This is a genomic window from Herbaspirillum seropedicae (genome assembly GCF_001040945.1).
GTDB lineage: Bacteria > Pseudomonadota > Gammaproteobacteria > Burkholderiales > Burkholderiaceae_D > Herbaspirillum > Herbaspirillum seropedicae.
Window position 1 is genome coordinate 1,132,003 of the sequence record NZ_CP011930.1, and the last position, 55,710, is coordinate 1,187,712.

A 55,710-nucleotide genomic window follows, 5' to 3' on the forward strand; every position below is an offset into this window, starting at 1 on the left:
AGGTGACGGGCGCGGCCATGGCCACCCAGCGCCTGCCAGCCGGGCAGCGCCGCTTGCGCTGCCTGGACGGCGGCGTCCACATCGGCTGCCGAGCCCTGGCTCAGGTGTGCCAACAGCTTGCCGCTGGCCGGATCGATATCGTCCAGATCGGCCTTGGGCTGGGTGAAGCGCCCCGCGATGAAGTGGCCGAACGAAGCCTCGTGGCTGGCCAGCCAGGCGCGGGCATCCTTGTCGCTTTCGGGGGCGGGGCCGTAGTCCATGGTGTCGAAGTAGGTGGAAACGCTCATTGTCTTGTCCGTGCAGGTGGCGTGGCTTAGCCGATGGCATGCCGGTTGAAGGCGGAGTAACGGCCGGTGACGTGGTGTTCCAGCTGGCGCTCGATATCGGCCAGCAGGCTGGAGGCGCCGACGCGGAAGAGGTCCGGCTGCAGCCAGTCATGGCCCAGTTCTTCCTTCATCAGCACCTGGTATTCCAGTACGTCCTTGGCCGTGGCCACGCCGCCGGCGGGTTTGTAGCCGACCTTGATGCCGGTCATCTCCTGGTATTGGCGGATCATGCGCAGCATCACCAGCGACACCAGCGGCGTGGCGTTGACGCTTTCCTTGCCGGTGGAGGTCTTGATGAAATCAGCGCCGGCCATCATGCAGACCATGGAAGCCTTGGCCACGTTGCGCAGGGTCTTGAGTTCGCCGGTGGCGAGGATGGCCTTGACGTGGGCTTCGCCGCAGGCCTGGCGGAAGTCGCGCATCTCGCGGTACAGCGCTTCCCAGTTGCCGGTGAGCACGTGTTCGCGGGTGATGACGATATCGATCTCGGCCGCGCCATCGCGTACCGACGCTTCGATTTCCTTGAGCTTGAGTGCATGGGGATTGAGGCCCGCCGGAAATCCGGTGGACACGGCGGCCACCGGAATACCCTTGCCTTCCAATGCGTCTACCGCCGTCTTGACGAAGCGGTGATAGACGCACACCGCGCCGGTCGTCAGTCCACGGTCCTGCATGCCCAGTGCTTCGAGCAGGTCTGCGCGCAGTGGATTGGCCGCCTTGGCGCACAGGCGGCGTACGCGTTGCGGCGTGTCGTCGCCGGAGAGCGTGGTCAGATCGATGCAGGTGATGGCCTTGAGCAGCCACGCGGCCTGGGCATCCTTCTTGACCGAACGGCGGCCCTTGAGGGTAGCGACGCGCTTCTCGGCGGCGCTCAGGTTGATGCGCAGGTGTTCGAAGGCGGCGGCGTCATAGGCTTGCACGCTGTTGCGCGGATGGCCGGTGGGGGCGCTGTCGGGCTGCGCGACATCGGCCTCGCCCTGCGCACTGCGCAGGGAAGGGGTCTTGCGGGTCATGTTCATGGCTGCGTAACTTTTAGTTAATTACCGTAGACTGACGCCTACGGGGCAGTGTCTCTTCCATGTCTTGCCTGGCTTGCCTTGCGCTGGGTCAGGCTGGGTGCTCGCTTGCATCGACGCCAGCGGAGAGCCTCGCTACAATCTCTTCCCAATGCTGCTAAATGTTTTGCAAATAACATTTAATGGATGTAACGTTACATCCATAACTTTTTACTTGCAACCGTTTTTTGTTAGAAACATTTTCCCGCTCAGGAAAAAATCGCCCATGGCTTCCACGTCCACCCCTTCCACCAAAGCAGCACAACCCACGCTGGGCGCACGTTCCCGCGCGCTGCGGCTGACCCGCATGCAGGAGATGATCCGCGATCACGGCCCTACGCCGCTATCGCGCATCGCCGATGTGCTGGGCGTGACAGTGATGACGGTGCGGCGCGACCTGGCCGGCGAGGATTCGCCGCTGATCTGCCTGGGTGGGCATGTGCTGGAGGCCAGTCCGGGGGGGAGCGAGAACCGCTATTCGATCGACCGCGAAGCCGACCAGCATGCCCAGCGCAAGCGCCTGGCCTGCCAGCATGCAGCGCGCCGCGTAGTGGAGGGGGACAGCCTCTTCATCGACTGCGGCACCACCATGACCCATCTGGCCGAGGCCTTGCCGCCGGAGATCGGGCTGAGCGTGATTTGTTATTCCCTGAACATTGCCAACATCGTCAGCCAGCGACCGAACACGCAGGTGATCCTGCTGGGCGGGCTGTATCACCCTTCATCGGCTTCCTTTGCTTCCGAAGAGGGCGTGGCGTATCTCAAGCGGCTGGGCGTGAACAAGGCCTTCCTGTCGGCCGGCGGGGTCGATGCGCGGCGCGGGGTGAGCTGTTCCAATTTCCATGAAGTGCCGATCAAGCAGGCTGCCATCGAGAGCGCGGCCCAGTGCTATGTGGTGATCGACCAGAGCAAGCTGGGCCGTTTCCGTCCGGCCTTCTACAGCACGCTGGAAGTGTTTTCGGGGATCGTGGTGGGCGGCACGCCGGAACAGGACCAGCTGGACCTGTTCTCGGACTTTCCTCTGGAGGTGGTAGCGGGCTGAGGCGAGACGAACCTGGTTCGGGCTCAGTTGCGCGTGGCGATGGCGGGATAGTCGCCAAAGCCGTCCGGCCAGGGCGTGAGGATTTCATAGCCCTTGGACGTCACCACCACCATGTGCTCCCACTGTGCGGACAATGATCCATCGGCGGTGACCACGGTCCAGCCGTCGTCGAGCTGTTCGGTGTGGCGCTTGCCGGCGTTCAACATCGGTTCGATGGTGAAGATCATGCCTTCCTTCAGCGGCAGACCGGCATTGCGCTGGCCGTAGTGCAGCACCTGCGGTTCATCGTGATAGACCGTGCCGATGCCATGGCCGCAGTATTCGCGCACCACCGAAAAACCATCACGCTGCGCCACCGTCTGGATGGCATGGCCGACATCGCCCAGGGTCGCGCCCGGGCGCACGGCGCGAATGCCCGCGCACATGGCTTCGTAGGTGGTGTTGACCAGCTTGCGGGCGGTGGCGTTGGGGGAGCCGACGAAGTACATGCGGCTGCAATCGCCATACCAGCCATCCTTGATGACGGCCACGTCGATGTTGATGATGTCGCCATCCTTGAGCACCTGGCCGCCGGGGATGCCGTGGCAGATGACCTCGTTGACCGAGCTGCAGATGGTCTTGGGGAAGCCGTGGTAACCGATATTGGCCGGCGTGGCCTTCTGCACCTGGACGATGTGGTCGTGGCAGATGCGATCCAGTTCGTCGGTGGTCACCCCGGCCTTGACGTGCTCGGCCACGATGTGCAGCACTTCAGCAGCCAGTTGTCCGGCTACGCGCGCCTGGGCGATTTCTGCGGCGTTGCGCAGCTTTACTTTTCTCATGCTTGTCTTGTTCCGGTGGACCGCCCGGTAGAGGGTGGGCGGTGGTCGTGTGGTCGGCTATTTTATCCGGCCTCGGCCCAAGACGCAGCCAAGTCGCTCGCCTAATTCGTGCGCGCCGCCGTCCATTGCACTGCAAACACACTGCCCAGCACGACCACCAGTCCCGCCAGGGCGATACCCGAGATCGACTGGGACAGGATCACCCATCCCAGTACGACCGCCGTCAAGGGACTGAGCAGGCCGAGTGACGCCACCGCCACCGTGGGCAAGCGGCCGATGCCGCGAAACCACAGCGCATAGGCCAGCAGCGCGCCGGCCAGGCTCAGGTAGGCGTAGGCCAGCTCTTGCGTCAGGCCCAGCGAGGGCAAGGGCGCGTCGACCAGCCAGGCAGCCGGTGCAAGCATCAGCCCGCCGATGGTCAGTTGCCAGCCGGTCAGCGCCAGCACCGGCAAGCGCAATTGCCAGCGCCGCGTCAGCCATACACCTGCCGCCATGCAGCCCGTGCCGGCCAGCGCGGCGGCCACTCCGATGGGTTCGATCCGGGTCTGCGGCGAGAGCAGCAGTACCGCCATGCCGGCCACCCCCGCCACGGCAGCCCACAAGGTGATCTGCGCCGGGGCGCGGCCGTCCACCGCCCAGGCCAGGACCATCACCAGCAAGGGTTGTATCGCACCCAGCACCGCCGCCAGTCCGCCCGGCAGCCGATAGGCCGCCACGAACAGCAGCGCCTGGAACAGGCCGATATTGAATGCACCCAGGACCAGCAGACGCCACCAGTCCGCCCGTGCCGGCAAGCGGCGGGTCATCAGCAGCAACAGCAGGCCGGCTGGCAGGCAGCGGATCAGCGCCGCGGTAAACGGACGGTCCGGCGGCAGCAGTTGCGAGGTGACGATGTAGGTGGATCCCCAGATGGCCGGCGCGATTGCGGTGAGCATGATGTCGCGCCATGGGGGCGCGCTATGAGTGGATGACATGACTTTATCTTCAATTCAAGATAATATCAGTCTAGAAGTCAACTATCTCGAAGTCAAGATAAATGAAAAAGCCAGCCAGACAACATGATGCAGTCGATGTGATCCTCGACCAGTGGCGACGCGAGCGCCCCGATCTCGACCCCGCGCCCATGGGGCCGATCGGCCGCCTCAAGCGCTGTGCGGCACTGCTGGAAGGCCGTCTGGAAGCGGGCTTTGCGTCCTACGACCTGAGCGTGTGGGAGTTCGACATGCTGGCGGCGCTGCGGCGTTCAGGGAGTCCTTACCGCTTGAGTCCGACCGAGCTGTTCTCGACCTTGATGGTGAGCTCCGGGACCATGACCCACAGGCTCAAGCGCCTGGAGACGCGGGGCTGGATCGAGCGCCTGGCCAATGAAGAGGATGCGCGCAGCATGCTGGTGCAGCTCACGCGCAAGGGGCTGGCGCTGATCAACCGCGCCGTCGAAAGCCATCTGGACAATGAACGGCGCTTGCTGGCGGCCTTGCCGGCCGAGTCGCTGGCCGTGCTGGATGCGCAGTTGTCGGCGCTGCTGCTGACGCTGGAGAACCCGCCGGAGCAGCCGCGTTAAGGTCCGGCCAGCGTCTTCGGGGATCAGATGAAGCGCCGTACTGCCTTGCCGCCGAACAGGGCCACCACGGTCATCACCAGCGCCACCCCCACAAAGCTCAGGCGCAGACCCAGGTGCTCGGCCACGCCGCCGATGAACACCGGCCCCAGCAGCATGCCCACATAGGCAAAGCGGGCCACGGCGGCGATGCTCTCGGCGGCGGCCATGCCCGGCACGCGGGCGGCGGCCAGGAAGAAGATCGGCATCAGGTTGGCAATCCCCAGCCCGGACAGCAACAGGCCGCCCAGCGTGGCCAGCGGGCTTGGCCAGGCGGCCGCCAGTGCGATGCCGGCCGCGCCCGCCGCGCCGCTCCAGGCCAGCGTGCGCAGACCGCCGATGCGAGCGCGGATGCGGTCGCCAGTCAGGCGGCCAGCGGCCATGCCGGTGGAGAAGGCGGCATAGCTATAGCTGACCCAGGCCATGGGCGACTGCGCCACATCGCGCATGTAGACGGCGGCCCAGTCATACATGCCGCCCTCGCACATGAGCGCCAGGAAGGCGATGCCGCCCAGCACCAGCACCATGCGGCGCGCGCGCTTGTCAGCGCCGTGGGGCGTGGCGGCGCTGTCGTGGACTTCGTCTGGCAAGGCGAAGGGGCCGATCGACAAAGACACCGCCAGCGTGACCACGCCGACCAGCGCGGCATGCGCCAATGGCGACAGGCCGGGCACCGCCCCCAGCGCCGCACCGGCGATACCGCCGATGCTGAACATGGCGTGCAGGGTGGACATGATGGGGCGCGTGCGCTGGCCTTCGACCAAGGCGGCCTGTACCGACATGGCCACGTCGAAGGCGGCCATGGCGCTGCCGAAGACCAATAACAGCAGCACCAGCATCCAGAATTGCGGGGCCAGCGGGATCAACAGCAGCGTGGCCGCGTAGAGGATGCCGACCTGGCGCAACGCGCGGGCGCTGCCCACGCGGGCGATCCACTTGCCGGACTGGCCCATGGTCAGCAGCGCGCCCCCGGCCACCGCCAGCATGGCCAGCGAGAGCACCGCATCAGACAGCGCAAAGCGCTCCTTGACCGAGGGGATGAGCACGCCCCAGGTGGCGAAGGTGGCGCCATTGACGAAGAACTGCGCCATGGTGGCGCGGGTGGCGTTGCGGATGCGGTGAGGTGCGGCGGCTGATGATGATGATGAGCCTGACGTCATGGAAGACCTGCGGGAAAAATCAGAAAGCGTGACTTTGCCAGCTTTTGCGGGATTCGTTAAATGGAATCTGCGGATGAGCTTGGTCGATGCCTGAGGGTATGGTGGTTTTCACTGAAACCGGTCCTTTCAGCATGTGCTGAAAACCTGCATTCTGGTGAAACAGGCGCTGGCTTTCTATCGTTGCTGCTGCGCTCTTGTCAGGCTGCCTATGCCGCCGCCACAAAAAAGCCCGGCCAGCTTGCGCCGGACCGGGCTGAGGGACTACCGAGGAGGAGGGTTTGGCTTATCGCTTTACCATTCGGCAAAGCTGCCATCCTTGTGGCGCCAGATCGGGTTACGCCAGCGGTGGCCGACTTCGGCGCGCTGACGGACATATTCTTCATTGATCTCGATGCCCAGGCCAGGGCCTTGCGGGATCTTGACGTAGCCGTCTTCATACGCAAACACGTTCTTGTCGCGGATGTAGTCCAGCAGGTCATTGCTTTCGTTGTAGTGGATGCCCAGGCTCTGCTCCTGGATGAAGGCGTTGTAGCTGCCGGCGTCCACCTGCAGGCAGGAGGCCAGGGCGATCGGGCCCAACGGGCAGTGCAGCGCCAGCGCGACGTCGTAGGCTTCGGCCATCATGGCGATCTTGCGGGTCTCGGTGATGCCGCCGGCGTGCGAGACGTCGGGCTGGATGATGTCCACATAACCCTCGGAGAGGATGCGCTTGAAGTCCCAGCGCGAATACAGGCGCTCGCCCAGGGCGATCGGGGTCGAGGTCAGGTGGGCGATTTCCTTCAGGGCTTCGGCGTTTTCCGACAGCACCGGTTCTTCGATGAACATCAGCTTGTACGGTTCCAGTTCCTTGATCAGGGCCTTGGCCATGGGCTTGTGCACGCGACCATGGAAGTCCACGCCGATGCCTACGTTGGGGCCGACAGCTTCGCGCACGGCTTGTACGTTGGCCAGGGTCAGTTCTATCTTGTCGTGGCTGTCGATGAACTGCAGCTCTTCGGTGCCGTTCATCTTCACGGCGGTAAAGCCGCGCGCCACGGCGCTCTTGGCGGCGGCGGCAGTGTCAGCGGGACGGTCGCCGCCGATCCACGAATACACACGGATGGAGTTGCGCACGGCGCCGCCCAGCAGCTGGTGCACGGGCACACCCAGGTCCTTGCCCTTGATGTCCCACAGGGCCTGGTCGATGCCGGCCAGGGCGCTCATGTGGATGGCGCCGCCCCGATAGAAGCCGCCGCGATAGAGCACGGTCCAGTGGTCTTCGATGTTGCGCGGGTCCTTGCCGATCAGGTAGTCGGAGAGTTCTTCCACGGCGGCAGCCACGCTGTGCGCACGGCCTTCGACGATGGGCTCGCCCCAACCGACCACGCCTTCGTCGGTCTCGATCTTGAGGAAGCACCAGCGCGGCGGCACGATGAAGGTGGTGATCTTGGTGATTTTCATGTTCTATCCGGTAACGGTTATGCGTTTAATCTGTTGCGCTTGAAAAAAGATCGTGAGCCGATCTGGTGAAACGATGCATGCCTTCAGTCAATGGCCTCAGGCCAGCGCTTTCCATGCCGCCACGAAGGCCTCGGCGCGCTGGCGCACCTGCTCGGCCGACAGGCCGGGTGTGTACAGCGCAGAGCCCAGGCCGAAGCCCGATGCACCGGCGGCGTGGAACACGGCCATGCCTTCGGGGGTGATGCCGCCCACCGGCAGCAGTGCGATGTCGCGTGCGATCACCGCGCGCCAGGCCTTGACCACCTGCGGACCCAACTGTTCGGCGGGGAACATCTTGAGCACGTCGGCGCCATTGTCCAGTGCGGCAAAGGCTTCGGTCACGGTGGCTACGCCGGGCGCGCTGTAGAGGCCGGCGTCGCGGGCGGCGCGGATGACGGCGCCGTCGCTGTGCGGCATGACGATCAGTTCGCCGCCGGCATCCTTGACCTGCTCCACCTGGGCCGGCTTGAGCACGGTGCCGGCGCCGACGATGCAGTCGGCCGGCAGGCTCTTGCGCAGGGCCGTGATGCTCAGCAGCGGTTCGGGCGAATTGAGCGGCACTTCGATGATGCGAAAGCCGCTTTCATAGAGGGCCGCGCCGATGGCTTCGGCTTCGGCGTTGCGCACGCCGCGCAGGATGGCGATCATGCCGGTGCTGCGCAGGGCGTCGTGGAATCGTTGCGGTTGGGTGTTCATCTGTTCTCTCGTGGTTCGGTGATGTCGCCGGGTCAGGCGACCAGTCCTGCATGGCGGGCCAGTATCCACAGGCCTGCCTCGGTGGCCGCGTCGGCCTCGCTGACCGGCCCCAGGCCGTACAGCTCCAGGGCCAGGCGGTAACGGCGGCACAGGCCGGCGTCGCCGATGAGGACGATGGGCGCTTGCTGTGCCGGGTAGAGACTCTTGAGCGCGGCGATCTCGTGGCCGATCAGCAGGCCCGAGAGGTAATCGGGCTGGGCCTCGGGGGCCAGCTCGCCGGTCAGGCCCAGGGTGCGGCTGCTGAAGATGTTGGAGAGCACGCCGGCCTGGCCCTGCGGCCCCTGCGCCACGCGTGCACCGCGCACGAAGGCGGCGTCGTCAGGGACGTCGGGCTTATGCATGGTGCGGCCGAGGATGGTATGGCCGCACAGCGCGCCATAGACTTCGCCGGTCATGAAGGTGTCGAAATGCTCGATGCGGCCCTCCACCACGCGCACCCACTTGGAATGCGTGCCCGGCAGGCCGATCAGCAGTTCGGACTGGCGCTGCTGCTGCAATGCTCCGATCACCTGGGTTTCTTCCCCGCGCATGACATTGGGCAGGGCCGAGTTCTGCAACAGGCCCGGAATGATCCACAGGGAGCGGCCCAGGCCGGTATCGACTTCGGTGAGCTTGCGGCCGATGCCGTCCGGCGCCAGCGGCACGGTCAGGTAGGCCGCTTCGCGCCAGCCCTGCTTGCTGCCGACCATGCCGGCGGCAATGAGCGCAGCCTCGGGCGCGGCGGCGATCCAGTCGCCGCAGGCCGCTTCCAGGGCGGCGCGGTAGGGCGCTTGGGCGTCGTCGCCATGTTCCACGGCGGGCAGGTTCATGATGCCCCAGGGATGGGCGCGCCGCTCCACCACCTGGCCGCTGCCGTCATAGCGGTAGCAGCGCAGGGAAGAGGTGCCCCAGTCCAGGGCGATCAGGGCGCAGTCATGGTGATTCTGGTTCATCGTGTCTTTCGGTTCATCGCGCGGCGCTGGCGCTGGCTGGCCGCACCCGGGGTTCTTCCTGGGCGATCTCGCAGACGGAAAAGCGAGTGAGCAAGACCATGTCCTCGCCCGGGGCCAGGTCGATCAGGCCGGGGCGCTTGGGTCGGTGGAAGGCGTCGATGGGATGCGTCACCGGCTCCAGGCAGAAGAAGGCCTGTTTGACCGGGCGGAACATCAGCACATAGCCGCTGCGGTCGGTGGTATGCATCTGCAGGCGCAGTCCGCGCGTGGGATCTTCGATCATGGCCAGGCCATCCCAGCCTTCGAAGCAGTTGTCGATCAGTTTGTCTTCCAGCGTGGCCGGGCGGTTGTAGTCCCAGCCTGCCGGCAACTGGCGGGTGAAGCTGGTGGGGATGCGGTCCGGTCCCGAGAGCCACACGCCGCGTGAGCGGAATTGCAGCCGGGTCTGGGCGTCGCGCAGGAAGTAGGGATGCAGGCCCAGGCCGTAGGGCAGGGTCTCCGTACCGGTATTGGTCACGCGCAGCTCGATCTCCAGCGCATTCTCGCGCAGGGTCAGCAACTGCCGCGCGCGATAGACGTAGGGATTGCCGTCGTAGCGGTCCGATTCCAGTTCCAGGGTCATGCGGTCCTCGGCCTGGGCCGTGATGGTCCAGGCCTGGCGCCAGCTGTCGCCGTGGATGGGATAGGGTTCGCCGAGGCGGTTGGGGACCAGCGGATAATGCTTGCCGTCGAAATCGAATCCGCCGCCAGTGATGCGGTTGGACCAGGGCAGCAGCGGGAAGCAGGCAGTGGCGTAGAGCGCTGCAGGATCGGCGCTCCAGGGGCGCAGCAGCGGCAGCCATTGGCGCTCGCGCTGCCATTCCCAGCCAGCCAGTGCGCCGCCCAGCGAAGGCAGCACATGCAGCCGCTGGCGGCCGGCTTGCAAGGTATGGATTTGCGGCAGTCCCTGGGAGCCTGCGCGGCGGGCATCGGTTGCTCGGGATGGCATGTCGTCTCGTGTCTTGTTATGGTGTGCAGCGCGCATCAGCGATGGTGCGCAGCGTCCCGTCGAGGGGACATCGAAGGCGGTTTCACGAAGAGGGAGAGGGTTCACGAGCTGGGTCTGCGCTCCGTCTGCACGAACTGCGCTTCAAAAAAATCACGCCGATGCTATCACCGCCCTCCGATAGGGAATAATGAAAAAAAGATCGCAAACGATATCAAAATTGCGCGAGGCCTGCCCGAGCCGCGACGAAAGCGGCCTGCGCGACGGTGCAGGCTCATCGATGCGGGAAACGGTATCGAAAAACATTAAAAATTCATTGGAAGCTTATTGGTCGCTTGCCTAATATTGAGCCCGGATCGAGAACGATCAGGGCTGTTTCGTGTTCCCGATTCCAGACGCACCGCGCCGCACTCTTATTCCTACAAGTCGAACGCATCGCCGGCGCAGCGCACTTCACGCATACAACAAGGGGAAGTCCACAATTCCCTGCCAACGGAGACTGACAATGAATTCGAAGAGAAGAGCGCTTCTGGGCGCAGCCATTTGCCTGAGCCTGGGTAGCAGCGCCATGAGCCTTCCGGCCTTTGCCGCCGACAAACCGCTGACCATGGGTTTCTCCCAGGTCGGCGCAGAAAGCGAATGGCGTACCGCCAATACCGTTTCCATCAAGGACGCCGCCAAGCAGGCCGGTGTGAACCTGAAGTTCGCCGACGCCCAGCAGAAGCAGGAAAACCAGGTCAAGGCGATCCGCTCCTTCATCGCGCAAAAGGTCGACGTGATCGCCTTCTCGCCCGTGGTGGAGTCGGGCTGGGAAACCGTGCTGCGTGAAGCCAAGGCCGCCAAGATTCCCGTGATCCTGACCGACCGCGCCGTCAACGTCTCCGACAAGTCGCTGTATGTGACCTTCATCGGTTCGGACTTCGTGGAAGAAGGCCGCCGCGCGGGCCGCTGGCTGCTGGAGAAGGCCAAGAGCATGCCGGCGGGCGATATCAACATCGTCGAACTGCAGGGCACCGTCGGTTCGGCGCCGGCCATCGACCGCAAGGCTGGCTTCGAGGAAGTCATCAAGGGTGAACCGCGCCTGAAGATCATCCGCTCGCAGACCGGCGACTTCACCCGCGCCAAGGGCAAGGAAGTGATGGAAGCCTTCCTCAAGGCCGAGGGCAAGAAGATCAATGTGCTCTACGCCCATAACGACGACATGGCCATCGGCGCCATCCAGGCCATCGAAGAAGCCGGCATGAAGCCGGGCAAGGACATCATCATCATCTCCATCGATGGGGTCAAGGGCGCCTTCGAAGCCATGATGGCCGGCAAGCTCAATGTCACCGTCGAGTGCAGCCCGCTGCTGGGTCCGCAACTGATGCAGATCGCCAAGGATATCAAGGCTGGCAAGGAAGTCCCCAAGCGCATCACGACCGAGGAAGGCATCTTCCCGGCCGAAGTGGCGGCCAAGGAATTCCCCAACCGCAAGTACTGATACCGACCTGATGGACGCCGCATTGGCTGCTGCTTGTCGCGGTGCGCCTGTGCGGCGGTTTTTTTCGCCTGCTGCGGAAGTGCGCGCAGCGGGTGTTCTGATGGAGTTGCGATGACGATGTCTGTCGGGACGCAGGCGCGTCCCATGCTGGAATTGAGCGGTATCCACAAGGCATTCGCGGGCGTGAAGGCGCTCACCGATGTCGGCTTGCGGCTGTTCCCGGGGGAAGTGCATACCCTGATGGGGCAGAATGGCGCAGGCAAGTCCACGCTGATCAAGGTGCTGACCGGCGTGCATGAACCCGATGGCGGCAAGATCGAACTGGATGGTCGCGCCATTGCGCCGGCCTCCACCCTGGAGGCGCAGGCGCTGGGCATCAGCACGGTCTACCAGGAGGTCAACCTCTGTCCCAACCTGTCGGTGGCCGAGAATATCTTCGTGGGCCGCTATCCCACCCGCTTTGGCCGCATCGACTGGAAGAGCGTACACACGCAATCCCGGCAACTGCTGCAGCAGTTGCAGATCGATATCGATGTCGCTGCGCCGCTGTCGTCCTATCCGCTGGCGATCCAGCAGATGGTGGCGATCTCGCGTGCGCTGTCGGTCTCGGCCAAGGTGCTCATTCTCGATGAGCCCACCTCCAGCCTCGATGAGGCCGAGGTGCAGCAGCTCTTCAAGGTGCTGCGCCGCCTGCGCGAGCAGGGCATGGCGATTCTCTTCGTGACGCACTTCCTGGACCAGACCTACGAGATCTCGGACCGCATCACGGTGCTGCGCAATGGTGTGCGCGAGGGTGAATACCTGGTGTCCGAGCTGTCGCGCCTGGATCTGGTCAACAAGATGGTGGGGGTGACGGCAGTCGATCACCGCAAGGTCGAGGCGGGCGCCGAGGCGCTGGCTTCTGAACTCTCGACCGATGCCGCCGCTGCCGGCGCGGTCTTCCTGCAAGCCGAGGGCTTTGGTCGGCGCGGCGTGCTGGCGCCGCAAGACCTGCAATTGCGGCGCGGTGAAGTCTTCGGACTGTGCGGCCTGCTGGGCTCGGGGCGTACCGAGATGGCGCGCCTGCTGTTCGGCGCCGATCGTGCTGACTGCGGTCAGTTGCGTATCGAAGGCAAGGAGGTCCGGCTCAACGTGCCGCGTGATGCGATTGCTGCTGGCATCGGTTTCTGTTCCGAGGACCGCAAGAAGGAAGGCGCGATCCTGGAACTGTCGGTGCGCGAAAACATCATCCTGGCGCTGCAAGCGCGTCAAGGCTTGTTCCGGGTGCTGCCGCGCAAGCGCCAGAACCAGATCGCCGCGGATTACGTCAAGTGGCTGGGCATCAAGACGGCCGACCTGGAAACCCCCATCGGCCTGCTCTCCGGCGGCAACCAGCAGAAAGCCTTGCTGGCGCGCTGGCTGGCGACCGACCCGGGCATGCTGATCCTGGACGAGCCCACGCGCGGCATCGACGTGCGCGCCAAGCAGGAGATCATGGATTTCGTCATCGCCATGTGCCGCAAGGGCATGTCCATTCTTTTCATTTCCTCGGAGATTCCCGAGGTCCTGCGTTGCAGCGACCGCATGCTGGTGCTGCGCGACCGTCGCGCCTGTGGTGAGTATCGCCGCGGCGAGCTGGACGAACAGTCGGTCTTGCAGGTGATCGCGGGAGAGACCGCATGAGTGCTTCCATGGATTCCAAACTGATTCCCGATACCGCCGCCTCCGCCGGCTCGCCGATGCTGGCCGGCCTGTTGCGCCATCCGCTGGTGCGTCCGCTGGGGGCGCTGGCGGTGCTGCTGCTGATCGATTTCCTGCTGGTGCCAGGCTTCTTCAAGCTGGAGATCAAGGACGGCCACCTGTATGGCGCCCTGATCGACATCATCAACCGCGCCGCGCCGCTGATGCTGGCCGCGCTGGGCATGACGCTGGTCATTGCCACGCGTGGCGTGGATATTTCGGTGGGCGCGGTGGTGGCCATCTCCGGTGCGGTGGCAGCCATCTTGATCGGCGGCAAGATGGTGGTGGTCGATGGCGTCTCGCAATATGTCAGCAATGTGCCGATGGTCTGGGCGCTGTGTGCGGCCATGGGTGCGGCCTTGCTGTGCGGCGCCTGGAACGGCTTGCTGGTGGCCGGTCTGGGGCTGCAGCCCATCATCGCCACGCTGATCCTGATGGTGGCCGGGCGCGGACTGGCGCAGCTGCTCACCGATGGTCAGATCGTCACGGTCTATTACAAGCCCTTCTTCTTCCTGGGCGGCGGCTATCTGTTCGGCCTGCCGTTCTCGCTCTACATCGCGGCGGCCATGTTCGTGCTGCTGGCGCTGCTGATGAAGAAGACCGCGCTGGGGCTGTTCATCGAATCGGTCGGCATCAACCCGGTGGCGTCCCGCCTGGCCGGCATCCGCACGGCGGCGCTGATCTTCTTCGTCTACATGTTCTGCAGCGCCTGCGCCGGGCTGGCCGGACTGATGATCGCGTCCAACATCAAGAGCGCCGACGCCAACAACGCGGGCCTGCTGCTGGAACTGGACGCCATCCTGGCCGTGACCCTGGGCGGCACCTCGCTGGCCGGGGGCAAGTTCAGCCTGGTGGGCAGCGTCATCGGCGCGCTCATCATCCAGACGCTGACCTACACCATCTATTCGCTGGGCGTGCCGCCTGAGGTCAACATGGTGGTCAAGTCCATCGTGGTGTTCCTGGTGTGCCTGTCGCAGTCGCCGCAATTCCGCCGCATGTTGAGGATGTCCAAATCATGATGCTCGTTTCTTCCTTGCGGCGCGCTTCGCACGCGCCGTGGTTCACGTCCATGGTCACCGTGGTGTTGCTGGTGGTCATGCTGGTGGCCGGCGCTCTCGGCTACGATGGCTTCCTGTCGCCCCAGGTGATGCTCAATCTCTTGATCGACAATGCCTTCCTGCTGGTGGTGGCCATCGGCATGACCTTCGTCATCCTCTCCGGCGGCATCGACCTCTCGGTCGGCTCGGTGCTGGCGCTGACCACGATGGTGGCGGCCTTCCTGCTGCAGAACTGGCACTGGCATCCGCTGCTGGTGATCGTCACCGTGCTGTTGATGGGCGCCGGGTTTGGCGCCGCCATGGGCGCGATGATCCATTACTTCAAGCTGCAGGCCTTCATCGTCACGCTAGCGGGGATGTTCTTGGCGCGCGGACTGTGCTACCTCATCAGCATCAATTCCATCACCATCGATGATCCGCTGTTTACCACCCTGTCGCAGACGCGGCTGGAGCTGGCGGGGTTGTTCATTTCGCCTAGCGTGGTGATCGCCCTGTTCATGCTGGCGCTGGCGATCTGGATGGCGCACTGCACCCGCTTTGGCCGCGCCGTCTATGCCATCGGCGGCAACGAGAACTCGGCGCTGCTGATGGGCTTGCCGGTGGGGCGCACCAAGGTCCTGGTGTATGCCTTCAGTGGCTTGTGCGCGGCGGTGGCCGGCGTGCTGTTCTCTTTCTACATGCTCTCCGGCTACGGCCTGCATGCCCAAGGGGTGGAGCTCGATGCGATTGCGGCCGTAGTCATCGGCGGCACCCTGTTGACCGGCGGCTATGGTTACGTGGCCGGCACCTTGACCGGCGTGCTCATCCTGGGGGTGATCCAGACCCTGATTGCCTTCGATGGCACCCTCAGTTCCTGGTGGACCAAGATCTTCATTGGAGCGCTGCTGTTCGTGTTTTGCGTGGCGCAACGCGTCATTTCCCTGGGCGCCCTGCGAGGCAAACCGGCTGGGTCGGCGAAAGCCGCGCCAGCCGGGGCTTAGACGGGATTTTTTAAGCTTAATTAAGATAACTTTACATAGAGGGAGTTATACCGAAAATCATATCCATTACGTTCAAAAAATCATTAGAAATGTATTGGTAAAGCAATTAATGTAGAGCCCGCAAAACAGTTGCTCTGCATGACATTCATCAGAACTAGAGGCGCTGTTTTAGACAACTACAACACGCCATTCCATAAATAGAGACTGGAGACTCGAAGCATGAAAATCAAATCCGTATTGAGCGGTATCGCCCTCGGCCTGGGCGTCACCCTGATGTCCATCAGCGCACAGGTGAGCGCACAGAGCAAGCAGCTGGTCGGCGTGGCCATGCCCACCAAGTCTTCAGCCCGCTGGATCGCCGACGGCAACAACATGGTCAAGGTCCTCAAGGAAAAGGGTTACCAGACCGACCTGCAATACGCTGAAGACGACATCCCCAACCAGCTGTCCCAGATCGAGAACATGCTGACCAAGGGCGCCAAGGTGCTGGTGATCGCCGCCATCGACGGCACCACCCTGACCGACGTGCTGCAGAAGGCCGCCGACAAGGGCGTCAAGGTCATCGCCTATGACCGCCTGATCCGTGGCTCCAAGAACGTCGACTACTACGCCACCTTCGACAACTTCCAGGTCGGCGTGCTGCAGGCGCAATCGCTGGAAAAGGCCCTGGGCCTGAAGGAAGGCAAGGGTCCGTTCAACATCGAACTGTTCGGCGGTTCCTCGGACGACAACAACGCCTTCTTCTTCTACAACGGCGCCATGTCGGTGCTGAAGCCCTACATCGACAGCGGCAAGCTGGTGGTACGTTCCAAGCAGATGGGCATGGACAAGGTCGCGACCCTGCGCTGGGATCCGGCCACTGCACAAGCCCGTATGGACAACCTGCTGTCGGCCTACTACACCAACGCCAAGGTCAACGCCGTGCTGTCCCCGTATGACGGTCTGTCCATCGGTATCCTGTCCTCGCTGCGCGGCGTCGGCTACGGCACCCCGCAACAACCCTTCCCGTATGTCTCGGGTCAGGATGCAGAAGTGCCTTCGGTCAAGTCCATCATCCGTGGCGAGCAGTACTCCACCATCTTCAAGGACACCCGCGAACTGGCCAAGGTCACCGTCGGTATGGTTGACGCTGTCCTGGGCGGCAAGCAGCCCCAGATCAACGACACCAAGACCTACAACAACGGCGTGAAGGTGGTGCCTTCCTACCTGTTGAAGCCGGTCGTGGTGGACAAGTCGAACTGGAAGGAAGTCCTGGTCGGCAGCGGCTACTACACCGAAGCCCAACTGAAGTAAGCAGGATAGCGGGCGCTGCCGATGTCACATCGTTGCGGCCGCCCGCTGAATCTTTTGCAAGAAGAATACTCACAAGATCAGCATAGTCCCGCCCTGTGCGGGACTAATACTTTCAGGAAGTTGCGCTTGCACCCGTGCAACGCAAACGAGACAGACAAGTCCGGCTACGTCATCCACGCAAGACCGGCAAAAGAGAGGTCAGCATCATGAGCAACATTCTGGAAATGCGCGGCATCGAAAAGAGTTTCCCGGGTGTGAAGGCGTTGAACAACGTCAACCTGGCGGTACGCGAAGGCGAGATCCACGCCATCGTCGGCGAGAACGGCGCGGGCAAGTCCACGCTGATGAAGGTGCTGTCGGGGGTCTACCCGCACGGTTCCTACTCGGGCGACATCGTCTACAAGGGCGAGGTGCGCGCCTTCAAGGATATCCGCGACAGCGAACACCTGGGCATCATCATCATCCACCAGGAGCTGGCGCTGGTGCCGCTGCTGTCGGTGATGGAAAACCTCTTCCTGGGTAACGAGCAAGCCCGTGGCGGCGTGATCGACTGGGAACAGTCCTACGTGCGCGCCAAGGAACTGCTGGCCAAGGTCGGCCTGAAGGAGTCGCCGCTGACCCAGGTGGGCGACCTGGGCGTGGGCAAGCAGCAATTGATCGAGATCGCCAAGGCGCTCTCCAAGGAAGTCAAGCTGCTGATCCTGGACGAACCCACCGCCAGCCTCAATGAAAGCGATTCCGATGCGCTGCTCGAACTGCTGCTGGAATTGAAGCGCCAGGGCATCGCCTCGATCCTGATCTCGCACAAGCTCAACGAAATTTCCAAGGTGGCCGATTCCATCACCGTGCTGCGCGACGGCACCACGGTCGATACCTTCGACTGCCGCGCTGAACCCATCAGCGAAGACCGCATCATCCAGCACATGGTGGGCCGCGAGATGGCCGACCGCTATCCGCAGCGCGACCCGCAGATCGGCGAGGTCATCTTCGAGGTGCGCGACTGGCGCGTGCACCATCCGCTGCATACGGACCGCCTGGCCATCAAGGACGTCAACATGAGCGTGCGCGCCGGCGAGATCGTCGGTATCGCCGGCTTGATGGGGGCCGGCCGCACCGAGCTGGCCAAGAGCATCTTCGGCCGCGCCTATGGCAAGAAGATCACTGGCCAAGCCTTCCTGCACGGCAAGGAAGTGGACCTGTCCACCATCGAGAAGGCCATCGCCAAGGGCATCGCCTACGTCACCGAAGACCGCAAGGGCGATGGCCTGGTGCTGGAAGAAGACATCAAGAAGAACATCTCGCTGGCCAACCTGGGCGGCGTGTCCGAGCGCACCGTCATCGACGAGGCGCGCGAATACAAGATCGCGGCGGACTTCAAGCAGCAGATGCGCATCCGCTGTTCCAGCGTGCTGCAGAAGGTGGTCAACCTCTCCGGCGGCAACCAGCAGAAGGTGGTGCTGTCGAAGTGGCTGTTCTCGCAGCCGGAAGTGCTGATCCTGGACGAACCCACGCGCGGCATCGACGTGGGCGCCAAGTTCGAGATCTACAACATCATCAGCAAGCTGGCCGCCGAGGGCAAGTGCATCATCATGATCTCGTCGGAAATGCCGGAACTGCTGGGCATGTGCGACCGCATCTACGTGATGAACGAAGGCCAGTTCGTGGGCCATCTGCCCAAGGCCGAGGCCACCCAGGAAAACATCATGCGCGCCATCATGCGCAACAAGCGCATCGATGAGCCGGGCCTGTCCAAGGCCGCCTGAACGCAGCAGACCAAGCCGGAGCCAAACCGGCGGCAACTACCATAAAGACCAGAGAGCACCTGAGGAGCAAGACAATGGAGAGCATTGACATGAGCAAGAAACCGGCTGCGGCCGCCGCCGGCGGCGCCGCCGAAAAGAAGGACTACGGCAGCTTCCTGAAGAACAACATGCGCGAGTACGGCATGCTGATGTCGCTGGTGGCCATCATGGCCTTCTTCCAGATCATGACCGACGGCACGCTGATGCGTCCGCTGAACCTGACCAACCTGGTCCTGCAGAACAGCTACATCGTCATCATGGCGCTGGGCATGCTGATGGTCATCGTGGCCGGCCACATCGACCTGTCGGTGGGATCGGTGGTGGGCCTCATCGGCGCCCTGGCGGCCGTGCTGATGGTGGACTACGGCTGGGGCTTCGTGCCCGCATCCATCGTCTGCCTGATCGCCGGCGGCCTGATCGGCGCGGCGCAGGGCTACTGGATCGCCTACTTCAAGATCCCGTCCTTCATCGTCACCCTGGCCGGCATGCTGGTCTTCAAGGGCATGGCGCTGGCGCTGCTGCAAGGCCAGTCCCTGGGCCCCTTCCCGCAGACCTTCCAGATGCTGTCCTCGGGCTTCATCCCTGAACTGACCGGCAACACCACCTTCCGCACCACCTCGCTCATCGTCGGCGTGATCGCGGCCGTGGTGCTGATCCTGGTCAAGCTGCATGGCCGTCGCAAGCAGACCAAGCACGGCATGGAAGATGAACCGGTGCTGTTCTTCCTGCTCAAGAACGGCGTGTTCGCGGCCGCCATCATCGCCTTCAGCTACCTGCTGTCGACCTATCGCGGCATGCCCAACGTGCTCATCATCATGTTTGCGCTGATGGTGCTCTACACCTTCATCACCAGCCGCACTACCCTGGGTCGCCGCGTCTACGCCGTGGGCGGCAACGAGAAGGCGGCCAAGCTGTCGGGCATCAAGACCGAACGCGTATCCTTCTTCACCTTCGTCAACATGGGCGTGCTGGCCGCACTGGCCGGCCTGATCTTCGCCGCTCGCCTGAACACCGCCACCCCCAAGGCGGGCCTGGGCTTCGAGCTGGACGTGATCGCGGCCTGCTTCATCGGCGGCGCTTCGGCCTCGGGCGGTGTGGGCAAGGTCATGGGCGCGGTCATCGGCGCCTTCGTGATGGGCGTGATGAACAACGGCATGTCCATCATGGGCATCGGCATCGACTACCAGCAGATGATCAAGGGCTTCGTGCTGCTCATGGCGGTCTGCTTCGACGTCTACAACAAGAACAAGTAATCCGGATGGCAAAGGCGGGCAGACTGGCCCGCCTTTTACATTGACCTCCGGCTGGACCCTATCCTTTCATTTCCTTCTGTCAGGAATTCAACGATGAGTAGCGACAAAAAAGACAAGAGCCGCACCCTGCGCTCGGCCGGCTGGTTCGGCACCGCCGACAAGAACGGTTTCATGTACCGTAGCTGGATGAAGAACCAGGGCATCCCCGACCACGAATTCCAGGGCAAGCCGGTCATCGGCATCTGCAATACCTGGTCGGAACTGACGCCCTGCAACGCCCACTTCCGCAAGATCGCCGAACACGTGCGGCGCGGCATCATCGAGGCCGGCGGCTTCCCGGTGGAGTTCCCGGTGTTCTCCAATGGCGAATCCAACCTGCGCCCGACCGCCATGCTCACCCGCAACCTGGCCAGCATGGACGTGGAAGAATCGATCCGCGGCAATCCCATCGATGCGGTGGTGCTGCTGACCGGCTGCGACAAGACCACGCCAGCCCTGCTGATGGGCGCGGCCAGCTGCGACGTGCCGGCCATCGTCGTGACCGGTGGTCCGATGTTGAACGGCAAGCACCAGGGCCGCGACATCGGTTCGGGCACGGTGGTGTGGCAGTTGTCGGAACAGGTCAAGGCCGGTGAAATCACCATCCACGACTTCATGGCCGCTGAAGCCGGCATGTCGCGTTCGGCTGGCACCTGCAACACCATGGGCACCGCCTCCACCATGGCCTGCATGGCCGAGTCGCTGGGCGTGTCGTTGCCGCACAATGCAGCGATCCCGGCCGTTGATGCGCGCCGCTATGTTCTCGCGCACTTGTCCGGCATGCGCATCGTCGACATGGTCTGGGAAGGCCTGACCCTGTCCAAGATCCTGACCCGCAAGGCCTTCGAGAACGCCATCCGCACCAACGCCGCCATCGGTGGTTCCACCAATGCCGTGATCCACCTGAAGGCCATCGCTGGTCGCATCGGCGTGGACCTGGAACTGGAAGACTGGACCCGCATCGGCCGTGGCACCCCGACCATCGTCGACCTGCAGCCCTCGGGCCGCTACCTGATGGAAGAGTTCTACTACGCCGGTGGCCTGCCGGCCGTGCTGCGCCGCCTGGGCGAAGCCGATCTGCTGCCGCACAAGGATGCACTGACCGTCAACGGCCAGACCATGTGGGACAACGTCAAGGATGCGCCGATCTACAACGACGAAGTGGTGCGTCCGCTGGCCAAGCCGCTGATCGAAGATGGCGGCATCTGCATCCTGCGCGGCAACCTGGCGCCGCGCGGCGCGGTCTTGAAGCCCTCTGCGGCCACGCCTGAGCTGATGAAGCATCGCGGCCGCGCGGTGGTCTTCGAAGACTTCAACCACTACAAGGAACGCATCAACGATCCCGATCTGGATGTGGACGCCAGCTGCGTGCTGGTCATGAAGAACGTCGGTCCCAAGGGGTATCCGGGCATGGCCGAAGTGGGCAACATGGGCTTGCCGCCCAAGGTGCTGGCCACGGGCGTGAAGGACATGGTGCGTATCTCGGACGCGCGCATGAGCGGCACCGCCTATGGCACCGTGATCCTGCATGTGGCGCCCGAAGCCGCTGCGGGCGGCCCGCTGGGCATCGTCCAGGATGGCGACTTCATCGAGCTCGACGCCTATGCCGGCAAGCTGCAGCTGGACATCAGCGAAGAAGAGATGAAGCGCCGCCTTGAGGCCCGCGCCAAGGTGCTGGCCGAGCGCAAGCCCGAGATGGTCGGCGGCTACCAGTCCCTGTATGTGGACCGCGTGCTGCAGGCCGATGAAGGCTGCGACTTCGACTTCCTGGTCGGCTGCCGTGGCGCGGCCGTGCCCAAGCACTCGCACTGATCTTTCACCCGATATCCCATGGATGAGCCGGTGTCGGCATGACACCGGCGGCAAGGACTTCTCATGAGCAACACTCCCCAGAACGTGCAACTGGCGAGCTTCCCCAGCTTGAAGGGCAAGCGCGTCTTCATCACCGGTGGCGGCACCGGCATTGGCGCGGCCATCGTCGAAGCGTTTGCGCAACAAGGTGCGCATGTGGCTTTCGTCGATATCGCCACCGAAGCCAGCGAAGCGCTGTGCAACGAGGTGGCCGCGGCCGGTCACCCCAAGCCGCTGTTCCGCCATTGCGACCTGCGCGACATCCCGGCTTTCCAGGCCACCATCGCCGAACTGCAAGCCCAGCTGGGCGATTTCGACGTGCTGGTCAACAACGCCGCCAACGACCAGCGCCACAAGCTGGAAGAAGTGACGCTGGAATACTGGAACGACCGCATCGCCATCAATCAGCGCCCGTCCTTCTTCGCCGTGCAGTCGGTGGTGGAGGGGATGAAGCGCCGCGGCGGCGGCTCCATCATCAACTTCAGTTCGATCAGCTGGCACCAGTCCGGCGGCGGCTTCCCGGTCTATACCACGGCCAAGGCCTCGACCCTGGGCTTGACCCGTGGCCTGGCGCGCGACCTCGGTCCGCACAAGATCCGCGTCAATACCGTCACGCCAGGCTGGGTCATGACCGAGCGCCAGATCAAGTTGTGGCTGGACGAAGAGGGCAAGAAGGCCATCGCCCGCAACCAGTGCCTGCAGGGCGACCTGTTGCCGTGGCACCTGGCGCGCATGGTGCTGTTCCTGGCTGCTGACGATAGCGCCATGTGCACCGCGCAGGAATTCATCGTCGATGCCGGTTGGGTCTGATGAAGCAAGGCGGGCGGCCAGGCCTGTCCTGAAAGCGGGACACACTGGCTGAAATTAAAAAAGCGTCGCTGTCTGGCGACGCTTTTTTTCATTGGTGGAGAGAGAAAAACTGAGATATCGGGCGGCGGGCTGTTGTTTTTTTGCAGTTGCTTTTTTTATTTTCGAGTGCAGAAAAATCACGCTACACAAATGGGTGAATCCGGTTTCCAGATTCTCTAATGCTTTCTTACATTTCTTAATAAAACTGCGGGACGCACTGTGGCCTTTTTGCCGCATCATGCGCAAGAAAATTCCTGCTCAGTAAATCATTTTCGCCACTTCGCGGATGGCCTGCAGCACCAGGTTGGCCCCTGGCGAGAGCAGATTGTCCTGGCGCGTGATGATGCCGAAACCCGCCATGCGGCAGGGGAGTTCGATGGGCAGGATGTCCATCAGGCGGGCCTGGGTGTAGTAGCGCGCCACTTCGGTGGGCATGGCGTAGATGAAGTCGGTCTGCTGCAACAGGCTGGTGATGAACAGGATGGCGGTGGTGTCGACCACGTTGGACGGCGGCGCCAGCCCTTGCTCGCGGAACATCTGGTCGCAGCGCGCCCGCAGGATGCTGCCCTTGGGCGCCATGATCCAGGCTTCGCTGGCCAGGTCGGCCAGGCTCAGGTCGGTGCGTGCATGGAAGGGATGTCCCACGCGCGCTACCGCACATATCGGCTCGTCGGCCAGTTCTTCATAGAGCAGGCCGCCGCGCGCCTCGTCGTCGAGGATGCGGCCGATGATGAAGTCCAGCTCGCCGTGCAGCAGGCGCGAGAGCAGGATGTTGCTGCTTTCCACTTCCACGCCGATACGCAGCATCGGCGCCTGTTCCTTGACCCGTGCGATGGCTGGCGGCAACAGCGCCATCGCCGGCGAGAGGATGCCGCCCACGTCGACCTGGCCGGACAGGCCCGACTTGAGCGCCACGATGTCCTCGTGCGCCTTGGACAGGCTGGTCAGCGCCATGCGGGCATGGCGGATCATGGCCTCGCCATAGATGGTGGGCCGCATGCCGCGCGGCAGGCGCTCGAACAGCGCCACGCCCAGCATGTCTTCCAGATCCTTGAGCTGCTTGGAAGCCGCCGGCTGGGTCATGTTGAGCTCGCTGGCGGCGCGGTGGATGTTGCGGGTGTCGTCGAGGGCGATAAGCAGAAGGAGTTGGCGGGTCTTCAATCGCGCCCGCAGAAACCAGTTGGGATCACTGTTTTTCATAAGTCTCCGGGGACCATATTCTGAATTTTTTTTACATAGAATTTTTCTTAGAAATTCATGATATCAAATCGCATATCGGAATTGCTAAAGATTTCATTGGAAAGACATGAACCGAATACTTAGTATCTAGCCACATTCCGGGCTGTACAGGACAAAACAATGACAGTGTCCGGAATGAGCGAAGAGATGGTCGGGCAGCATCAAAACAAAAAGTTGGGAGACCGTAAGGGGTCCGTCAGGATTCACGGGGTCTGAAGTGCAAGCTGCACGACCAAGCCCACCGACGAAAAAAATTTAAACGGCAATATCCACGGAGACTATTCATGAAGCAAGTGAAGCCATCCTTTATTGGAGCAAAGACCCTGTGCGCGCTCGCGCTGATGGGAGCATTCTCGGCACAGGCGCAGGCGCAGACCAGCAGTGTCACCATCTACGGCCGTGTGGTTGCGGGCGTGGATATCATGACCAACGTTCCCAAGACTGATGGCTCTGGCACGACCGGTACGCGTATCCGTGCTGCCAGCAACCAGTGGGGCACCAGCATGATCGGCGTCAAGGGTACGGAAGACCTGGGCGGCGGCACCAATGCCTTCTTCCTGCTGGAATCGGGCTTTGGCTCGACCACCGGCGGCCTGAACGGTACCGACATCAACGGCACCTCGCTGTTCAATCGTCGTTCCTACGTCGGCCTGTCCTCGGCCAATGCCGGCAGCCTGAAGCTGGGTAAGAACCTGTTCATCAACAACGATGTGTGGTTCCTGGACCCGACCGGCCAGCAATGGATCGGTACCGCCAACCTGGTGCGTGGCCGTAACTGGCCCGGCGCCAGCAACGTGATCGAGTACACCACCCCGACCTTCGGCGGCTTCGGTGCGACCGTGCAGACCAGCCTGGGCGAAGCAGCCGGCTCCTTCAGCAAGGGCGGCACCAGCACCAAGTACGGTCGCAAGGACGGCCTGTCCCTGGTGTACCAGAACAATGGTCTGGAACTGCGCGGCATCTATGACGTGATCCGCGATGCCAACGGCCGCTACACCGATGTGTATGACACCTCCAAGGAACTGATCCTGGGCGGTACTTACAAGATCGACAAGCTGAAGATGTTCCTGGGTTACGAAAACCTGCGCGCACCTGACGCCAACACCGCCAGCGGCGTGCCTGATCGCGTGAACCACTACTGGCTGGGTGCGAACTACGACGTCACTCCGCAATTCCAGCTGGTGGGTTCGGTGTTCCACGTCAATGCCAACAACGGCAATGGCAGCGCCAACCTGTTCATGGCCGGTGTGAACTACTTCCTGTCCAAGCGTACCCTGCTGTACGTGGGCGGCGGCACCATGCGCAACGGCAACAACGCCAACTACTCGCTGGAAGCGGACAGCTCCACCGGCGGTGGCAAGGGCACCAATCAGACCGGTGGCTACTTCGGTATCGCCCACTCGTTCTGATGCAATGAATCTGTAGTATCTGTAATCCTTCCTGAGGTGGTCTTGATGTAGTTGAGGGCGGGCGCAAGCCCGCCCTTTTTTCTTGTAGTCCGATGTAGTTCAATGTAGTCCAACGTAGTTCGATCTGTGCCGATGCCGCCGGCAGCACTGCCGCCATCGATAAATTATTTATATTATTTGCAGGGCAAGACGATGAATGTGCAATTGCTGGTGGATGGACATCATGAACTGGGCGAGGGCGTGCTGTGGTGCGACCGCTCGCAATCGGTCTTCTGGACCGACATCCATGCATCGCGCCTGTGGAACCATGATCCGCAAACGGGCCTCACGCGCAGCTGGGGCATGCCCGAGCGGCTGTGCTGCTATGCCTTCACGGCCGATCCCCAGCAGTTGCTGATCGGATTGGAGTCGCGCCTGGCCTTCTTCAATCTATCCACAGGGACGATCGCGCCGATCTGCCGCATCGAGGATGACTTGCCCAGCACGCGCCTCAATGATGGCCGTTGCGATCGCCAGGGTCGTTTCGTCTTCGGCACCCTCAATGAAGACGCAGGTCGCGCGCCCATCGCCAGTTTCTATCGCCTGAATACCGACCTGACGCTGGAGCGTCTGTCCCTGCCCTCCATCGCCATCTCCAACAGCATCTGCTTCAGCCTCGATGGCAAGCTGATGTACCACTGCGATTCCATGGCCGGCAAGATCATGGTCTGTGACTACGATACCGCCAGCGGTGCGGTCGGCGGACAACGCGTCTTCGCCGACGTGGCGCAGCCGGGTGGTCCGGACGGTTCCACCATCGATGCCGAGGGTTATCTGTGGAATGCCCAATGGGGCGGGGCCCGGGTGGTGCGTTATGCGCCTGATGGCCGCATCGACCGTGTCGTCGCCATCCCGACGTCCCAGCCTTCCTGCGTGGCTTTCGGCGGCGCGCAGTTCGACACGCTCTATGTCACCACGGCCCATGAAGGCATGAGCGCTGAGCAACGCGCTGCCGACCCGCAGGCCGGGGCCTTGTTCGCCGTCGCCCTGGCGGACGTGCGCGGCTTGCCCGAGGTGCGCTTCGCCGGCTGAACCCGCGCCGCGCCGGGCTTCACGAGCCGAAGCTGGAATCCCCCATCAGCCGCGACAGCCGCGCTGAAATCTCCTGGACGATGCCTTGCACCTCGTCCAGGCTGGGATTGACCTTCTTGTCGATACGTTCGATGTAGGGCACGTTCAAAGCCGCCAGCATGCGGTTGTTGGCGCCCATGACGGGATAGGAGAGGTTGACCACCCCGCGGATCTGGCGGCTCTCCATGCGTGAATGACCGCGCTTGCGGGTGTCCTCGATCTGGCGCATCAGTTGCGCCGTCTCGATTTCCTGCTCGCCATCCATGCGCACATGGGCCGCCAGCATGGCGGCGCGCTCGGCCTCGTCGCGGAAGGCCAGCAGCACATGGCCCGAGGCGGTATCGGTCAAGCTCACCAAGGCCCCCACTTTGAGCCCGAAGGCCCAGCGTTCGGGACTGTCCACCTGCGCCACCACGATCACGCGACCAGCTTCATAGACCGTCAGGTGCGTCGATTGCACGGCGCGGCTGGCCAGTTCGCGCATGTGGGGCAGGGCGGTGCTGACCAGCGAGCGGATCGGCTGGTGATGATGGGCCAGTTCGAACAGCTTCAGCGAGAGCCGGTAATGGTCATTGTCGGCAATCAGGTAGCCGCGCTGCTCCAGCGTCACCACCATGCGGAAGATCTCATTGACGCTGCGACCCAGCTGGCGCGAGATCTGGTTGAGCGTCAGCATCTGCTCGGAGCGGCTCAGCAGTTCCAGGATATCCAGTCCCTTGTCCAGCGCCGGCGCGGCATAGCGCGTCTTGCCGCTGCTGCTGTCGTCCTCGGCGGCAGCCGTCTGCACGGTGGCGGCGTCGTCCGGATTGATCTTTCTGGTTCTGGGCATGATGGCTTGACTGTCGGACTGAGATGAGGCGACTTTATAAACCACGCTATTTCATTTGTAAAAGAAAATTTTATATATCCATGCTCATTGCCTGGGAGGTATATCAAAATCGATATCGATAAGGTGCGAAACTTCATCGGGCTGGCGCTCTATAGCGGGGATAATCAGGGGTATGCTTCAGTCCTCACAGATGAAATAAGTTTTTATTTGTGAATTGAAAAAGAGGGGCATTGCCCCGGAGACGATAACCGGGCCGGCCGCCAGCAAGGCGGCGGGCCCTGCCGATGGCCCGCCCAGCGCCGATGTTGCCACGATGTCGCTGCAGGCCGGCCCGGCCACACGACAAGAGACTGATGACCAAGATCACTGCCCTGCGCGTGCTCGACGTGCGCTTTCCCACCTCGCAATCGCTGGATGGATCGGATGCGATGAATCCCGATCCGGATTATTCCGCCGCCTATGTCATCCTCGATACCGACAACGCCGCGCTCAAGGGTCACGGCCTGACCTTTACCATCGGGCGCGGCAATGAGATCTGCTGCGCCGCCATCCGCGCCATGGAGCACCTGGTGGTCGGGCTGGAGCTGGAATGGATCGCTGCCGACATGGGACGTTTCTGGCGTCACGTCACCTCCGACAGCCAGCTGCGCTGGATCGGCCCGGACAAGGGCGCGATCCACCTGGCCACCGGCGCCGTGGTCAACGCCGCCTGGGACCTGTGGGCCAAGGCCGAAGGCAAGCCGGTCTGGAAACTGGTGGCCGACATGTCGCCCGAAGAACTGGTGCGCACCATCGACTTCCGCTACATCACCGACTGCATCACGCCCGACGAAGCGCTGGCCCTGCTGCGCGAGAAGGAGGCCGGCAAGGCCGAGCGTCTGCGCGTGCTGGAGCAGGAAGGCTATCCCTGCTACACCACCTCGGCCGGCTGGCTGGGTTATGAGGACGCCAAGCTGCGCCGGCTCTGCCAGGAAGCCATCGACCAAGGCTTCAATCACGTCAAGCTCAAGGTCGGCCGCGACCTGGCCGACGACAAGCGGCGCGTGACCATCGCCCGCGAGGTGCTGGGACCGGAGCGCAAGCTGATGATCGACGCCAACCAGGTCTGGGAAGTGCACCAGGCCATCGACTGGGTCAACCAGCTGGCCTTTGCCCAGCCCTGGTTCATCGAGGAACCCACCTCTCCGGATGACGTCGAAGGACATCGCAAGATTCGTGAAGGCATCGGCGCCGTCAAGGTCGCCACCGGCGAGATGTGCCAGAACCGCGTGCTGTTCAAGCAGTTCATCATGCGCGATGCGATCGACGTGGTGCAGATCGATTCCTGCCGTCTCGGCGGCGTCAATGAAATCCTGGCCGTCATGCTGATGGCCGCCAAGTACGGCAAGGTGGTCTGCCCCCATGCGGGCGGCGTGGGCCTGTGCGAGTATGTGCAGCATCTGTCGATGATCGACTACCTGTGCATCTCCGGCAGCAAGGAGGGGCGCGTGACGGAATACGTGGATCACCTGCACGAGCACTTCGTCGATCCCTGCGTGGTGAAGAACGCCGCCTACATGCCGCCCAGCCGGCCCGGCTTCTCCATCGAGATGAAGCCGCAATCGCTGGAGCAGTACCGCTTCCGCGGCTGAGGCAAGGCCAAGAATACAAAACGATATAAAAGAATACGGAGACTGAATTGGATCTGAACCTGCAAGACAAGGTGGTCATCGTCACCGGCGGCGCCTCCGGCATCGGCGCTGCGATCAGCCTGCAACTGGCTGCGGAAGGCGCCATTCCGGTGGTGTTTGCGCGCAGCGCGCCCGAGTCGCAGTTCTGGGAACGACTCACCGCCGTGCAGCCGCGTGCGGCCCTGTTCCAGCTCGAGCTGCAGGACGATGCGCGCTGCCGCGAGGCCGTGGCCGGGACCATAGAGCGCTTCGGTCGCCTCGATGGCCTGGTCAACAATGCCGGCGTCAATGACAGCGTGGGGTTGGAGGCCGGCCGCGACGAGTTCGTCGCCTCGCTGGAACGCAACCTGATCCACTACTACGTCATGGCCCATTACTGCGTGCCGCATTTGAAGGCCACGCGCGGCGCCATCATCAATGTCTCCTCCAAGACCGCCGTCACCGGCCAGGGCAATACCAGCGGCTATTGCGCTTCCAAGGGCGCGCAGCTCTCACTGACCCGTGAATGGGCCGCCGCCCTGCGCGATGATGGCGTGCGCGTCAACGCCCTGATCCCGGCTGAAGTGATGACCCCGTTGTACGAAAAGTGGATCGCCACCTTCGACCATCCCCAGGAAAAGCTCGACGCCATCACCAGCAAGATTCCCCTGGGCAAGCGCTTTACCACTTCCGAGGAAATGGCGGACATGGCCGTGTTCCTGCTCTCGGAGCGGTCTTCGCATACCACCGGGCAGTGGATCTTCGTCGATGGGGGCTATACCCATCTCGACCGCGCCCTGACCTGAGGCAGCCATGCGCAGCGTACTGGCCCTGGACCTCAAGGATGACGCCGAGCTGATCGCCCAGTACGAGGCGCATCATCGACGCATCTGGCCGGAGATCGCCCGGCATCTGCGGCAACATGGCGTGACCGCGATGGAAATCTATCGTTTGGGCACGCGCATGATGATGATCATGGAGACCGACGACGCCGTCTTCGATGCCGCCGCCATGGCGGCGGCGACGGCGGACGATCCCAAGGTCCGCGAATGGGAAGAACTGATGTGGCGCTTCCAGGCCCCCACGCCATGGACGCCGACGGGGCAGAAGTGGATACCCATGACGCGCATCTTCGATCTGGCCGGGCAAGCAGGTGAAGAAGATCAGGAAGACTAAGTTTTCCCGGTCGTTTCTGTTAGTCTTCAGTGATGACACTGTTAGTTAGTCCGCGAGACAGCGTCCACTGATGAAAGCAAGGCCGGTCCACCGGCACAGCGGCCGCAGAGCCGCGTCAAGAATGGTCCATCGTGGCCCGCAATGCATCCGAGGTGAGCATGCAAGAAGATAAAGAGACAAGCACCACCGGCGTGGCGGCGAGTTCCTCGTCCTCCGTTCCGGTCATCGCGCTGCGCAATGTGTGCAAGCGTTTTCCTGGCGTGCTGGCGCTGGACAACTGCCAGTTCGAACTGGCCGCCGGCGAGGTCCACGCCCTCATGGGCGAGAATGGCGCCGGCAAGTCCACGCTGATGAAGATCCTCTCCGGGGTCTACCAGCGCGACAGTGGCGACATCCTGCTCGACGGCAAGCCGGTGGAGATCACCGAGCCGCGCCAGGCGCAGGCGCTGGGCATCGGCATCATCCATCAGGAACTGAACCTGATGAACCACCTCTCGGCGGCCCAGAACATCTTCATCGGCCGCGAGCCGCGCAAGGCCATGGGCCTGTTCATCGACGAGGACGAACTCAATCGCCAGGCCGCGGCCATCTTCGCCCGCATGCGGCTGGACATGGACCCCTCCACCCCGGTGGGCGAGCTCACCGTGGCGCGCCAGCAGATGGTGGAAATCGCCAAGGCGCTGTCCTTCGACTCGCGCGTGCTGATCATGGATGAGCCGACCGCGGCGCTCAACAACGCCGAGATCGCCGAGCTGTTCCGCATCATCCGCGACCTGCAGGCGCAGGGCGTGGGCATCGTCTACATCTCGCACAAGATGGACGAGCTGCGCCAGATCGCCGATCGCGTCAGCGTCATGCGCGACGGCAAGTACATCGCCACCGTTCCCATGCAGGAGACCTCCATGGACACCATCATCTCCATGATGGTCGGTCGCGCCCTCGATGGCGAGCAACGCATCCCGCCCGACACGTCCCGCAATGACGTGGTGCTGGAAGTGCGCGGCTTGAATCGCGGCCGCGCCATCCGCGATGTGAGCTTTACGCTGCGCAAGGGCGAGATCCTTGGCTTTGCCGGCCTGATGGGCGCGGGCCGCACCGAAGTGGCGCGCGCCATCTTCGGCGCCGATCCGCTGGAGGCGGGCGAGATCATCATCCACGGCGGCAAGGCCGTCATCAAGTCGCCCGCTGACGCGGTGGCCCATGGCATCGGCTACCTGTCAGAAGACCGCAAGCATTTCGGCCTGGCCGTGGGCATGGATGTGCAGGCCAATATCGCCCTCTCCAGCATGGGCCGCTTCACCCGGGTCGGCTTCATGGACCAGCGCGCCATCCGCGAGGCCGCACAGATGTACGTACGCCAGCTGGCCATCAAGACGCCATCGGTGGAACAGCAGGCGCGCCTGTTGTCAGGCGGCAACCAGCAGAAGATCGTGATTGCCAAGTGGCTGCTGCGCGATTGCGACATCCTCTTCTTCGACGAGCCCACACGCGGCATCGACGTCGGCGCCAAGAGCGAAATCTACAAGTTGCTCGACGCCCTGGCCGAACAGGGCAAGGCCATCGTCATGATCTCTTCGGAACTGCCCGAGGTCCTGCGCATGAGCCATCGCGTGCTGGTGATGTGCGAAGGGCGCATCACCGGAGAACTGGCGCGCGCCGACGCCACCCAGGAAAAGATCATGCAACTGGCCACCCAGCGCGAATCGGCCGTGGCCAGCTGAGGCCGCCCACGCCCCCCATACTAGACCCGAGACGATCATGGCAAACAACATCCACTCCGCCACTTCCGCATCCACCACCATGGCCAATACCGCTTCCGCCCAGGGCCTGCGCGCCCGCCTGTTCAACCCGGCCGCGCGCCAGAAGCTGCTGGCCTTTGCCAGTCTCTTGCTGATGATCCTGTTCTTCAGCTTCGCCTCGCCCAACTTCATGGAGGTGGACAACCTGGTCAGCATCCTGCAATCGACCGCTGTGAACGGCGTGCTGGCCATTGCCTGCACCTACGTCATCATCACCTCCGGCATCGACTTGTCGGTGGGCACCATGATGACCTTCTGCGCCGTCATGGCCGGCGTGGTGCTGACTAACTGGGGCATGCCGCTGCCGCTGGGCATCGCCGCCGCCATCTTCTTCGGCGCGCTCTCGGGCTGGATTTCCGGCATGGTGATCGCCAAGCTGAAGGTGCCGCCCTTCATCGCCACGCTGGGCATGATGATGCTGTTGAAGGGCCTGTCGCTGGTGATCTCCGGCACCCGTCCGATCTACTTCAACGATACCGAAGGCTTCTCGGCCATCGCCCAGGATTCGCTGATCGGCGACCTCATTCCCTCGCTGCCCATTCCCAATGCGGTGCTGATCCTGTTCCTGGTGGCCATCGGCGCGTCCATCATCCTCAACAAGACCGTGTTCGGCCGCTATACCTTTGCCCTGGGCAGCAATGAAGAGGCGCTGCGCCTGTCGGGCGTGAAGGTGGATTTCTGGAAGGTCGCCGTCTATACCTTCTCCGGCGCCATCTGCGGCATTGCCGGCCTGATCATCGCCTCGCGCCTGAACTCGGCGCAACCGGCGCTGGGCCAGGGCTATGAGCTCGATGCGATCGCTGCCGTGGTCATCGGCGGCACCTCGCTCTCCGGCGGCACCGGCACCATCCTGGGCACCATCATCGGCGCCTTCATCATGAGTGTGCTGGTCAATGGCCTGCGCATCATGTCGGTGGCGCAGGAATGGCAGACCGTGGTGACCGGCGTGATCATCATCCTGGCGGTGTATCTGGACATCCTGCGCCGCCGTCGTCGTGCATGAACCTGTGGTAGCAACAAAGGCATTCCAACCCCGCCGGCATCGCCAAGGGCCGGCACTCCATCATCGATAACAAAAGGAGACTTACCGTGTTCAAGAACAAGTTACTGGGCGCTGCCCTGGGCCTGGCTTTCGCGATGGGCGCCTCGGCTGCGCAAGCGCAGGAAGCCTATATTCCGCTGATCTCCAAGGGCTTCCAGCACCAGTTCTGGCAAGCCGTGAAGGCCGGGGCCGACCAGGCTGGCAAGGACTACAAGGTCAAGGTCACCTTCGAAGGCCCCGAGACCGAAGCCATGGTGGACAAGCAGATCGACATGCTCTCCGCCGCCCTGGCCAAGAAGCCGCAGGCCATCGGCTTTGCCGCGCTCGACAGCAAGGCCGCCATCCCGCTGTTGAAGAAAGCCCAGGCCGCCAAGATCCCGGTGGTGGCCTTTGACTCGGGCGTGGATAGCGACATCCCGGTCACCACCGCCACCACTGACAACCGCGCCGCCGCCGCCCTGGCCGCCGACAAGATGGCCGAGCTGGTCGGCAAGGAAGGCGAAGTCGCCGTGGTCGCGCACGACCAGACCAGCCGCACCGGCGTGGACCGCCGTGATGGCTTCCTGGAACGCATCAAGTCCGCCTATCCCAAGATCAAGGTGGTCAGCGTGCAGTACGGCGCAGGCGACCAGTTGAAGTCCACCGAGGTGACCAAGTCCATCCTGCAGGCCTATCCCAAGATCAAGGGCATCTTCGGCACCAACGAAGGCTCGGCCATCGGCGTGGTCAATGGCGTCAAGGAAATGAAGCGCAAGATCATCATCATCGGCTATGACTCGGGCAAGCAGCAGAAGGATGCTATCCGCGAAGGCATCATGGCCGGCGCCATCACCCAGAACCCGGTCGGCATTGGCTACAAGACCGTGGAAGCGGCCGTGAAGGCGATCAAGGGCGAGAAGCTGCCCAAGGTCATCGATACCGGCTTCTACTGGTATGACAAGAGCAATATCGACGACGCCAAGATCGCCGCCGTGCTGTACGACTGATCGCGCAGCGCTGATCTGTCCGGGCGTCGCCAGCGGCGACGCCTTATTTTTTGAACCCGTAACAGTTAGTTTTCAGCAGTGCAGGACTAACAATTTCTCCCACAGCTCCCGGAACCGTCCATCATGAAGCCGCCCCGCATCGACGCCCACCAGCATTTCTGGTTCTATCAGCCACAGGCCTATCCCTGGATAGGCGCGGGCATGGAGCTGCTGGCCTGCGACCGCACTCCCGGCCAGTTGCAGCCGCTCCTGGACGCCGAAGGGCTGGGCCAGTCCATCGCCGTGCAGGCCCGCGCGGGCCGTGAGGAGACCGGCTTCCTGCTGGAACTGGCGCGGGGGAACCGCCGCATTGCCGGCGTGGTGGGCTGGGAAGACCTGGCCTCGCCGCATCTGGCGGCCAATGTGGAGCGCTGGGGGCGCGACAAGCTGGTGGGTTTCCGTCACCAGTTGCAGGATGAGGCCGACGTCGGCGGCTGCGTCGATGCGCCAGCCTTCAATGCCGGCGTGGCCTGGCTGCAGCGGCAGGGGATGGTGTACGACGTGCTGGTCTATGCGCGCCAGATGGCCGAGGTGCAGGCCTTCTGCGCCCGCCACGACCGTCACTGGCTGGTGCTGGATCACCTGGGCAAGCCGGCCCTGACCGAGTTCGGCCGGGGCGATACCGCTTTCGAGGGATGGCAACGCCAGTTGCGCGCCCTGGCGGCCTTGCCGCATGTGGCCTGCAAGCTCTCGGGCCTGGTCACCGAGGCCGACTGGCAGCGCGGTCTGCGCCAGAAGGATTTCGACAACATCAGCCTGTGCCTGGATACCGCGCTGGAAGCCTTCGGTCCGCAGCGCCTCATGTTCGGTTCGGACTGGCCGGTGTGCCTGCTGGCCGCTTCCTATGCCAAGGTGGCCGGCGTGGTCAGGGAGTGGGCCGCGACCCGCTTGTCGGCGGCCGAGCAAGAGCTGTTGTGGGGCGCGACCGCAGCGCGCTGCTACGGCCTGGCCTGAGAGGATGGGGCGCCGCGTTCAGCGCGGCGCATCCTGCTCGAAGCCCTTGAAGGCCACGTGCAGCATGTACTTGATGATGTCTTCGTTGCCCATCTTGCTGAATTTCTGCAGGTAATCCACCGCCGGATCGCAGGTCCGGGCGTAGTAGCTGTACAACACCACATCGCTGGGCAGGGCGGCGTCGAGTTCGCCGGCCTTCTGCGCCTCCTTCACCAGCTTCTCCAGCTGGCCGTTGAGCTTCAACACCCGCATCACATACTTGACGTTGCGCATGAGCATGTCCCGCACCGGCGCGCTGGTGGAGGGCAGGAAGGGCAGGCCGCCCTCCAGCCGCACGCGCAGCGCCCATTCCAGCATCGCCTCGAGCTTGTCGCGCGCCCCGGCAATGTGCTCCAGCTGGGCCAGCTGATCGATGGCGCCATCGATCAAGCGGATCATGGTCTCGCCGATCAGCTCTTCCTTGGACTTGAAATGCTTGTACAGGCTGGGTTTGGAGATGCCCACGGCGCCTGCCACATCGTCCATGGTCATCAGGTCATAGCCCTTGCTGCCCAGCACCGAAGTGGCGGCGTCGAGGATGGCGTTCTCGCGCAGCTTGAAAGCCTGGTCCTTGAAGCTCAGTTTTCCGAAAATACTCATTGGTAGCTTTAGTTACTAATTAGTAGATTTTATTTTTCTTTGGTAGTAATCTTAGCACCTAAATTGCTGATGAGCGGCGCAAATACCTTGAAAAAAGCCATCCGGCGGGGCCGCCGGACTCATCAGCCGGGTCGCCGGTGGCGGCACAGCATCCAGAGAGAAGAGGCGGACAGCTTTCATGATTCCAACAGGACAACGCATTGCCGTCATCGGCGCCGGGATTTCCGGTCTGGCCAGCGCCTACCTGCTGGCGCGCCAGCACCAGGTGGTGCTCTACGAGGCCGCGCCGACCCTGGGCGGCCACGCCAATACGGTGGACATCGCCCCGGAAGGCGTGCCCTTTGCCGTCGATACGGGTTTTCTGGTCTTCAATGACTGGACCTATCCCAACCTGATCGCCCTGTTCAAGGAACTCAAGGTCGAGACCTACGACACCGACATGTCCTTCGGCGTGTCGATGGACCAGGGCCAGTTCGAATGGGCCGGCACCAATCTCGATACCGTCTTCGCCCAGCGCAAGCGCCTGCTGCAACCTGCCTTCCTGGGCATGCTGCGCGACATCCTGCGCTTCAACCGCGCCGCCCACGCCAACCTGGCGGCCTGCGAAGGCCGTCCGGTGAGCCTGCGGCAATTGCTCAGGGAAGGCGGCTATGGCGCGCTCTTCAGCGACGCCTACCTGATCCCCATGGCGGCGGCGATCTGGTCCAGTTCGCCTGCGGACATCCTGGATTTCCCGGCGGCGACCTTCCTGCGCTTCTGCATCAACCATGGCTTGCTGCAGGTGAACAACCGTCCGCGCTGGCGCACCGTGCGCAACGGCTCGCGCGAATACGTGCGGCGCATCGCCGCCACCCTGGATGACGTGCGCCTGGGCAGCCGCCTGGAGAGCGTGGTGCGCAACGAACAGGGCGTGCTGGTGCGTAGCGCCGGCCCCGCGCCGCGCGAAGAACAGTTCGACGCGGTGGTCTTCGCCACCCATGCACCGCAGACGCTGGCCTTGCTGCAGGACGCCACCATCGAGGAACACCAGGTGCTCTCGGCCGTACGCTACCAGGCCAATACCGCGTGGCTGCACAGCGATATCTCGCTCATGCCGCAGCGGGAGAAGGTCTGGTCGGCCTGGAACTACCTCGGTTCGCGCAAGGACGATGGCAGCCGCGCCGTCTGCGTGAGCTACTGGCTCAACCGCCTGCAGGACCTGCCTTGCCGTAGCGATGTGGTGCTCACGCTCAATCCGCCGCAGCCGCCCAATCCGGCCACGGTCATGGGTCGCTTCGACTACGAACATCCGGTCTTCGACCAGCCCGCCATCGACGCCCAGCGCCGCCTGCCGCACCTCCAGGGACGCCATCGCGCCTGGTTCGCCGGCGCCTGGACCGGCTATGGCTTCCACGAAGACGGCCTCAAGTCGGCCCTGCGCGTGATCAAGGACTTCGGCGTGCTGCCGGATTGGGCGTCCCTATGAGCAACGTCCAGCCATCCCGCCCCGCGCCGGCGCTGCTGTTGAGCGGGCAGGTGATGCACCAGCGCCTGCGCCCGGTGCTGCACAAGTTCGTCTATCCGGTGTTTTGCGTGCGCCTGGATCTGGCGCGCCTGGCCGAGGCCGGCAATGCCTGGTTTGGCGTAGATCGTCGCCGCCTGATGTGCGTGCGCACGCGTGACTATGGCCCGCGCAATGGCAGCGACCTGATGCAATGGGTGCGCGGGCATCTGCAACAGGCCGGCCTGCCCGACGATGGCGCGATCTGGCTGCAGACGTTCCCGCGCCTGTTCGGCTTTGTCTTCAATCCGGTCAGTTTCTTCCTCTGCCATGACCGCGAAGGCCGCTTGCGCGCCGTGCTGGCCGAGGTCAACAACACTTTCGGCGAGACCCAGCATTACCTGCTCTCGGCCCCTGGCCAAGGCGTCATCGACGAGCACACGCGCCTGGTCTGCGACAAGCTGATGCATGTCTCGCCCTTCTGCGAAGTGCGCGGCTTCTATCGCTTCCGCTTCCGCGACCAGCCGCGGCGCGGCCAGGCGGACCAGCACACCGCCTTCGTCGGCATCGATTACTACGACCACGGCCAGCCCGCCGAGGTGCTCCAGGGCCTGCAACCACTGATGCGCACCTCCATCGGCGGTCATCTGCAGCCCCTGACCGCGGCCTCAGCCTTCGCTGCGCTCTGCGCGCAGCCGCTGCTCACGCTGGGCGTGGTCGCCCGTATCCACTGGCAGGCCTTGCTGTTGTGGCGCAAGCGCGTGCCCTGGTTCAGCAAGCCCGAACGCGCAGCCGCCGCAGGACCTACAACTGGAAAGGAAACCCTATCGTGAACCGCAGCCCCGCTTTGCAGACTACTGGCCGGCGTGCCGGACCGATTTCGGCGCGCCTGTTCCTGGCCATGCTGGAACGCCTCAGCCACGGCCACCTCGAACTGATCACGCCGCACGGCACCACGCTGACCTTCGGCGATCTGCGCCAGCCGCCCAGTGCGCAACTGCGCATCCTCGACTGGCGCGCCTGTGGCGCCATCCTGCGTGCCGGCGACATCGGCTTCGGCGAGGCCTACGGCCATGGCTGGGTCGATACGCCGGATCTGGCTGCGCTCTTGCGCCTGGCCATGCGCAATCGCCAGGTGCTTTCCAGTGCTGTCGAAGGGGGATGGCTAGCCTCGTGGTGGTATCGCCTGCGCCACCTGCTGCGTTCCAACACGCGCAGCGGCAGCCGTCGCAACATCCATGCGCACTACGATCTGGGCAATGATTTCTACCGCTTGTGGCTGGACCCCACCATGAGCTATTCCAGCGCCATCTTCAGCGCGCCCGGCCAGAGCCTGGAGCAGGCCCAGGCCGCCAAGTACCAGCGCATCGTCGACCAGCTGGGCCTGCGCGCCGGTGACCGCGTGCTGGAGATCGGCTGCGGCTGGGGCGGTTTTGCCGAGCATGCGGCGCGCCTGGGCATCCGCGTGCATGGCGTGACGATCTCGCCGGCGCAACTGGCCTATGCCCAAGAACGCATGCGCACCCAGCAGCTCGATCATCTGGCCCACCTGGAACTGTGCGACTACCGCGACCTCGATGGCCAGTACGACGCCATCGTCTCCATCGAGATGTTCGAGGCCGTGGGCGAGCGCTTCTGGCAGACCTATTTCGATACCGTCTGCGCGCGCCTGAAAGCGGGCGGGCAGGCGCTGATCCAGTCCATCACCATCGAGGAGGCCGTCTTCGAGCGTTACCGCGACAGTGCAGACTTCATCCGCGAATTCATCTTCCCCGGCGGCATGCTGCCCAGCCACGAGCGCTTCTCGCGCTGCGCCCAGCGCGCCGGGCTGGCCACGCGCGAGCGCTTCCACTTCGGCCGCGACTACGCCGAAACCCTGCGCCGCTGGCATGACAGCTTCCTGGCCCAGCGCGAGACGATTGCCGCGCAAGGTTTCGATGAGCGCTTCCGTCGTCTCTGGCAGCTGTATTACGTGTTCTGCGAAGTCGGCTTCGACGAAGGCCAGACCGATGTGGTGCAGTTCCTCTTGCACAAGGAGTGAGTCATGCAGATCAAGCTGATGCGCCAGGGCCTGCCCGCGCAACTGTGGCACTGGATGGGGCTGGCGCTGCTGGCGCTGGTCCTGGGCGGCTGCGCCTCGCAGCAATTGTCGGACTATGCCGGCAAGACACCGGTATTCGATCCGGCCGTCTTCTTCAAAGGCCGCACTGAAGCCTGGGGCATGTTCCAGAAGCGCGGCGGTGAAGTGGCGCGGCGCTTCCATGTGGTGGTGACGGGCAGCGTCGAGGGCAATACGCTCACGCTGGACGAGCGCTTCCGCTACGACGACGGCGAAACCCAGACCCGCGTCTGGACCCTGGTGCGCCAGCCCGACAACAGCTGGCGCGGCCGTGCCGGCGACGTCATCGGCGAGGCCATCGGCCAGACCGCCGGCAATGCGCTGCACTGGAACTACACGCTGCTGCTGCCAGTGGGCGAGAAGCAATATGAAATGCAGATGGATGACTGGATGTACCAGATGGATGAGCGCACCCTCATCAATCGCACCAGCATGAGCAAGTTCGGCATCGAAGTCGGCCAGGTCACCCTGTTCTTCCGCAAGGAGGGCGCATGAGCACGCACACCCGTCCGCTGCCCAAGGCAGCTCCGCAGGACAAGACCCCGCCCTCGCGTACGGCCGTGCTGTTCGGCCCCATGAATGAACCCATGGCCGACCTGCGCGGACGGCGCATCTGGCTCATCGGCGCCTCCAGCGGCATCGGCGCCGAACTGGCGCGCCAGGCGCTGGCGGCAGGCGCCCGCGTGGCGCTGTCGGCGCGCCGCGCGGAGGTGCTGGAAGAAGTGGCCGGCGCCCATCCGGAGGCCTTCATCGCGCCGCTGGACGTGCTCTGCCACGATGCCTGGCGCGACCAGCACGCGCGCATCGTCGAAGCCTTCGGCGGCGTGGACCTGCTGATCTTTTGCGCCGCCAGGTATCGTCCTGAACGCAGCTGGGAAGTGCAGGAAGACGAGGCCGAGCACACCATCCGCACCAACCTGGCCAGCGTCTATTCGGCGCTGGGCGCAGCGCTGCCGGATATGCTGGCGCGCGGCAGCGGCGGCATTGCCCTGGTGGCCAGCGTGGCCGGTTACGTCGGCTTGCCGGGGGCAACCGTGTATGGGCCGGGCAAGGCGGCGCTGATCAACCTGGCGGAAATTCTCTATAGCGATCTGCGGCCCAAGGGCGTCAATGTCTATCTGGTCAATCCCGGCTTCGTCAAGACCGACCTGACCGACAAGAACGACTTCACCATGCCCGCCCTGCAGACCCCGCAGCAGGCCGCCAGCGCGATCTGGCGCGGCATCGGCGAAGGCCGCTTCGAGATCCATTTCCCCTTGCGCTTCACGGCCTGGCTGAAGCTGTTGCGGATATTGCCGTTCCGCTTGCGCTTCATGCTGTTCCAGCGCTTCCTGCTGAGCTGATGATGAGCCACCTGGACCGCTTGCTGCAGTGGTATGGCGCGCTGGAGCGCAGCAGCCTGGAACGCATCGGCGAATTCTATGCACCCGAGGCGATCTTCAAGGACCCCTTCAACGACATCAAGGGTCTACGCTCGATCCGCCGCATCTTCGAGCACATGTTCGAGACCACGGACGATCCGCGTTTCGTGATCCTGGAGCAGATGGGGCAGGGCGATCAGGGTTTTGCCACCTGGCGCTTCGAGTTCCGTCTCAAGGGACGTTTCTATACCGTGCTGGGGGCCACGCATTTCCGCTTCGATGAAGCCGGCCTGGTCAGCGAGCACCGTGATTACTGGGACGCCGCCGAAGAGCTGTGGCAGAAGCTGCCGCTCATCGGCGGGCCGGTGAAGTGGTTGCGAGGGAAGTTCAGGGCGGCTTAGTCAGTCGTACTCGGACTCCAGAACGCCTGCTTCACCGCCGGCAAGGCCAGCAGGCGCTCGACCAGGGCGTCGAGCTCATCGCCATCCACGGAGGTGGCGGCCAGCGTGGCCTCGATCTCCACTTCATCGTCGGTGAAGGGCCGCACTTCCAGGTCGTGCGTAGGATGGCGGCTCTGTTCCAGCATGTCGGTCACGGCCGCCAGTACGCGCTTCTGGTGCGCGCTCTCCACGATCAGGTGCAGGGTATTGGTCACTTCCACCGACGGCACATCCAGCGGCTTGCGGTTGATGGTGTTGACCACCGGGCGCAGCAGCGTATTGGCGGCCAGCACGAAGATGGTGGCCAGGATCGCTTCCAGGATCAGGTCCGCGCCAGCTGCCGCCCCCACCGCCGCCGAGCCCCACAGCGTGGCCGCCGTATTGATGCCGCGCACATTGCCTTCTTCGCGCATGATCACGCCCGCGCCCAGGAAACCCACCCCCGACACCACATAGGCCACCACATGCACCGCCCCCTCGTGGCCGGCCAGGCGATTGGCCATGTCCACGAAGACGGCTGCGCCCAGGGCCACCAGCACATTGGTGCGCAGGCCGGCAGTACGTTGCCGGTACTGGCGTTCCAGACCGATGAGGCCGCCCAGGATGAAGGCGGCGGTCAGGCTGATGAAGGTGTCCAGCAGGGAATTGAGGTTGATGTTGTTGAGGATTTCCATGGGTTCCGGCAGATCTTGTTGCAATGGGATGGCGCAATGGTGCGCGATGATGCCGCATCAATGCAACAAGCACATGACAAATCCACGGATGCCGGGCAGGGGTGTTGGTGCTGGGCATCATCTGGCGATTCTCATCGCATGATCGCGCAAAAAAGTATCAGCCGGCCTGCATTGGTGATGTAGAAACCGCCGCCAGAGGCGCACTAAGATGCTGCAAACGGGAGAAACGGCAAAACCTCATTGCGCAGTTTTCCACGACAAAAATGCTCTCGATCGAGAGGAGACACGATGCAGCCCGACCTGGAACTGGTCCATATCCGCAAGGGCGAATCCTTTGCGGCATGGATGCACGGCTACCCTTTTCGTACCGTGCGCTGGCATTACCATCCGGAATACGAGATCCACCTGGTGGTGGCGACCTCGGGACGCTTCTATGTGGGCGATCACATCGGCGACTTCGCCCCCGGGCAACTGGTGATGACCGGCCCCAACCTGCCGCAGAACTGGATTTCCGACATCGCTGCCGATGAGATGGTGCCGGTGCGCTCGCTGGTAATCCAGTTTCCCGAGCAACTGGTGGACCAGTGCGCGGCCAGCATTGCCGAGATGGAAGCGATCATGCCCTTGCTGGAACGCAGCCATCGCGGCCTGCTCTTCGATGCCGCGACCAGCGAGACGGTGCGCCCGCTGATGCAGCGCCTGATCGACCAGCGCGGACTCAAGCGACTGGCGCTGTTCTGGGAACTGCTGGATGTGCTGGCCAACGCCCCCGAGCCGGAAGTGCTGGCCAGCCTGTCCTACAAGCTCGACCTGTCGGGTGTGAACAGCAGCGGCCTCAATCGCGCCATCGCCTACCTGCGCGAACATCTCACCGACGATATCGGCGAACAAGACCTGGCCGATATGGTGGGGCAGAACCTGAGCAGCTTCTCGCGCGCCTTCAAGCGCCATACCGGGACCACGCTGGTGCGCTACAAGAACCAGCTGCGCGTGGACCTGGCCTGCCTGGCCCTGTTGACGCGGCCGCAGGCGCGTATCACCGATATCTGCTACGAGACGGGGTTTTCCAACCTGTCCAATTTCAACCGCCATTTCCACAAGATCAAGGGCATGTCGCCCTCGGAGTTCCGCAATACCTTTGCCAGCAATGGCTTGTTTGCCGCTACCGGATAGCTGCAGCCACATCCAGAAATAAATCATTTTCCTTTACGGAAAAACGCATTCAGGAAAGTCCCCGCTTTCCGGAACAGGACAGGTGTTGCCTGTCGCCCCCAACGAGCCATTCCGCCATAGCGCGAACGACCCACCACCAACAACAATGGAGACTGCAATGAAGAAAGCACTGATCGCACTGGCCCTCACCACACTGGCTGCCGCCCCGGCGATGGCGCAGGAGGTGAGCAAGCTCAAGATAGGCATGAGCTTCCAGGAAATGAACAATCCCTATTTCGTCTCGATGAAGAAGGCCCTGGACGAGGCCGCCAAGTCGCTGGGCGCCAAGGTGATCGCCACCGATGCGGCCCATAACGTGGCCAAGCAGATCGCCGACATCGAAGACATGCTGCAACAGAATATCGACATCCTGCTGATCAACCCGACCGACTCGGCCGGCGTGGAAGCAGCGGTGAAGGCGGCCAAGGCGCGCAACGTCATCGTGGTGGCGGTCGACGCCAATGCCTCTGGTCCGGTGGATATGTTCGTCGGTTCCAAGAACAAGGACGCCGGCTACCAGTCCTGCCGTGCGCTGGCCGACGCCATCGGCGGCAAGGGCGAGGTGGCCATCCTCGACGGCATTCCGGTGGTGCCCATCCTGCAACGCGTGGAAGGCTGCAAGCAAGCCCTGGCCGAGTACAAGGACATCAAGCTGGTCGCCACCCAGAACGGCCGCCAGGACCGCTCGGTGGCGCTGGGCGTGGTGGAGAACATGATCCAGTCGCGTCCCAATCTGAAGGGCATCTTCTCGGTCAATGACGGTGGCGCGATGGGCGCCTTGGCGGCCATCCAGGGCAGCGGCAAGGATATCAAGCTGACCTCGGTGGATGGCGCGCCCGAGGCGGTCAAGGCCATCGCCGACGGCGGCCCCTTCGTCGAGACCACGGCCCAGTTCCCGCGTGACCAGGTGCGCGTGGGCCTGGCCATGGCGCTGGCCAAGAAGTGGGGCGCGCGCGTGGTGCCCAAGGAAGTGCCCATCGATGTGATGCCGGTGACCAAGAAGAACGCCGCTGGCTTCAGCTGGTAAGACGCAGGCGCGGCGGCTATCCGGCGATGGCGGGCCGCGCCTTTCATTTCCCTGATGGAGGCTGCCATGCTCCAACTGACTGGCATCAAGAAGAACTTCGGCCCGGTGACGGTACTGCGCGGCGTGGACCTCGAGGTGCGCGCCGGCGAAGTGCATGCCCTGCTGGGCGAGAACGGCGCGGGCAAGTCGACGCTGATGAAGATCCTGTGCGGCATCGTCCGGCCCGACGCCGGTGAGATCCGCATCGACGGCCAGCCCTGCCGTTTCGACAGCTACCGCGCCGCCATTGCGGGCGGGGTGGGGGTGGTGTTCCAGGAATTCTCGCTGATCCCCTATCTGGACGCGGTGGACAACATGTTCCTGGCGCGCGAACTGCGCAGCCGCTGGGGTTGGCTGCAGCGCGCCGCCATGCGGCGGCGGGCGCAGGAGATCATCGGCCAGCTGGGCGTGGCGATCCCGCTCGATGTGCCCGTGTGCAAGCTCTCGGTGGCGCAGCAGCAGTTCGTGGAGATCGCCAAGGCGCTGGCCCTGGACGCCCGCATCCTGGTGCTGGACGAACCCACGGCCACGCTGACCCCGGCCGAGGTGGAGCATCTCTTTGCGGTCATGCGCAGCCTGCGCGCGCAGGGGGTGGCGATCATTTTCATCTCGCACCACCTGGAAGAAATCTTCGAGATCTGCGACCGCATCACGGTGTTGCGCGATGGCGCCTACGTGGCTACCTGCGCCACCGCTGAAGTGGACCAGGCGCGGCTGGTGGAGATGATGGTGGGGCGACGCATCGAGAACTGCTTCCCGCCCAAGCCGGCCAAGGGGGGTGAGGGTGAGGGCGAGGTGGTGCTGGAAGTGCATGCGCTGCAGCTCAGACGCCAGGCGCCGGTGTCGCAATTCCAGTTGCGGCGGGGCGAGATACTCGGCTTTGCCGGACTGGTCGGTTCGGGCCGCACCGAGACCGTGCTGGCCATGCTGGGCGCGCATGCCGCGCTGAGCTGCAAGCTCTCCATGCATGGCGTGCCGTTGCGCTTTGCCGATCCGGCCCAGGCGCTGCAAGCGGGCATCGGCTTGTTGCCCGAGAGTCGCAAGGAGCAGGGCCTGATCACCAGCTTTTCCATCCTGCACAACGTCTCGTTGAACAACTATGGCAAGTATCGCCTGGGCGGCCTGTTCCTGGACCGGCGGCGCGAGCAGCAGGCCACCGAGGCCGCCATGCAGCGCGTGCGGGTCAAGGCGCCGGGGGCGCAGGTGCGGGTCGATACGCTCTCCGGCGGCAACCAGCAGAAGGTGGTCATTGCACGCTGGATCAACCACGCCATGAAGGTGCTGATCTTCGACGAGCCCACCCGCGGCATCGACGTCGGCGCCAAGTCCGAGATCTACCAGCTCATGCGCGAGTTCACCGCGCAGGGCTATTCCATCCTCATGATTTCTTCCGAGTTGCCGGAGGTGGTCGGCATGGCCGATCGCGTCTGCGTATTCCGGGGCGGCGGCATCGTCGCCACCCTCGAGGGCGAAGCCGTCAACGCCGAAGAGATCATGACCCATGCCACCACCGGGAGAATCCGCCATGCCGCATGACGCCAACGCACTGCCCGCAGCCTCGCTGCACACCGCCGCCAGCGCCCGCTGGCGCAGCCTGATCCATTCGCCGCTGGCGCTGCCCTTGGCCGGGCTGGTGGTGGTGTCGCTGCTCATGGGGCTGGCCTCGGACAATTTCTTCACCCTCTCCAACTGGTTCAATGTGCTGCGCCAGGTGTCCATCGTCGGCATCCTGGCCGTGGGCATGAGCTTTGTCATCCTCACTGGCGGCATCGATCTCTCGGTGGGCGCGGCCATGGCGCTGGCCGGCACGATCTCGGCCGGACTCATCGTCAACAGCGGCCTGCCCGCGCCGCTGGCGTTGCTGTGCGGTGTCGGACTGGCCACCTGCATCGGCCTGCTCAATGGCGCACTGGTGGCGTGGGGGCGCATGCCAGCCATCATCGTCACGCTGGCCACCATGGGCGTGGCGCGCGGAGTGGGGCTGATCTATTCGGGCGGCTATCCGATCTCGGGTCTGCCGGGCTGGATCTCGTGGTTTGGCGTGGGTCGCATCGGCATGGTGCCAGTGCCGGTGATCCTGATGCTGATCGTCTATGCACTGGCCTGGCTGTTGCTGCAGCGGACCGCCTTTGGCCGCCATGTCTACGCCATCGGCGGCAATGAGATGGCGGCGCGCCTGTCGGGCGTGAAGACCACGCGCATCAAGCTGGCGGTGTATGCCATTTCCGGCTTCACCTCGGGCTTGGCCGCGATCATCCTGACGGGCCGGCTCATGTCGGGCCAGCCCAATGCGGGCGTGGGCTTCGAACTGGATGCGATTGCCGCCGTGGTGCTGGGCGGCACCGCCATCGCCGGAGGGCGCGGGCTGGTGGTGGGCACGCTCATCGGCGCGGTGCTGCTGGGCATCCTCAACAATGGCCTGAACCTGATGGGCATCAATCCCTACCTGCAAGACATCATTCGCGGCGTGATCATCCTGCTGGCGATCTATATCGCACGGGAATGGCGCTGAGCACTTCCATTCCTTTTTTTCATACTCAATTTCATTCACAAGGAGACACGATATGACCCAATCCCTCGCAGGCAAGATCGCCGTCATCACCGGCGCGGCGTCCGGCATCGGCCTGGCCACCACCGAGAAACTGCTGGCCAATGGCGTGACCGTGGTCATGGTGGACTGGAACGCCAAGGCCCTCGACGAACTGGCAGCGCGCCTGGGGCCGCAGGTCATCCCCCAGGTGACCAATCTGCTGGATGCCGAGAGCTGCGCGGCGATGGCGCCGGAGATCCTGAAGAAGGTCGATCACATCGACATCCTCTATTGCAATGCCGGCACCTACATCGGCGGCGAGCTGGTCGATACCACGCCCGAGGCCATCGACAAGATGCTCAACCTCAACGTCAATGCCGTGATGAAGAACGTCCACGCCGTGGCGCCGCACATGATGGAGCGCAAGAGCGGCGACATCATCGTCACGTGTTCCGTGGCCGGACATTTCCCGACCTATTGGGAGCCCGTCTATGCCGGTTCCAAATGGGCCATCACCTGCTTCGTGCAGACCATGCGCCGGCAGATGATCCCGCATGGCGTGCGCGTAGGCCAGGTCTCGCCCGGCCCGGTGATCTCGGCGCTGCTGGCCGACTGGCCCGAAGAGAACCTGCGCAAGGCCAAGGAATCGGGCAGTCTCATCGAACCGTCGGAAGTGGCCGATGCGGTGGAGTACATGCTGACCCGCAACCGCAATGTGACCATCCGCGATATGCTCGTGCTGCCCACCAATTTCGACCGGGTCTGAACCGGCAGGGGGGGCTTCATTCAAGCAACCAGCGAGGAAAGATGGAGACTTATCTGATCGGCATCGATGTCGGCACCGGCTCGGCCCGGGCCGGTGTGTTCGACCCCCAGGGCCAGTTGCTGGCCAGCGCCCGGCATGACATCGATCTCTTCCGCGACGAGCGCCGCGCGCGCGTCGAACAATCCAGCGCCCAGATCTGGGAGGCCGTCTGCCAGGCGGTGCGCGCTGCCGTGACCAAGTCCGGCATCGACCCGGCAGCAGTGGCTGGCATCGGCGTCGATGCCACCTGTTCGCTGGTCGTGCAGGGCGCCAGCGCCGGGGTGGGCGACCCCGGCCATCCCGAGCGCGATGTCATCGTCTGGATGGATCATCGCGCCCTGGAACAGGCCCAGCGCATCAACCGCATGGGGCATGCGGTGCTGTCCTATGTGGGCGGGGTGATCTCGCCGGAAATGGAAACGCCCAAGCTGCTCTGGCTGAAGGAAAACCTGCCGGAGGTCTATGCCAGCGCCGCCCATTTCTTCGACCTGACCGATTTCCTGACCTGGAAGGCCACCGGTTCGCTGCAACGCTCTTCCTGCACCGTGACCTGCAAATGGACCTACCTGGCCCATGAGGCCGGCTGGGATGCCAGCTATTTCCGGCAGATCGGCCTGGGCGACCTGGCCGAGGCCGGCTTTGCGCGCATCGGCGCAGAGGTGGTGTGGCCCGGCACGCCGCTGGCGGGCGGCCTGACTCAGACGGCGGCGCAGGCCATGGGCTTGCGGCCCGGTATTGCGGTCGCGGCCGGCCTGATCGACGCCCATGCCGGTGGCGTGGGCACGGTGGCCGCTCGTGGTGGGCAGGGTGATGCGGCGGCCTGCATGGCCTATGTCTTCGGCACCTCTTCCTGCACCATGACCAGCCATGCCGATCCGGTGCTGGTGCCGGGCGTCTGGGGGCCGTACTACAAGGCCATGGCGCCGGGCATGTGGTTGAACGAAGGTGGGCAGTCTGCCGCCGGGGCCGCCATCGATCACTTGCTGCGCCTGCATCCGGCCACGCCCCAGGCCAGGGAAGAGGCGGCCCGTGCGCAGATGGAATTGCCGCAGTGGCTGGCGCAGCAGGCGCTGGCGGCGGTGGACCATCCGTCGGAGGCGGTCTGGCTGGCCGGCCAGCTCACGGTGGTGCCGGAATTCCTCGGCAACCGCTCGCCGCTGGCCGATCCGCAGGCGCGCGCCGCCTTGGTGGGACTGGGCATGGAGCACGACATCGATAGCCTGGTGGCGCTTTACGTGGCCGGCCTGTGCAGCCTGGGCTATGGCCTGCGCCAGATCATCGAGGCCCAGGCCGCCTGCGGCGTGCGGGTGCAGAGCATCTCGGTCTCGGGCGGCGCGGGCGTACACCCGCTGACGCGCCAGTTACTGGCCGACGCCACCGGCATGCCGGTGGAAATCACCGCCAGCCCGGAACCGGTGCTGCTGGGTTCGGCCATGCTGGCGGCGGTGGCGGCCGGCTTGCATGCCGATCTGCAGAGCGCCATGCCGGCCATGTCCAGCGTGGCCGGGCGCAGCCTGCCGGCGCAGGGCGATGTCGCCGCGCTGCATGCGGCGCGCTACCAGGCCTTCCTCAAGAGCCAGCAACTGGCGCGGGAGCTGCGCGACAGCCTGGCCCCGCTGCTGGCGGCGCATACGCAGGGCCATCATTGACCATGGAGGAACACATGTCATTTGCAGGAAAGACGGTCATCATCACCGGGGCCGGGCGCGGCATCGGGCGCGCCTGCGCGCTGCTGCTGGCGCAGCGCGGCGCCCAGGTGATCGCGCTGGCGCGGACCGCCAGCGACCTGGCGCGCTTGCAGGAAGAGATCGGTGCGCGTGTCATTGCCGTGGACCTGAGCGATCCGGCCGCCGCGCGGCGCGCCATGGCCGAGGCCGGCACCGCCGATTTTCTGATCAACAGCGCTGGCATCAATGTGCTGGAATCGGTGCTGGAGATGAGCGATGAGGGCTATGAAGCCGTGCTGGGCGTGAACCTGCGCGCCGCGCTGATCACCTGCCAGGCCTTTGCCCGGATGCGCATCGCCCAGGGCGGCGGCGGAGCCATGGTCAACATCACGTCCATTGCCGGTCATCGCGGCTTTGAGCAGCATCTGTGCTATGCCGCCTCCAAGGCCGGTCTGGAAGGTGCTACCCGGGTGCTGGCGCGGGAGCTGGGGCCGCATGGCATCCGGGTCAATGCGGTGGCGCCTACCATCACCCTGACCGAGCTGGCCGAGGCCGCCTGGAGCGATCCGGCCAAGTCGGGGCCGATGATGGCGCGCCATCCCAGCGCACGCTTCGCCTCGCCCGAGGACGTGGCGCGCAGCATTGCCATGCTGCTCTCGCCGGATGCGGCCATGCTCAATGGGGCGGTGGTGCCGGTGGATGGGGGATTTCTGGCGGTGTAGCTGGCGCGCCCTGGCCGCAAGGTCAGAGCACGCAACAAGGGCGGCTCGTTGGCCGCCCTGGTGGTCTTGCTGTCGTCATCCAGCCGCTTGGCTGGCCGGCCGCGCGGGCCTTTAGCTTCAGCAGCGTGCTCAGCGGCCGATCTGGTGACCGATCACGCCGCCTACCGCGGCGCCGCCAGCGGTACCGATGCCGCTGCCGCCGGTGAGGATGGCGCCGCCGACCGCGCCGACCGTGGCGCCGATGGCGGTGTTCTTGTCGCGGGTGCTCATGTTGCTGCAGCCGGTCATGGCGGTCAGCGCAATGGCAGTCACGGAAATGGCAGCGATCTTGTGCAGAGTTTTCATGATTTTTTTCCTGATCGTTAAGGATTTTTTACAGGGTTCCTGGAGTGAAGGGGCCGCTCCGATGGTCGCCCTTGAACGCGAAAAACCGAAGCAGCTACGGCAATAGACTAGCGCCTTCTCAAAAAGATTCGAGGTTCCACATCTTCGCTTACAGTTGTTACATACTGTCGCCTTCGTTGTCCCTTTGCCATTTCAAGTGGTAGCGGGGCAAGGCAGATTCGATCCAGACCACGACCAGAGAGACCTCATGACCCTGACCTTTCGCCTCCGCCATGTCGCCCGCCTGCTGCTGTCTTCAGCCGCCCTGATGTTATGCAGCGCAGCAACGCAGGCGGCCGACCCACCCCGTCCGGTCGAGGGCGACTGGGTGGCGCCGCGCTTCCAGTTCCATACCGGCCAGACGCTGGAGAACCTGCGCCTGCACTATGTGACCCTGGGTGACCGCGCCAATCCGGCGGTGCTGGTGCTGCACGGCACCTACCAGAGCGCCCAGGCCATGCTGTCCAAGGACTTCGGCGGCCAGCTGTTCGGCCCCGGCCAGCCGCTGGACGCCAGCAAGTACTTCATCATCATTCCCGACGGCATCGGCGTGGGCAAGTCCAGCAAGCCCTCCGACGGCCTGCGCGCCGCCTTCCCGCAGTACAACTATGCTGACATGGTACTGGCGCAATACCGCATGCTCACCGAAGGCATGGGCATCACGCATCTGCGCCTGATCATCGGCAATTCCATGGGTGGCATGCAGACCTGGATCTGGGGCGGGACCTATCCGGGCTTTGCCGACGGCCTGGTGCCGATGGCCTCGCAACCTACCGAGATGGCCAGCCGCAACTGGATGATGCGGCGCATGCTGGTGGAATCCATCAAGCAGGACCCGGCCTGGAACAATGGCAACTACACCACCCAGCCGCCCTCGCTGCGCCTGGCCAACAACATGTTCGTCTTTGCCACCAATGGCGGCACGCTGGCCTATCAGGCCATGGCGGGCAGCCATGCCCAGGCCGACAAGCTGGTCGATGAACGCCTGGCCGCGCCGGTGACGGCGGACGCCAATGACTTCATCTACCAATGGGGGTCCTCGGCGGACTACAACGCTGCGCCGGGCCTGTCCAAGATCAAGGCGCCGGTGCTGGCCATCAATTCGGCCGACGATGAACGCAATCCGCCCGAGACCGGCGTCATGCAGGCCGCCTTGAAGGAAGTGCCGAGCGCGCAGTTGCTGCTGATCCCGGCCAGCGCCGAGACGCGCGGCCACGGCACCACCGGCATGGCGCGCTTCTATGTGCGTGAGCTGGAGCAGTTCATCAAGGGCTTGCCGGCCCGCTGATGCGCACGCTGCAATGGCGAGCCGCTCTGGCGGCGCTGCTGGGCGGCCTGGCGCTGCCAGCGGGGGCGGCCACGGGCTACTACCTGGTCAATGTCTATTCCGACCCGGGCCAGTGGACGCTGGACTACAAGTACTGGAACGCCAAGTCCAGCGTCGGGCCGCCGGTCGGTTCGCCCGAGCTGGGTGTGGGCTATGGCGTCAATTCGCGCTGGTACACCGAGCTCTATGGCGTGACCCAGCAGGACGCTGCGCAGGGCACGCAGATGCTGAGCATGAACTGGCAGAACGATGTCTTGCTCACGCAAGGGGAGTATCCCTTCGACCTCGCCATCCACACCGATGTCGGCCAGTACCGCAACCGCCAGCGCGAGGGCTACGCGCTGGAGTGGGGACCGGCCTTGCAGACCGAATGGTGGCGTACGCAGTTCAACGCCAACCTGTTCTTCCAGCGCGACTATCGCACCCGGCAAGGCGGGCCGACCCAGTTGACCTATCAATGGCAGGTGCGCCAGCACTGGCGGCCCTTGTTCAACTTCGGCCTGCAAGGCTTCGGCGAGCTGGGGCGCTGGGACCATTGGGCCGCGCGCGACCAGCAATCCCACCGTGCCGGTCCGGCCATCTTCGGCACCCTGCGGCTGGGCCGCCAGTTCGTCAAGTACGAGGCGGCCTATCTGTTCGGCAGCAATGCCACCTTCAGCGCGCGCACCTTCACGATGCGGCTGCAATTGGGCTTCTGAAGTGGCCGAGGCCAGCTGCTGCGTTGGCTGCGCTCAGCCCAGCCTGGCCTCGCTGGGCGGATGGCCGATGATGCGCTTGAAGGCGCGACTGAAGGACGCTTCCGAATCGTAGCCGAGGCGATTGGCCACCACCGCGACTCGCAAGCCCTCGCGGGCAATCCAGTGGCGCGCCTGGAACATCTTCACCCGCGCGACATACTTGGCCGGGGTCTCGCCCACGGCGGCCGAGAACTTGTCGATGAAGCTGGAACGCGACGCCCCCATCAGCGCGGCCAGTTCGGCCACCGACCAGTCGCGTTCCGGATGCTGGTGTACCGCTGCCAGCACCCGTCCCACCTGCGGGCAGCGCACCGCCGCGATCCAGCCGCTGGCGTCGCTGCAGGCGCATTCCACCCATCCGCGGATGATGCTGGCGGCCAGCACATCGGCCAGGCGCGCCAGGATGCCGCAGGCGCCGATGCGGTTGAGCGCCACTTCGCGTTCCATCGCATCGAGCAGGGCCAGCACGGCCGGATCGCGCTGGGCCAGGTCGCAGGCGCGCATGGCCTCGGGCATCATCATCAACAGCGGATGCAAGGGGTCCAGGTTGAAGCGCAGCGTGCCGGAAAAGAGCACATGCGACGGTGGCAGCGATGCCGGGTGCGCGGGGGCGTCGGCCAGGCCGTTGCCGCTGTCGTCGATCAGGAAGAGATTGTCCGCCAGCGCCTTGCGCGCCAGCTTGCCGATCTCTACCGTCGGCAGTCCCGGCGCACTGGCCAGCGCATGCGGCGCACCGCGCGGCAGCAGCACGGCGTCGCCCGTATTGAGCTGCAGCCACGCCTGCTGGCCGACCTGCATCCAACAACCGCCTTGGGCGACGAAATGGAAGGTCGCCTCGCGCCTTGCCGGGAAGGCCACTGCCCAGGGTTCGTGCAGCACATAGCGGGCATATTCGACGCCATCCAGGCGCAGGCCCAGCAGGATCTCGGTCAGGGGATCGACGCCGTCGGCAGGGCGCTCCCGGGGCAAGGCCTCCGGGGTTTCCGATAGATTTGGACGAATAGTCATATCTTTGCGAAATATCGGCATGGAAAGTCCAGCTATTTAACCATAGACTGCGCTACCCATGTCATAGAAAGGTTTTCCCATGTCCACCCCCGGCATCATCGAGGCCCCGCTGACCGAGACGGCGGCCCCGGCCACTGCCCCTGCGCCCACTGCCCACAAGGCAGGCCAGGAGGCACCGGCCAACTGGAGCGGTATCGCCAGCCTGGCGCTGGGCGTGTTCAGCCTGGTCACCGCTGAATTCCTGCCGGCCAGCCTGCTCACCGCCATAGCCTCCGACCTGCACGTCTCCGATGGCGCGGCCGGGCAGGCCGTCACGGCCACGGCCATCGTCGGGGCGGTCGCCGCACCCAGCATTCCGTTGCTGACCCGCAATATCGACCGCAAGCGCGTGGTGCTGATGCTCTCGCTGCTGTTGCTGGTGTCCAATATCCTGGCCGTGACCGCGCCCAACCTGCCGGTGCTGCTGGTGGCGCGCGTGCTGCTGGGCGTGGCGCTGGGCGGTTTCTGGTCGATGGCGGCGGCCTTGGCCATGCGCCTGGTGCCGGATCATCTGTTTGCCCGGGCCATGTCGCTGATCCTCACCGGTGTGTCGGTGGCCACCGTGTGCGCCGCGCCCATTGGCGCCTACATGGGCAATCTGTGGGGCTGGCGCAGCGCCTTCGTGGCTGCGGGCGTGGTCAGTCTGGTGGCCATCGCGATCCAGTGGATCGCCATTCCGCGCCTGCCGCCCAAGGATCATCCCAGCCTCAAGGTGTTGGCTGAACTGCTGGGACGCAAGGATGTACGGGTGGCGTTGCTGGCGGTGCTGCTGGTGGTGTCGGGGCATTTTGCCGGCTTTACCTACATCCGTCCGCTGATGGAGCAGATCACCCACATGTCAGTCACGACGATCTCCGCCGTGCTGCTGGGCTATGGCGTGGGCGGCTTCTTCGGCAACTTTGCGGGTGGCTTCATCGCCGAACGCAGCGAACGCTACGCCATCGTCAGTGGCGGCGCGCTCATCGCCCTGCTGGCGGCCTCCCTGTGGGTGGCCGGCAGTTCGCCGGTGGTGGCGGCCGTGGCCATCACGCTGTGGGGCTTTGCCTTCGGCGCCTTCCCGGTGGGCTTCCAGACCTGGATCGTGCGCGCCGCGCCAGACCATGCGGAAGGCGCAGGCGGACTGCTGGTGGCGGCCTTCCAGGTGGCCATCGCCAGCGGGGCGATTGGCGGCGGCGTGCTGGTCGATCATGTGGGCGCGCTGGGCGGCCCCATCTTCGCGGTCGTGGCCATCACCTTGGGCACGCTGCTGACGCTGCGCTACGGCCCGCGTGGCGGCGGTGCGCCGGTGGCGGGCAATGCACACTTCTGAGCGGGGCGTGTGATCCCGTCCTGATCGCGTATTGCTGCTCGGCGGCTTCCGGTGCGTTGCCGGAAGCCGCTTCCTTCTTTTGGCATTATTCCTCCCTGTGCAATAAAGAAGTGTCCGTGACGCGGATTCTCTTCATCCGCGCTTGGCTCCACACTGGCGTCACCGTGTCAGGAAACAGTCCTGACCGAGCCAACCCACCAGGAGCCCTCTCATGAAGATCCATCACCATCCTCTCTCGGGCCACGCCCATCGCGCCGTCCTGTTTGCCTCGCTCCTGGGCCTTCCGGCCGAGCTGGTCGAAGTCGACCTGGCCGCTGGCGCCCACAAGAAGCCGGCCTTCCTGGCCCTCAATCCGTTCGGCCAGGTGCCGGTGCTGGAAGATGGCGAGGTGGTGATTGCCGACTCCAACGCCATCCTGGTCTATCTGGCCAAGAAGGCTGGCCGCAGCGACTGGCTGCCCGAAGACGCCCAGGGCGCGGCCGCCGTGCAGCGCTGGCTGTCGGTGGCCGCCGGTGAGCTGGCATACGGCCCGGCGGCGGCGCGGCTGGTGACGGTCTTCGGTGCAGCCTTCAACGCCGAGGAAGTGATCCAGCGCGCCCACCTCTTGCTGGGGCGCCTGGAACAGCACCTGGCCAAGCGAGACTGGCTTGCCGCCGACCACCCGACCATTGCCGACGTAGCGGTCTACAGCTATCTCGCCCGCGCTCCCGAGGGCAATGTCGATCTGCGTGGCTATCCGGGCGTGCAAGGCTTCTTGCAGCGCATCGAAGCCTTGCCCGGCTTCGTCCCCTTCGCCCAGACTGCGGCTGGCCTGATGGCAGCCCAGGCCTGAGCGCGCGCGCATCGCACCCGCGCATTTCCTTTTCCGTGAGGTCCGCCATGAGCACTTCTTCCTCCCCATCGGTCTGGCATGCAGGCGAGCAGATGCTGCAAGCGCAACTCGGCGTGGCCGACAAGATGCAAGCCCTCGGCCAGCGCGTGGTGCGCACCGTCATGCCCGATCAGCATCGGGATTTCTATCGCCAGTTGCCTTTCATCGTGCTGGGCAGCGTCGATCCGGTAGGCGACGCCTGGGCGACTTTGCTGGAAGGACAGCCGGGTTTCCTGACCTCGCCTTCACCCGTCCAGCTGGACATGCACGCCCATCCTGCGCCCGCCGATCCGGCTGCCGCCGGGATGGCCGCGGGCGCGCCGGTCGGCCTGCTGGGCATCGAGATGCACACGCGCCGGCGCAACCGCATGAATGGCGTCCTGGCGGAGCTGGAACAGGGCTGGCGGGTCCAGGTGGAGCAGAGCTTCGGTAACTGCCCCCGCTACATCCAGCTGCGCGACTATTCCTTTGCGCGTGATCCGGCGCAGGATCATCCCGGCCAGCCGGAATTGCTGGCCACGCTGGACGCCTCGGCGCGCGAATTGATCGGCATGGCCGATGCCTTTTTCGTGGCCACCTATGCCGATGTGGACGAGCGGCGCCAGGTCGAT

Annotated in this window: 54 protein-coding genes (2 of these 54 cut by a window edge); 38 read left to right on the plus strand and 16 right to left on the minus strand. The window is 64.1% G+C overall.

Going from position 1 to position 55,710, the window contains the following annotated elements:
- Both ACP92_RS05090 and deoC read right to left on the minus strand, forming a co-directional pair.
- On the minus strand, positions 1–287 hold the 5' portion of the coding sequence (locus tag ACP92_RS05090; RefSeq protein ID WP_013233052.1) for an aldehyde dehydrogenase family protein. It extends 2,095 nt beyond the left edge of the window; 287 of the gene's 2,382 nt are visible here — the first part of the coding sequence; it begins with the start codon at positions 285–287; its stop codon lies off the left edge, out of view.
- Between the two features lie 26 nt (positions 288–313).
- Positions 314–1,345, minus strand: coding sequence for a deoxyribose-phosphate aldolase (deoC, locus tag ACP92_RS05095; RefSeq protein ID WP_013233053.1), 1,032 nt, complete (start codon positions 1,343–1,345; stop codon positions 314–316).
- Between the two features lie 262 nt (positions 1,346–1,607).
- Between deoC and ACP92_RS05100 the strand changes: the two genes are divergently transcribed.
- Positions 1,608–2,423 (plus strand): DeoR/GlpR family DNA-binding transcription regulator, encoded by an 816-nt coding sequence (locus ACP92_RS05100; RefSeq protein WP_013233054.1) that lies wholly within the window; start codon positions 1,608–1,610, stop codon positions 2,421–2,423.
- Positions 2,424–2,446: 23 nt separating this feature from the next.
- Here ACP92_RS05100 and map read toward each other — a convergent pair whose 3' ends face one another.
- Together map and ACP92_RS05110 are read right to left on the minus strand one after the other, a co-directional pair.
- A complete protein-coding gene (map, locus tag ACP92_RS05105) occupies positions 2,447–3,244 on the minus strand; it encodes a type I methionyl aminopeptidase (RefSeq protein ID WP_013233055.1) in 798 nt (265 codons plus the stop codon).
- 101 nt (positions 3,245–3,345) lie between these two features.
- Entirely contained in the window at positions 3,346–4,218 is an 873-nt protein-coding gene (locus ACP92_RS05110; RefSeq protein ID WP_013233056.1) for an EamA family transporter, read from the minus strand.
- Between the two features lie 62 nt (positions 4,219–4,280).
- Here ACP92_RS05110 and ACP92_RS05115 point away from each other — a divergent pair, with 62 nt between their 5' ends.
- Positions 4,281–4,805 (plus strand): MarR family winged helix-turn-helix transcriptional regulator, encoded by a 525-nt coding sequence (locus tag ACP92_RS05115; RefSeq protein WP_013233057.1) that lies wholly within the window; start codon positions 4,281–4,283, stop codon positions 4,803–4,805.
- 23 nt (positions 4,806–4,828) lie between these two features.
- Here the strand turns inward: ACP92_RS05115 and ACP92_RS05120 are convergent, their stop codons facing one another.
- From ACP92_RS05120 to ACP92_RS24495, 6 genes are all read right to left on the minus strand, one after another.
- Positions 4,829–6,001 (minus strand): MFS transporter, encoded by a 1,173-nt coding sequence (locus ACP92_RS05120; RefSeq protein WP_013233058.1) that lies wholly within the window; start codon positions 5,999–6,001, stop codon positions 4,829–4,831.
- A 291-nt stretch (positions 6,002–6,292) separates the two neighbouring features.
- The gene (gene dgoD / locus ACP92_RS05125; RefSeq protein ID WP_013233059.1) at positions 6,293–7,441 is read right to left on the minus strand and encodes a galactonate dehydratase; all 1,149 of its coding nucleotides are present in this window, start codon (positions 7,439–7,441) and stop codon (positions 6,293–6,295) included.
- Positions 7,442–7,537: 96 nt separating this feature from the next.
- Entirely contained in the window at positions 7,538–8,176 is a 639-nt protein-coding gene (locus ACP92_RS05130; protein ID WP_013233060.1) for a 2-dehydro-3-deoxy-6-phosphogalactonate aldolase, read from the minus strand.
- Between the two features lie 32 nt (positions 8,177–8,208).
- Entirely contained in the window at positions 8,209–9,168 is a 960-nt protein-coding gene (locus ACP92_RS05135) for a 2-dehydro-3-deoxygalactonokinase (RefSeq protein WP_013233061.1), read from the minus strand.
- Positions 9,169–9,181: 13 nt separating this feature from the next.
- A complete protein-coding gene (locus tag ACP92_RS05140) occupies positions 9,182–10,156 on the minus strand; it encodes an aldose 1-epimerase (RefSeq protein ID WP_013233062.1) in 975 nt (324 codons plus the stop codon).
- A gap of 150 nt (positions 10,157–10,306) precedes the next feature.
- Positions 10,307–10,459, minus strand: coding sequence for a hypothetical protein (locus ACP92_RS24495; RefSeq protein WP_156181721.1), 153 nt, complete (start codon positions 10,457–10,459; stop codon positions 10,307–10,309).
- A 199-nt stretch (positions 10,460–10,658) separates the two neighbouring features.
- Here ACP92_RS24495 and ACP92_RS05145 point away from each other — a divergent pair, with 199 nt between their 5' ends.
- From ACP92_RS05145 to ACP92_RS05185, 9 genes are all read left to right on the plus strand, one after another.
- Positions 10,659–11,633, plus strand: coding sequence for an ABC transporter substrate-binding protein (locus tag ACP92_RS05145; RefSeq protein WP_013233063.1), 975 nt, complete (start codon positions 10,659–10,661; stop codon positions 11,631–11,633).
- A 111-nt stretch (positions 11,634–11,744) separates the two neighbouring features.
- On the plus strand, positions 11,745–13,295 hold the full coding sequence (locus tag ACP92_RS05150; protein WP_013233064.1) for a sugar ABC transporter ATP-binding protein: 1,551 nt from the start codon (positions 11,745–11,747) through the stop codon (positions 13,293–13,295).
- The gene (locus ACP92_RS05155; protein ID WP_013233065.1) at positions 13,292–14,371 is read left to right on the plus strand and encodes an ABC transporter permease; all 1,080 of its coding nucleotides are present in this window, start codon (positions 13,292–13,294) and stop codon (positions 14,369–14,371) included. Before ACP92_RS05150 ends, ACP92_RS05155 begins: the two co-directional genes overlap by 4 nt.
- Positions 14,368–15,390: a galactofuranose ABC transporter, permease protein YjfF gene (yjfF, locus tag ACP92_RS05160; protein ID WP_013233066.1), complete on the plus strand. Its 1,023-nt coding sequence runs from the start codon at positions 14,368–14,370 to the stop codon at positions 15,388–15,390. The genes ACP92_RS05155 and yjfF overlap by 4 nt, the downstream gene beginning before the upstream one ends.
- 219 nt (positions 15,391–15,609) lie before the next feature.
- A complete protein-coding gene (gene chvE, locus ACP92_RS05165) occupies positions 15,610–16,683 on the plus strand; it encodes a multiple monosaccharide ABC transporter substrate-binding protein (RefSeq protein ID WP_013233067.1) in 1,074 nt (357 codons plus the stop codon).
- A 206-nt stretch (positions 16,684–16,889) separates the two neighbouring features.
- The gene (gene mmsA / locus ACP92_RS05170) at positions 16,890–18,446 is read left to right on the plus strand and encodes a multiple monosaccharide ABC transporter ATP-binding protein (protein ID WP_013233068.1); all 1,557 of its coding nucleotides are present in this window, start codon (positions 16,890–16,892) and stop codon (positions 18,444–18,446) included.
- 74 nt (positions 18,447–18,520) lie between these two features.
- Complete coding sequence (gene mmsB, locus ACP92_RS05175) at positions 18,521–19,738, plus strand: multiple monosaccharide ABC transporter permease (RefSeq protein WP_013233069.1); 1,218 nt, start codon at positions 18,521–18,523, stop codon at positions 19,736–19,738.
- A gap of 93 nt (positions 19,739–19,831) precedes the next feature.
- Positions 19,832–21,589 (plus strand): IlvD/Edd family dehydratase, encoded by a 1,758-nt coding sequence (locus ACP92_RS05180; protein ID WP_013233070.1) that lies wholly within the window; start codon positions 19,832–19,834, stop codon positions 21,587–21,589.
- A gap of 63 nt (positions 21,590–21,652) precedes the next feature.
- Positions 21,653–22,438 (plus strand): SDR family NAD(P)-dependent oxidoreductase, encoded by a 786-nt coding sequence (locus tag ACP92_RS05185; RefSeq protein WP_013233071.1) that lies wholly within the window; start codon positions 21,653–21,655, stop codon positions 22,436–22,438.
- Between the two features lie 297 nt (positions 22,439–22,735).
- On the opposite strand, the gene ACP92_RS05190 is transcribed toward ACP92_RS05185, so the two are convergent.
- Entirely contained in the window at positions 22,736–23,677 is a 942-nt protein-coding gene (locus tag ACP92_RS05190; protein WP_013233072.1) for a LysR family transcriptional regulator, read from the minus strand.
- Between the two features lie 323 nt (positions 23,678–24,000).
- Here ACP92_RS05190 and ACP92_RS05195 point away from each other — a divergent pair, with 323 nt between their 5' ends.
- Together ACP92_RS05195 and ACP92_RS05200 are read left to right on the plus strand one after the other, a co-directional pair.
- The gene (locus ACP92_RS05195; protein ID WP_041310257.1) at positions 24,001–25,125 is read left to right on the plus strand and encodes a porin; all 1,125 of its coding nucleotides are present in this window, start codon (positions 24,001–24,003) and stop codon (positions 25,123–25,125) included.
- A 192-nt stretch (positions 25,126–25,317) separates the two neighbouring features.
- Positions 25,318–26,196 (plus strand): SMP-30/gluconolactonase/LRE family protein, encoded by an 879-nt coding sequence (locus ACP92_RS05200; RefSeq protein ID WP_013233074.1) that lies wholly within the window; start codon positions 25,318–25,320, stop codon positions 26,194–26,196.
- Between the two features lie 19 nt (positions 26,197–26,215).
- On the opposite strand, the gene ACP92_RS05205 is transcribed toward ACP92_RS05200, so the two are convergent.
- Entirely contained in the window at positions 26,216–27,064 is an 849-nt protein-coding gene (locus ACP92_RS05205) for an IclR family transcriptional regulator (protein ID WP_013233075.1), read from the minus strand.
- A gap of 353 nt (positions 27,065–27,417) precedes the next feature.
- On the opposite strand from ACP92_RS05205, the gene ACP92_RS05210 reads away from it, so the two are divergent.
- The 7 genes from ACP92_RS05210 (at position 27,418) to ACP92_RS05240 (ending at position 34,709) form a co-directional block, all read left to right on the plus strand.
- Positions 27,418–28,695 (plus strand): L-fuconate dehydratase, encoded by a 1,278-nt coding sequence (locus tag ACP92_RS05210; RefSeq protein WP_013233076.1) that lies wholly within the window; start codon positions 27,418–27,420, stop codon positions 28,693–28,695.
- A 47-nt stretch (positions 28,696–28,742) separates the two neighbouring features.
- Complete coding sequence (locus tag ACP92_RS05215; RefSeq protein WP_013233077.1) at positions 28,743–29,519, plus strand: SDR family oxidoreductase; 777 nt, start codon at positions 28,743–28,745, stop codon at positions 29,517–29,519.
- A gap of 7 nt (positions 29,520–29,526) precedes the next feature.
- A complete protein-coding gene (locus ACP92_RS05220) occupies positions 29,527–29,889 on the plus strand; it encodes an L-rhamnose mutarotase (protein WP_013233078.1) in 363 nt (120 codons plus the stop codon).
- Between the two features lie 158 nt (positions 29,890–30,047).
- Positions 30,048–31,610: a sugar ABC transporter ATP-binding protein gene (locus ACP92_RS05225; protein ID WP_013233079.1), complete on the plus strand. Its 1,563-nt coding sequence runs from the start codon at positions 30,048–30,050 to the stop codon at positions 31,608–31,610.
- A gap of 37 nt (positions 31,611–31,647) precedes the next feature.
- Positions 31,648–32,691 carry an ABC transporter permease gene (locus tag ACP92_RS05230; protein ID WP_013233080.1) on the plus strand — a complete coding sequence of 348 codons (1,044 nt, stop codon included), beginning with the start codon at positions 31,648–31,650 and terminating at the stop codon, positions 32,689–32,691.
- A gap of 134 nt (positions 32,692–32,825) precedes the next feature.
- The gene (locus ACP92_RS05235; RefSeq protein WP_216666039.1) at positions 32,826–33,716 is read left to right on the plus strand and encodes an ABC transporter substrate-binding protein; all 891 of its coding nucleotides are present in this window, start codon (positions 32,826–32,828) and stop codon (positions 33,714–33,716) included.
- A 123-nt stretch (positions 33,717–33,839) separates the two neighbouring features.
- On the plus strand, positions 33,840–34,709 hold the full coding sequence (locus tag ACP92_RS05240; protein ID WP_013233082.1) for an L-fucono-1,5-lactonase: 870 nt from the start codon (positions 33,840–33,842) through the stop codon (positions 34,707–34,709).
- Between the two features lie 18 nt (positions 34,710–34,727).
- On the opposite strand, the gene ACP92_RS05245 is transcribed toward ACP92_RS05240, so the two are convergent.
- Entirely contained in the window at positions 34,728–35,348 is a 621-nt protein-coding gene (locus tag ACP92_RS05245; RefSeq protein ID WP_013233083.1) for a TetR/AcrR family transcriptional regulator, read from the minus strand.
- A gap of 178 nt (positions 35,349–35,526) precedes the next feature.
- Here ACP92_RS05245 and ACP92_RS05250 point away from each other — a divergent pair, with 178 nt between their 5' ends.
- Genes ACP92_RS05250 through ACP92_RS05275 form a run of 6 tightly spaced genes read left to right on the plus strand, consistent with a single transcriptional unit; the run spans position 35,527 to position 40,709 of the window.
- Complete coding sequence (locus ACP92_RS05250; protein ID WP_013233084.1) at positions 35,527–36,813, plus strand: NAD(P)/FAD-dependent oxidoreductase; 1,287 nt, start codon at positions 35,527–35,529, stop codon at positions 36,811–36,813.
- Positions 36,810–37,661, plus strand: a complete 852-nt coding sequence (locus tag ACP92_RS05255) for a DUF1365 domain-containing protein (protein WP_013233085.1) — start codon at positions 36,810–36,812, stop codon at positions 37,659–37,661. The genes ACP92_RS05250 and ACP92_RS05255 overlap by 4 nt, the downstream gene beginning before the upstream one ends.
- Positions 37,658–38,869 (plus strand): SAM-dependent methyltransferase, encoded by a 1,212-nt coding sequence (locus tag ACP92_RS05260; protein ID WP_013233086.1) that lies wholly within the window; start codon positions 37,658–37,660, stop codon positions 38,867–38,869. Before ACP92_RS05255 ends, ACP92_RS05260 begins: the two co-directional genes overlap by 4 nt.
- 3 nt (positions 38,870–38,872) lie before the next feature.
- Complete coding sequence (locus ACP92_RS05265; protein ID WP_013233087.1) at positions 38,873–39,442, plus strand: DUF3833 domain-containing protein; 570 nt, start codon at positions 38,873–38,875, stop codon at positions 39,440–39,442.
- Positions 39,439–40,290 carry an SDR family NAD(P)-dependent oxidoreductase gene (locus ACP92_RS05270; protein ID WP_013233088.1) on the plus strand — a complete coding sequence of 284 codons (852 nt, stop codon included), beginning with the start codon at positions 39,439–39,441 and terminating at the stop codon, positions 40,288–40,290. The genes ACP92_RS05265 and ACP92_RS05270 overlap by 4 nt, the downstream gene beginning before the upstream one ends.
- A gap of 2 nt (positions 40,291–40,292) precedes the next feature.
- Positions 40,293–40,709 (plus strand): nuclear transport factor 2 family protein, encoded by a 417-nt coding sequence (locus tag ACP92_RS05275; RefSeq protein ID WP_041310260.1) that lies wholly within the window; start codon positions 40,293–40,295, stop codon positions 40,707–40,709.
- Here ACP92_RS05275 and ACP92_RS05280 read toward each other — a convergent pair.
- The gene (locus ACP92_RS05280) at positions 40,706–41,422 is read right to left on the minus strand and encodes an MgtC/SapB family protein (protein WP_013233090.1); all 717 of its coding nucleotides are present in this window, start codon (positions 41,420–41,422) and stop codon (positions 40,706–40,708) included. The genes ACP92_RS05275 and ACP92_RS05280 overlap by 4 nt on opposite strands.
- A 288-nt stretch (positions 41,423–41,710) precedes the next feature.
- On the opposite strand from ACP92_RS05280, the gene ACP92_RS05285 reads away from it, so the two are divergent.
- The 7 genes from ACP92_RS05285 (at position 41,711) to ACP92_RS05315 (ending at position 49,424) form a co-directional block, all read left to right on the plus strand.
- A complete protein-coding gene (locus ACP92_RS05285) occupies positions 41,711–42,595 on the plus strand; it encodes a helix-turn-helix domain-containing protein (protein ID WP_013233091.1) in 885 nt (294 codons plus the stop codon).
- Between the two features lie 157 nt (positions 42,596–42,752).
- On the plus strand, positions 42,753–43,661 hold the full coding sequence (locus ACP92_RS05290) for an ABC transporter substrate-binding protein (protein ID WP_013233092.1): 909 nt from the start codon (positions 42,753–42,755) through the stop codon (positions 43,659–43,661).
- 66 nt (positions 43,662–43,727) lie between these two features.
- On the plus strand, positions 43,728–45,236 hold the full coding sequence (locus ACP92_RS05295) for a sugar ABC transporter ATP-binding protein (protein ID WP_041310262.1): 1,509 nt from the start codon (positions 43,728–43,730) through the stop codon (positions 45,234–45,236).
- On the plus strand, positions 45,226–46,212 hold the full coding sequence (locus ACP92_RS05300) for an ABC transporter permease (protein WP_013233094.1): 987 nt from the start codon (positions 45,226–45,228) through the stop codon (positions 46,210–46,212). The genes ACP92_RS05295 and ACP92_RS05300 overlap by 11 nt, the downstream gene beginning before the upstream one ends.
- A gap of 52 nt (positions 46,213–46,264) precedes the next feature.
- Complete coding sequence (locus ACP92_RS05305; RefSeq protein ID WP_013233095.1) at positions 46,265–46,996, plus strand: SDR family oxidoreductase; 732 nt, start codon at positions 46,265–46,267, stop codon at positions 46,994–46,996.
- A 41-nt stretch (positions 46,997–47,037) separates the two neighbouring features.
- Positions 47,038–48,684, plus strand: coding sequence for an FGGY-family carbohydrate kinase (locus ACP92_RS05310; RefSeq protein WP_013233096.1), 1,647 nt, complete (start codon positions 47,038–47,040; stop codon positions 48,682–48,684).
- Between the two features lie 14 nt (positions 48,685–48,698).
- Entirely contained in the window at positions 48,699–49,424 is a 726-nt protein-coding gene (locus ACP92_RS05315; protein WP_013233097.1) for an SDR family oxidoreductase, read from the plus strand.
- A gap of 129 nt (positions 49,425–49,553) precedes the next feature.
- On the opposite strand, the gene ACP92_RS05320 is transcribed toward ACP92_RS05315, so the two are convergent.
- Positions 49,554–49,769: a glycine zipper 2TM domain-containing protein gene (locus ACP92_RS05320; protein WP_006465163.1), complete on the minus strand. Its 216-nt coding sequence runs from the start codon at positions 49,767–49,769 to the stop codon at positions 49,554–49,556.
- Between the two features lie 247 nt (positions 49,770–50,016).
- Between ACP92_RS05320 and ACP92_RS05325 the strand changes: the two genes are divergently transcribed.
- Positions 50,017–51,096 (plus strand): alpha/beta fold hydrolase, encoded by a 1,080-nt coding sequence (locus tag ACP92_RS05325; protein ID WP_013233098.1) that lies wholly within the window; start codon positions 50,017–50,019, stop codon positions 51,094–51,096.
- Complete coding sequence (locus tag ACP92_RS05330) at positions 51,096–51,833, plus strand: hypothetical protein (protein ID WP_013233099.1); 738 nt, start codon at positions 51,096–51,098, stop codon at positions 51,831–51,833. Before ACP92_RS05325 ends, ACP92_RS05330 begins: the two co-directional genes overlap by 1 nt.
- Before the next feature lie 33 nt (positions 51,834–51,866).
- Here ACP92_RS05330 and ACP92_RS05335 read toward each other — a convergent pair whose 3' ends face one another.
- Positions 51,867–52,880, minus strand: coding sequence for an AraC family transcriptional regulator (locus ACP92_RS05335; protein ID WP_041310265.1), 1,014 nt, complete (start codon positions 52,878–52,880; stop codon positions 51,867–51,869).
- 79 nt (positions 52,881–52,959) lie between these two features.
- Here ACP92_RS05335 and ACP92_RS05340 point away from each other — a divergent pair, with 79 nt between their 5' ends.
- From ACP92_RS05340 to ACP92_RS05350, 3 genes are all read left to right on the plus strand, one after another.
- The gene (locus tag ACP92_RS05340) at positions 52,960–54,228 is read left to right on the plus strand and encodes an MFS transporter (RefSeq protein WP_013233101.1); all 1,269 of its coding nucleotides are present in this window, start codon (positions 52,960–52,962) and stop codon (positions 54,226–54,228) included.
- 211 nt (positions 54,229–54,439) lie between these two features.
- Positions 54,440–55,060 (plus strand): glutathione S-transferase family protein, encoded by a 621-nt coding sequence (locus ACP92_RS05345; RefSeq protein WP_013233102.1) that lies wholly within the window; start codon positions 54,440–54,442, stop codon positions 55,058–55,060.
- A gap of 47 nt (positions 55,061–55,107) precedes the next feature.
- Positions 55,108–55,710, plus strand: the 5' portion of a protein-coding gene (locus tag ACP92_RS05350) for a pyridoxamine 5'-phosphate oxidase family protein (protein WP_013233103.1). Its footprint extends 363 nt past the window's final position; only the first 603 of its 966 coding nucleotides appear in the window; its start codon is at positions 55,108–55,110; its stop codon lies beyond the right edge, outside the window.

Bases quoted from the DNA above. Each gene is read 5' to 3' on its own strand.
- deoC (WP_013233053.1), bottom strand. From the start codon at position 1,345: ATGAACATGACCCGCAAGACCCCTTCCCTGCGCAGTGCGCAGGGCGAG.
- ACP92_RS05100 (WP_013233054.1), top strand. From the start codon at position 1,608: ATGGCTTCCACGTCCACCCCTTCCACCAAAGCAGCACAACCCACGCTG.
- map (WP_013233055.1), bottom strand. From the start codon at position 3,244: ATGAGAAAAGTAAAGCTGCGCAACGCCGCAGAAATCGCCCAGGCGCGC.
- ACP92_RS05110 (WP_013233056.1), bottom strand. From the start codon at position 4,218: ATGTCATCCACTCATAGCGCGCCCCCATGGCGCGACATCATGCTCACC.
- ACP92_RS05115 (WP_013233057.1), top strand. From the start codon at position 4,281: ATGAAAAAGCCAGCCAGACAACATGATGCAGTCGATGTGATCCTCGAC.
- ACP92_RS05120 (WP_013233058.1), bottom strand. From the start codon at position 6,001: ATGACGTCAGGCTCATCATCATCATCAGCCGCCGCACCTCACCGCATC.
- dgoD (WP_013233059.1), bottom strand. From the start codon at position 7,441: ATGAAAATCACCAAGATCACCACCTTCATCGTGCCGCCGCGCTGGTGC.
- ACP92_RS05130 (WP_013233060.1), bottom strand. From the start codon at position 8,176: ATGAACACCCAACCGCAACGATTCCACGACGCCCTGCGCAGCACCGGC.
- ACP92_RS05135 (WP_013233061.1), bottom strand. From the start codon at position 9,168: ATGAACCAGAATCACCATGACTGCGCCCTGATCGCCCTGGACTGGGGC.
- ACP92_RS05140 (WP_013233062.1), bottom strand. From the start codon at position 10,156: ATGCCATCCCGAGCAACCGATGCCCGCCGCGCAGGCTCCCAGGGACTG.
- ACP92_RS24495 (WP_156181721.1), bottom strand. From the start codon at position 10,459: ATGTTTTTCGATACCGTTTCCCGCATCGATGAGCCTGCACCGTCGCGC.
- ACP92_RS05145 (WP_013233063.1), top strand. From the start codon at position 10,659: ATGAATTCGAAGAGAAGAGCGCTTCTGGGCGCAGCCATTTGCCTGAGC.
- ACP92_RS05150 (WP_013233064.1), top strand. From the start codon at position 11,745: ATGACGATGTCTGTCGGGACGCAGGCGCGTCCCATGCTGGAATTGAGC.
- ACP92_RS05155 (WP_013233065.1), top strand. From the start codon at position 13,292: ATGAGTGCTTCCATGGATTCCAAACTGATTCCCGATACCGCCGCCTCC.
- yjfF (WP_013233066.1), top strand. From the start codon at position 14,368: ATGATGCTCGTTTCTTCCTTGCGGCGCGCTTCGCACGCGCCGTGGTTC.
- chvE (WP_013233067.1), top strand. From the start codon at position 15,610: ATGAAAATCAAATCCGTATTGAGCGGTATCGCCCTCGGCCTGGGCGTC.
- mmsA (WP_013233068.1), top strand. From the start codon at position 16,890: ATGAGCAACATTCTGGAAATGCGCGGCATCGAAAAGAGTTTCCCGGGT.
- mmsB (WP_013233069.1), top strand. From the start codon at position 18,521: ATGGAGAGCATTGACATGAGCAAGAAACCGGCTGCGGCCGCCGCCGGC.
- ACP92_RS05180 (WP_013233070.1), top strand. From the start codon at position 19,832: ATGAGTAGCGACAAAAAAGACAAGAGCCGCACCCTGCGCTCGGCCGGC.
- ACP92_RS05185 (WP_013233071.1), top strand. From the start codon at position 21,653: ATGAGCAACACTCCCCAGAACGTGCAACTGGCGAGCTTCCCCAGCTTG.
- ACP92_RS05190 (WP_013233072.1), bottom strand. From the start codon at position 23,677: ATGAAAAACAGTGATCCCAACTGGTTTCTGCGGGCGCGATTGAAGACC.
- ACP92_RS05195 (WP_041310257.1), top strand. From the start codon at position 24,001: ATGAAGCAAGTGAAGCCATCCTTTATTGGAGCAAAGACCCTGTGCGCG.
- ACP92_RS05200 (WP_013233074.1), top strand. From the start codon at position 25,318: ATGAATGTGCAATTGCTGGTGGATGGACATCATGAACTGGGCGAGGGC.
- ACP92_RS05205 (WP_013233075.1), bottom strand. From the start codon at position 27,064: ATGCCCAGAACCAGAAAGATCAATCCGGACGACGCCGCCACCGTGCAG.
- ACP92_RS05210 (WP_013233076.1), top strand. From the start codon at position 27,418: ATGACCAAGATCACTGCCCTGCGCGTGCTCGACGTGCGCTTTCCCACC.
- ACP92_RS05220 (WP_013233078.1), top strand. From the start codon at position 29,527: ATGCGCAGCGTACTGGCCCTGGACCTCAAGGATGACGCCGAGCTGATC.
- ACP92_RS05225 (WP_013233079.1), top strand. From the start codon at position 30,048: ATGCAAGAAGATAAAGAGACAAGCACCACCGGCGTGGCGGCGAGTTCC.
- ACP92_RS05230 (WP_013233080.1), top strand. From the start codon at position 31,648: ATGGCAAACAACATCCACTCCGCCACTTCCGCATCCACCACCATGGCC.
- ACP92_RS05235 (WP_216666039.1), top strand. From the start codon at position 32,826: ATGGGCGCCTCGGCTGCGCAAGCGCAGGAAGCCTATATTCCGCTGATC.
- ACP92_RS05240 (WP_013233082.1), top strand. From the start codon at position 33,840: ATGAAGCCGCCCCGCATCGACGCCCACCAGCATTTCTGGTTCTATCAG.
- ACP92_RS05245 (WP_013233083.1), bottom strand. From the start codon at position 35,348: ATGAGTATTTTCGGAAAACTGAGCTTCAAGGACCAGGCTTTCAAGCTG.
- ACP92_RS05250 (WP_013233084.1), top strand. From the start codon at position 35,527: ATGATTCCAACAGGACAACGCATTGCCGTCATCGGCGCCGGGATTTCC.
- ACP92_RS05255 (WP_013233085.1), top strand. From the start codon at position 36,810: ATGAGCAACGTCCAGCCATCCCGCCCCGCGCCGGCGCTGCTGTTGAGC.
- ACP92_RS05265 (WP_013233087.1), top strand. From the start codon at position 38,873: ATGCAGATCAAGCTGATGCGCCAGGGCCTGCCCGCGCAACTGTGGCAC.
- ACP92_RS05270 (WP_013233088.1), top strand. From the start codon at position 39,439: ATGAGCACGCACACCCGTCCGCTGCCCAAGGCAGCTCCGCAGGACAAG.
- ACP92_RS05275 (WP_041310260.1), top strand. From the start codon at position 40,293: ATGAGCCACCTGGACCGCTTGCTGCAGTGGTATGGCGCGCTGGAGCGC.
- ACP92_RS05280 (WP_013233090.1), bottom strand. From the start codon at position 41,422: ATGGAAATCCTCAACAACATCAACCTCAATTCCCTGCTGGACACCTTC.
- ACP92_RS05285 (WP_013233091.1), top strand. From the start codon at position 41,711: ATGCAGCCCGACCTGGAACTGGTCCATATCCGCAAGGGCGAATCCTTT.
- ACP92_RS05290 (WP_013233092.1), top strand. From the start codon at position 42,753: ATGAAGAAAGCACTGATCGCACTGGCCCTCACCACACTGGCTGCCGCC.
- ACP92_RS05295 (WP_041310262.1), top strand. From the start codon at position 43,728: ATGCTCCAACTGACTGGCATCAAGAAGAACTTCGGCCCGGTGACGGTA.
- ACP92_RS05300 (WP_013233094.1), top strand. From the start codon at position 45,226: ATGCCGCATGACGCCAACGCACTGCCCGCAGCCTCGCTGCACACCGCC.
- ACP92_RS05305 (WP_013233095.1), top strand. From the start codon at position 46,265: ATGACCCAATCCCTCGCAGGCAAGATCGCCGTCATCACCGGCGCGGCG.
- ACP92_RS05310 (WP_013233096.1), top strand. From the start codon at position 47,038: ATGGAGACTTATCTGATCGGCATCGATGTCGGCACCGGCTCGGCCCGG.
- ACP92_RS05315 (WP_013233097.1), top strand. From the start codon at position 48,699: ATGTCATTTGCAGGAAAGACGGTCATCATCACCGGGGCCGGGCGCGGC.
- ACP92_RS05320 (WP_006465163.1), bottom strand. From the start codon at position 49,769: ATGAAAACTCTGCACAAGATCGCTGCCATTTCCGTGACTGCCATTGCG.
- ACP92_RS05325 (WP_013233098.1), top strand. From the start codon at position 50,017: ATGACCCTGACCTTTCGCCTCCGCCATGTCGCCCGCCTGCTGCTGTCT.
- ACP92_RS05330 (WP_013233099.1), top strand. From the start codon at position 51,096: ATGCGCACGCTGCAATGGCGAGCCGCTCTGGCGGCGCTGCTGGGCGGC.
- ACP92_RS05335 (WP_041310265.1), bottom strand. From the start codon at position 52,880: ATGACTATTCGTCCAAATCTATCGGAAACCCCGGAGGCCTTGCCCCGG.
- ACP92_RS05340 (WP_013233101.1), top strand. From the start codon at position 52,960: ATGTCCACCCCCGGCATCATCGAGGCCCCGCTGACCGAGACGGCGGCC.
- ACP92_RS05345 (WP_013233102.1), top strand. From the start codon at position 54,440: ATGAAGATCCATCACCATCCTCTCTCGGGCCACGCCCATCGCGCCGTC.